Annotated in this window: 40 protein-coding genes; 14 read left to right on the top strand and 26 right to left on the bottom strand. The window is 61.2% G+C overall.

The genetic code is table 11. The features are described from left to right. Positions 1 to 574: 574 nt before the first annotated feature. The 5 genes from prpF to KUW18_RS19490 form a co-directional block, all read right to left on the bottom strand. Positions 575 to 1771, bottom strand: a complete 1197-nt coding sequence (prpF, locus tag KUW18_RS19510) for a 2-methylaconitate cis-trans isomerase PrpF (protein ID WP_222562184.1) — start codon at positions 1769 to 1771, stop codon at positions 575 to 577. A gap of 2 nt (positions 1772 to 1773) precedes the next feature. Then, on the bottom strand, positions 1774 to 4365 hold the full coding sequence (gene acnD, locus KUW18_RS19505; RefSeq protein WP_222562183.1) for a Fe/S-dependent 2-methylisocitrate dehydratase AcnD: 2592 nt from the start codon (positions 4363 to 4365) through the stop codon (positions 1774 to 1776). 111 nt (positions 4366 to 4476) lie between these two features. Beyond that, on the bottom strand, positions 4477 to 5604 hold the full coding sequence (gene prpC, locus KUW18_RS19500) for a 2-methylcitrate synthase (protein ID WP_206944832.1): 1128 nt from the start codon (positions 5602 to 5604) through the stop codon (positions 4477 to 4479). Between the two features lie 103 nt (positions 5605 to 5707). Further along, positions 5708 to 6601 carry a methylisocitrate lyase gene (prpB, locus tag KUW18_RS19495; protein ID WP_206944833.1) on the bottom strand — a complete coding sequence of 298 codons (894 nt, stop codon included), beginning with the start codon at positions 6599 to 6601 and terminating at the stop codon, positions 5708 to 5710. A 38-nt stretch (positions 6602 to 6639) separates the two neighbouring features. Further along, entirely contained in the window at positions 6640 to 7377 is a 738-nt protein-coding gene (locus KUW18_RS19490; RefSeq protein ID WP_206944834.1) for a GntR family transcriptional regulator, read from the bottom strand. A gap of 220 nt (positions 7378 to 7597) precedes the next feature. Between KUW18_RS19490 and pabB the strand changes: the two genes are divergently transcribed. Both pabB and KUW18_RS19480 read left to right on the top strand, forming a co-directional pair. After that, positions 7598 to 8968, top strand: a complete 1371-nt coding sequence (gene pabB / locus KUW18_RS19485) for an aminodeoxychorismate synthase component I (RefSeq protein WP_222562182.1) — start codon at positions 7598 to 7600, stop codon at positions 8966 to 8968. Between the two features lie 134 nt (positions 8969 to 9102). Continuing rightward, positions 9103 to 9846: a phosphoadenylyl-sulfate reductase gene (locus KUW18_RS19480; protein WP_206944836.1), complete on the top strand. Its 744-nt coding sequence runs from the start codon at positions 9103 to 9105 to the stop codon at positions 9844 to 9846. 91 nt (positions 9847 to 9937) lie between these two features. Here the strand turns inward: KUW18_RS19480 and cysB are convergent, their stop codons facing one another. Continuing rightward, complete coding sequence (cysB, locus tag KUW18_RS19475; protein ID WP_206944837.1) at positions 9938 to 10909, bottom strand: HTH-type transcriptional regulator CysB; 972 nt, start codon at positions 10907 to 10909, stop codon at positions 9938 to 9940. A 365-nt stretch (positions 10910 to 11274) separates the two neighbouring features. Between cysB and trxA the strand changes: the two genes are divergently transcribed. Beyond that, a complete protein-coding gene (trxA, locus tag KUW18_RS19470; RefSeq protein ID WP_206944838.1) occupies positions 11275 to 11598 on the top strand; it encodes a thioredoxin in 324 nt (107 codons plus the stop codon). Positions 11599 to 11744: 146 nt separating this feature from the next. Here the strand turns inward: trxA and KUW18_RS19465 are convergent, their stop codons facing one another. Continuing rightward, positions 11745 to 12185, bottom strand: coding sequence for a YtoQ family protein (locus KUW18_RS19465; protein WP_206944839.1), 441 nt, complete (start codon positions 12183 to 12185; stop codon positions 11745 to 11747). A 268-nt stretch (positions 12186 to 12453) separates the two neighbouring features. Between KUW18_RS19465 and KUW18_RS19460 the strand changes: the two genes are divergently transcribed. Together KUW18_RS19460 and KUW18_RS19455 are read left to right on the top strand one after the other, a co-directional pair. Next, positions 12454 to 13140 (top strand): gamma-glutamylcyclotransferase, encoded by a 687-nt coding sequence (locus KUW18_RS19460; RefSeq protein ID WP_261396819.1) that lies wholly within the window; start codon positions 12454 to 12456, stop codon positions 13138 to 13140. Positions 13141 to 13433: 293 nt separating this feature from the next. Then, on the top strand, positions 13434 to 14702 hold the full coding sequence (locus KUW18_RS19455; protein WP_222164342.1) for a threonine ammonia-lyase: 1269 nt from the start codon (positions 13434 to 13436) through the stop codon (positions 14700 to 14702). A gap of 108 nt (positions 14703 to 14810) precedes the next feature. Here KUW18_RS19455 and KUW18_RS19450 read toward each other — a convergent pair whose 3' ends face one another. The 5 genes from KUW18_RS19450 to KUW18_RS19430 form a co-directional block, all read right to left on the bottom strand. Further along, positions 14811 to 17048: an ATP-binding protein gene (locus KUW18_RS19450; protein ID WP_222562181.1), complete on the bottom strand. Its 2238-nt coding sequence runs from the start codon at positions 17046 to 17048 to the stop codon at positions 14811 to 14813. Between the two features lie 6 nt (positions 17049 to 17054). Continuing rightward, positions 17055 to 17534, bottom strand: a complete 480-nt coding sequence (locus tag KUW18_RS19445; RefSeq protein WP_222562180.1) for a molybdopterin-dependent oxidoreductase — start codon at positions 17532 to 17534, stop codon at positions 17055 to 17057. Between the two features lie 335 nt (positions 17535 to 17869). Further along, positions 17870 to 20272, bottom strand: a complete 2403-nt coding sequence (locus tag KUW18_RS19440) for an ATP-binding protein (RefSeq protein ID WP_222562179.1) — start codon at positions 20270 to 20272, stop codon at positions 17870 to 17872. A 24-nt stretch (positions 20273 to 20296) separates the two neighbouring features. Then, positions 20297 to 20830: a hypothetical protein gene (locus tag KUW18_RS19435; RefSeq protein WP_261396818.1), complete on the bottom strand. Its 534-nt coding sequence runs from the start codon at positions 20828 to 20830 to the stop codon at positions 20297 to 20299. Positions 20831 to 21005: 175 nt separating this feature from the next. Then, positions 21006 to 21953: a LysR family transcriptional regulator gene (locus tag KUW18_RS19430; RefSeq protein ID WP_222562178.1), complete on the bottom strand. Its 948-nt coding sequence runs from the start codon at positions 21951 to 21953 to the stop codon at positions 21006 to 21008. 144 nt (positions 21954 to 22097) lie between these two features. On the opposite strand from KUW18_RS19430, the gene trpB reads away from it, so the two are divergent. The 3 genes from trpB (at position 22098) to sstT (ending at position 25746) form a co-directional block, all read left to right on the top strand. Further along, on the top strand, positions 22098 to 23345 hold the full coding sequence (gene trpB, locus KUW18_RS19425; protein ID WP_222239471.1) for a tryptophan synthase subunit beta: 1248 nt from the start codon (positions 22098 to 22100) through the stop codon (positions 23343 to 23345). Positions 23346 to 23372: 27 nt separating this feature from the next. After that, positions 23373 to 24218 (top strand): tryptophan synthase subunit alpha, encoded by an 846-nt coding sequence (trpA, locus tag KUW18_RS19420; protein ID WP_261396817.1) that lies wholly within the window; start codon positions 23373 to 23375, stop codon positions 24216 to 24218. Positions 24219 to 24516: 298 nt separating this feature from the next. Further along, complete coding sequence (gene sstT, locus KUW18_RS19415) at positions 24517 to 25746, top strand: serine/threonine transporter SstT (RefSeq protein WP_222562185.1); 1230 nt, start codon at positions 24517 to 24519, stop codon at positions 25744 to 25746. A gap of 132 nt (positions 25747 to 25878) precedes the next feature. Here the strand turns inward: sstT and pflA are convergent, their stop codons facing one another. The 5 genes from pflA to KUW18_RS19385 form a co-directional block, all read right to left on the bottom strand. Beyond that, the gene (gene pflA, locus KUW18_RS19410; protein WP_222486379.1) at positions 25879 to 26622 is read right to left on the bottom strand and encodes a pyruvate formate-lyase-activating protein; all 744 of its coding nucleotides are present in this window, start codon (positions 26620 to 26622) and stop codon (positions 25879 to 25881) included. 95 nt (positions 26623 to 26717) lie between these two features. Then, the gene (pflB, locus tag KUW18_RS19405; protein ID WP_222562177.1) at positions 26718 to 28994 is read right to left on the bottom strand and encodes a formate C-acetyltransferase; all 2277 of its coding nucleotides are present in this window, start codon (positions 28992 to 28994) and stop codon (positions 26718 to 26720) included. A gap of 398 nt (positions 28995 to 29392) precedes the next feature. Then, positions 29393 to 31297: a molecular chaperone HtpG gene (htpG, locus tag KUW18_RS19400; protein ID WP_222562176.1), complete on the bottom strand. Its 1905-nt coding sequence runs from the start codon at positions 31295 to 31297 to the stop codon at positions 29393 to 29395. 231 nt (positions 31298 to 31528) lie between these two features. Next, complete coding sequence (locus KUW18_RS19835; RefSeq protein WP_261396025.1) at positions 31529 to 32527, bottom strand: PaaI family thioesterase; 999 nt, start codon at positions 32525 to 32527, stop codon at positions 31529 to 31531. A 218-nt stretch (positions 32528 to 32745) separates the two neighbouring features. Then, complete coding sequence (locus KUW18_RS19385) at positions 32746 to 33282, bottom strand: YkvA family protein (protein WP_315900009.1); 537 nt, start codon at positions 33280 to 33282, stop codon at positions 32746 to 32748. A 68-nt stretch (positions 33283 to 33350) separates the two neighbouring features. On the opposite strand from KUW18_RS19385, the gene KUW18_RS19380 reads away from it, so the two are divergent. Further along, positions 33351 to 35294 carry a transglycosylase SLT domain-containing protein gene (locus KUW18_RS19380; RefSeq protein ID WP_222562175.1) on the top strand — a complete coding sequence of 648 codons (1944 nt, stop codon included), beginning with the start codon at positions 33351 to 33353 and terminating at the stop codon, positions 35292 to 35294. A gap of 169 nt (positions 35295 to 35463) precedes the next feature. Here the strand turns inward: KUW18_RS19380 and KUW18_RS19375 are convergent, their stop codons facing one another. Together KUW18_RS19375 and KUW18_RS19370 are read right to left on the bottom strand one after the other, a co-directional pair. Next, entirely contained in the window at positions 35464 to 36123 is a 660-nt protein-coding gene (locus KUW18_RS19375; RefSeq protein ID WP_409995840.1) for a LysE family translocator, read from the bottom strand. Continuing rightward, positions 36120 to 36542, bottom strand: a complete 423-nt coding sequence (locus KUW18_RS19370) for an NINE protein (RefSeq protein ID WP_224852177.1) — start codon at positions 36540 to 36542, stop codon at positions 36120 to 36122. Before KUW18_RS19370 ends, KUW18_RS19375 begins: the two co-directional genes overlap by 4 nt. A gap of 368 nt (positions 36543 to 36910) precedes the next feature. On the opposite strand from KUW18_RS19370, the gene KUW18_RS19365 reads away from it, so the two are divergent. Continuing rightward, positions 36911 to 37117 (top strand): cold-shock protein, encoded by a 207-nt coding sequence (locus KUW18_RS19365; protein ID WP_206944852.1) that lies wholly within the window; start codon positions 36911 to 36913, stop codon positions 37115 to 37117. Positions 37118 to 37289: 172 nt separating this feature from the next. Here the strand turns inward: KUW18_RS19365 and KUW18_RS19360 are convergent, their stop codons facing one another. Together KUW18_RS19360 and yegS are read right to left on the bottom strand one after the other, a co-directional pair. Continuing rightward, positions 37290 to 38099, bottom strand: coding sequence for a hypothetical protein (locus KUW18_RS19360; protein ID WP_222562173.1), 810 nt, complete (start codon positions 38097 to 38099; stop codon positions 37290 to 37292). 226 nt (positions 38100 to 38325) lie between these two features. Beyond that, positions 38326 to 39255 carry a lipid kinase YegS gene (gene yegS, locus KUW18_RS19355; RefSeq protein WP_206944855.1) on the bottom strand — a complete coding sequence of 310 codons (930 nt, stop codon included), beginning with the start codon at positions 39253 to 39255 and terminating at the stop codon, positions 38326 to 38328. 243 nt (positions 39256 to 39498) lie between these two features. On the opposite strand from yegS, the gene KUW18_RS19350 reads away from it, so the two are divergent. Together KUW18_RS19350 and KUW18_RS19345 are read left to right on the top strand one after the other, a co-directional pair. Then, positions 39499 to 41121 carry a cation:proton antiporter family protein gene (locus tag KUW18_RS19350; RefSeq protein WP_222164331.1) on the top strand — a complete coding sequence of 541 codons (1623 nt, stop codon included), beginning with the start codon at positions 39499 to 39501 and terminating at the stop codon, positions 41119 to 41121. A 136-nt stretch (positions 41122 to 41257) separates the two neighbouring features. Beyond that, positions 41258 to 41545 carry a hypothetical protein gene (locus tag KUW18_RS19345; RefSeq protein ID WP_224852176.1) on the top strand — a complete coding sequence of 96 codons (288 nt, stop codon included), beginning with the start codon at positions 41258 to 41260 and terminating at the stop codon, positions 41543 to 41545. 82 nt (positions 41546 to 41627) lie between these two features. On the opposite strand, the gene pepN is transcribed toward KUW18_RS19345, so the two are convergent. The 4 genes from pepN to KUW18_RS19325 all read right to left on the bottom strand — a co-directional run bounded on the left by pepN (position 41628) and on the right by KUW18_RS19325 (position 46154). Further along, a complete protein-coding gene (gene pepN / locus KUW18_RS19340; protein ID WP_222562172.1) occupies positions 41628 to 44261 on the bottom strand; it encodes an aminopeptidase N in 2634 nt (877 codons plus the stop codon). A gap of 85 nt (positions 44262 to 44346) precedes the next feature. After that, positions 44347 to 44727: a YbaN family protein gene (locus KUW18_RS19335; protein WP_224852175.1), complete on the bottom strand. Its 381-nt coding sequence runs from the start codon at positions 44725 to 44727 to the stop codon at positions 44347 to 44349. 222 nt (positions 44728 to 44949) lie between these two features. Continuing rightward, on the bottom strand, positions 44950 to 45435 hold the full coding sequence (locus KUW18_RS19330; RefSeq protein ID WP_206944859.1) for a YajQ family cyclic di-GMP-binding protein: 486 nt from the start codon (positions 45433 to 45435) through the stop codon (positions 44950 to 44952). Between the two features lie 23 nt (positions 45436 to 45458). Continuing rightward, a complete protein-coding gene (locus KUW18_RS19325) occupies positions 45459 to 46154 on the bottom strand; it encodes a GNAT family N-acetyltransferase (RefSeq protein ID WP_222562171.1) in 696 nt (231 codons plus the stop codon). A 244-nt stretch (positions 46155 to 46398) separates the two neighbouring features. On the opposite strand from KUW18_RS19325, the gene KUW18_RS19320 reads away from it, so the two are divergent. Together KUW18_RS19320 and cobO are read left to right on the top strand one after the other, a co-directional pair. Beyond that, a complete protein-coding gene (locus tag KUW18_RS19320; RefSeq protein ID WP_308126724.1) occupies positions 46399 to 47883 on the top strand; it encodes a RimK family protein in 1485 nt (494 codons plus the stop codon). A 104-nt stretch (positions 47884 to 47987) separates the two neighbouring features. Next, positions 47988 to 48593, top strand: coding sequence for a cob(I)yrinic acid a,c-diamide adenosyltransferase (gene cobO, locus KUW18_RS19315; RefSeq protein ID WP_222164328.1), 606 nt, complete (start codon positions 47988 to 47990; stop codon positions 48591 to 48593). A gap of 263 nt (positions 48594 to 48856) precedes the next feature. On the opposite strand, the gene KUW18_RS19310 is transcribed toward cobO, so the two are convergent. After that, a partial coding sequence (locus tag KUW18_RS19310) for a type I secretion C-terminal target domain-containing protein (protein WP_222562170.1) occupies positions 48857 to 51745 on the bottom strand: 2889 nt, incomplete at its 5' end.

Raw genomic sequence — 51745 nt, 5'->3', positions numbered from 1 at the left:
ACTTGGCTCAAGGTTCAAACGTCTCGTTTGACGAGTCGCTTGCCTTGATATTTCAGTGACATTGTCACTGACTCATCGGCAAGCGCCCACATGAATTACCTGATCAATTTTTAAAGAGCGTGCTCTTGACTCTAATGAGTTCAATGAGCGTCTCGCTGTTGCCGAGCGCTTTGCCCAGCGCCCTGCGAGGAAGGCGTATTCTACAGAATCGAAGCGTTTCGTCAAGCGCTTTCTTTTGCGTCCCGCAAGCGATGCTCGCAGACTTCAAAAGAGAGCGAAGCGTGCCTCAGTGCATCTTTCAATGCCCTGTCGACGACTCCGATCAAGTGGCGAGCATTTTACCGATTTCTCGTTGCTCGTCAAGCAGTGATTTTTCCGAGAAGCTAAAAAAAGCCTTTTCAAATCAACTACTTTTACCACTCTTCACCGCCTGTGACGTTTGCTCGTCGCCGGCAGCGGATGCGTACTTTACGGATCTACTGCCGGCTTGGCAAGGGATTTTTTAAAAAATGTCAGGCGCTGTCCGAGCCTTCTTCACGATGGCTGAACGCAGGCGAAAACTAGCCGCTACAACCTACTCGATGCCGTCCTGAGGCACGCGCACCAGACCTTCCATCAGGATGCGTGCGCTACGACTCATGGTGGCCTCCTCGGCGACCCACTCATTCTCCTGCTGCATGACGCCTGCCCCTACCCGCAGCGTGCCGGAGGGATGACCAAAGACAACCGAGGCTCGCTCATTGCCGCCTCCGGCAGCGCGGTTGACCAAGGTGCCAGGCACGGCGGCAGCCACACCAATAGCGACGGCAGCGGTTCCCATCATGGCGTGGTGCAGCTTACCCATCGACATCGCCCTGACCAGAAGGTCGATATCGCCGGCCTCTATCGACTTACCGCTGGACGCCGCGTAGCTCCTGGGAGGGGCAACGAACGCAAGCTTAGGCGTGTGCTGCCGATTCGCCGCGTCCTCTAGCCGGTTGATAAGCCCCATCTTGAGCGCACCATGCGCACGCAACGCTTCAAGCCGGGCTAGCGCAGCAGGATCCTCATTGATGTCTTCCTGGAGCTCGTCTCCCCGGTAACCGAGATCCGCGGCATCGACAAAGATCGTCGGGATGCCTGCGTTGATCAGGGTAGCGTCGATCCTCCCTCCGGCCACGATATCGTCAGGCACGCTGAGCTCGTCGACGACGTGCCCCGTGGGAAACATGCTGCCCTCCCCATCGGCGGGATCCTTGAAGGCGAGGTGAATCTCAGCGGCGGGAAAGGCGACGCCGTCCAGCACGAACTCGCCGGTTTCCTGTACCCGGCCGTTGCGCACCGGCACACGAGAGACGATCGTCTTGCCAATATTGGCCTGCCAGATTCGCACCTCGACCTCACCATCATGGGGAATGCGCTCGGGCGCAATCATTCCACTCTCGATGGCGAAGGGGCCGACGGCTGACGAAAGGTTGCCACAATTGCCGCTCCAGTCGACGAACGGCTTGTCGATGGACACCTGGCCGAACAGGTAGTCGACGTCATGATCTGGTGATTCGCTGGTACTGACGATGACAACCTTGCTGGTGCTTGAGGTGGCGCCCCCCATGCCATCAGTGTGCTTGCCGTAGGGATCCGGGCTACCCACCACCCGCATCAACAAAGCGTCTCGGCTTGGCCCAGGGCGACGTGCAGATTCAGGAAGGTCGTCCTGGCGGAAAAACGTTCCTTTGCTGGTACCACCACGCATGTAAACAGCGGGAATACGAAGCTGCGGCAGGTTCGCCATGGTCACGCTACCTCCGACTCAAGAAAATCCTGAGCAAACCGCTGCAAGACACCGCCAGCACTGTAGATCGACAGCTCTTCAAAGGTATCGATGCGGCAGGTGACAGCAACGTCCTCGACCTCTCCATTCCCTCGCTGAATCTTGAGCGTCAAGCGGGCACTGGGCTGGATATCACCGCTGACATCAAAGGTCTCGCTGCCATCGATTCCCAGCGTCTTGCGCGTCGTTCCCGGCAGGAACTCCAGGGGGAGCACTCCCATGCCGATCAAGTTGGTACGGTGAATACGCTCGAACCCTTCTGCCACGATCACCTCGACGCCGGCCAGCCTCACCCCTTTGGCTGCCCAGTCTCGAGAGGACCCCTGCCCATAGTCGGCGCCAGCAATCACGATCAGCGGCTGCTTTCTCGACATGTAGGTCTCGATCGCTTCCCACATCCGCATCACCTCACCTTCAGGCTCGAGCCGAGTCAGCGATCCCTGCTTGACCTCACCGTCTACCACCGCCATCTCGTTTACCAGCTTGGGGTTGGCAAAGGTCGCGCGCTGGGCGGTGAGATGGTCTCCTCGATGGGTCGCATAGGAGTTGAAGTCTTCTTCCGGCAAGCCCATCTTGGCGAGGTATTCGCCAGCGGCACTGGTCGGCAGGATGGCGTTTGACGGCGACAGGTGATCGGTCGTGATGTTGTCACCCAATACTGCAAGCGCCCTCAGCCCCGTCAGGGACCGCTCGGCTGCCAGCGCGCCTTCCCAATAAGGAGGACGGCGAATGTAGGTGCTCATCTCACGCCAGTCATACAGCGGGCTGATCTCCTTGGACCTGTCAAACGTGGTGTCGAACATCGGAATGTAGACATCGCGGAAGTGTTCCGGCTTGACGCTCTCGGCAATGATCGCGTCGATCTCTTCATCCGCTGGCCACAGCTCCTTCAAGGTGATGGGGTTGCCCTCGGAGTCATGACCCAGCACGCCTTTTTCAATATCAAAGCGCACACTGCCCGCGATGGCGTAGGCGACCACAAGAGGCGGCGAGGCAAGAAATGCCTGCTTGGCATAGGGATGTATCCTGCCATCGAAGTTACGATTGCCTGACAGCACGGCCGTTGCGTACAGGTCACGCTCGACCACTTCTCGCTGAATCTCGGGATCCAGTGCACCGCTCATGCCGTTACAGGTGGTACAGGCAAAGCCGACGATGCCGAAACCAAGCTGCTCCAGCTCACTCAGCAGGCTGGATTCTTCCAGATAGAGCTGTACGGCCTTGGATCCAGGCGCCAGCGATGTCTTGACCCATGGCTTACGCGTCAGGCCCAGCTCATTGGCGCGCTTGGCGAGCAGACCCGCCGCGATCACGTTGCGTGGGTTCGAGGTGTTGGTACAGCTCGTGATGGCGGCAATGATGACCGCCCCATCCGGCATTTGGCCAGGCGTCTCTTCATAGGGCGCCACAATCCCCCGCGCTTCCAGCTCACGGGTGGATACCCGGTTATGGGGACTCGACGGACCGGCCAGAGTGCGCTCGACCGTGGACAGGTCAAAGTGCAGCACGCGTTCGTACTGGGCATCGACCAGACTGTCCGCCCACAGCCCCGCTTCCTTGGCATAGGTTTCGACCAGGGCGACCTGTTCAGGCTCCCGTCCGGTCAACCTCAGATAGTCCAGCGTCTGGTCATCGATGTAGAACATGGCCGCGGTGGCACCATATTCCGGTGTCATGTTGGAGATCGTAGCCCGGTCACCCAAGGTCAGGTGCGCGGCGCCTTCACCGAAAAATTCCAGATAGCTGGATACCACCCGCTCCGACCGCAGGTATTCGGTCAGGGCCAGCACAATGTCTGTCGCCGTGATACCCGGCTGTGGCTTGCCGCTAAGCTCTACCCCGACGATATCCGGTAGACGCATGTAAGAGGCTCGACCCAGCATCACGCTCTCGGCCTCCAGGCCGCCCACACCGACGGCAATGACGCCCAGTGCGTCTACATGGGGCGTATGACTGTCGGTGCCGACCAGCGTATCCGGGAAGGCAACGCCCTCCCGCGCCTGAATCACCGGCGACATCTTCTCCAGATTGATCTGGTGCATGATGCCGTTGCCCGGGGGAATGACGTCGACATTCTCGAAGGCCTCACGGGTCCAATTGATAAAGTGGAAGCGGTCCTCGTTGCGCCGATCCTCGACAGCGCGGTTCTTTTCGAAGGCGCCCTCCTCGAACCCCGGATGCTCCACCGCCAGCGAGTGATCGACGATCAGTTGGGTCGGCACCACAGGGTTGACCTTTGCCGGGTCACCGCCCTTTTCGGCGATGGCGTCACGCAACCCTGCCAGGTCTACCAGGGCAGTCTGTCCCAGGATGTCATGACACACGACACGCGCCGGGAACCAGGGGAAGTCCAGATCCCGCTTGCGTTCGATGAGCTGTGACAGAGATGCCCTGAGATCCTCCGGAGGACAGCGCCTGACCAGGTTTTCCGCAAGCACTCGGGAGGTGTAAGGCAAACGCTCATAGGCGCCGTCGGCGATGGCATTCACCGCTTCCCGGGTGTCAAAGTAGTCCAGCTCAGTGCCGGGGAGCGGCTTTCGGAAATCGGTATTCATGGCAGGAGTTCACGGTCGCTTGCACCATCGATTGCGGCTCGATGACACATGTTGTTAGAAGAAGCGGCAGGCAGAGTGCCTGCCGCTGCTGGCCGATATGCGAGTGTTGCGTCAATCGCGCTGCTCGATCGGCACCCAGTCAGAGTGTGCAGGCCCGGTGTAGTCGGCGCTGGGACGAATGATGCGGTTATTGTCACGCTGCTCAAACACGTGAGCGCACCAGCCTGTCACCCGCGAGCACACGAAGATCGGTGTAAACAGCTTGGTCGGAATGTCCATGAAGTGGTAGGCGCTGGCATGGAAAAAATCGGCGTTGCAGAACAGTTTCTTCTCACGCCACATGACCGCTTCAACCCGCTCCGACACCGGATACAGGAAGCTGTCACCAACGTCCTCCGAGAGCTTCTTGGACCACTCCTTGATGATGGCATTGCGGGGATCGGACTCGCGGTAGATGGCGTGGCCGAACCCCATGATCTTTTCCTTGCGCTCCAGCATGCCGAGGATTTCCTGCTCGGCTTCTTCCGGGCTCCGCCAATTCTCGATCATCGCCATGGCTGCCTCGTTGGCACCGCCATGCAACGGACCGCGCAACGAACCAATCGCCCCGGTCACGCAGGAGTGCATGTCGGATAAGGTCGAGGCACAGACCCGCGCAGTAAAGGTGGAGGCGTTGAACTCGTGCTCTGCGTAAAGGATCAGCGAGACGTTCATCACTCTGGCATGCAGCTCTGACGCGGGCGCATCGCGCAGCAAGTGCAGGAAGTGACCGCCGATAGACGCATCGTCTGTCTCGGTCTCTATACGCACTCCATCATGGCTGAAGCGGTACCAGTAGCAGATGATGGATGGCAGCGCCGCCAGCAGACGGTCGGCGACATCCTGCTGCTGGCCGAAATCGGCTTCCGTCTCGAGATTGCCGAGCATGGATGCGCCGGTACGCATGACGTCCATGGGGTGGGCATCCGCCGGGATCTGCTCCAGTACGGTCTTCAAGGCATCGGGCAGACCCCGCAAGCTCTTGAGCTTGGCAATATAGTCGTCAAGTTCACGCTGGTTGGGCAGCTTTCCCTTCAACAGCAGGTAGGCGACCTCCTCGAAGCGGGCCTTGTCTGCCAGCTCCTTGATATCGTAGCCGCGATAGGTCAGCCCCGACCCACTCTGTCCCACCGTGCACAATGCCGTGGCACCAGCACTTTGCCCGCGCAACCCAGCGCCTCCGATCGGTTTGTCAGCCATGGCGTAGCTCCTTATGTCATCGTTGGTCGTTGTTATAAAAAATGATTAAGCGTGATTGAGCGCGAAAGCGCGTCACCGCATCATCTGGCGAGCCGATGTGATGTCAGTCCTTGCCCTCGGCGAACAGCGCGTCCAGCTTGCGTTCGAACTCGTGGTAGCCCAGCACGTCGTAGAGCTCTTCACGGGTCTGCATCATGTCCACCACATCGCGCTGGTGACCGTTGCTTTGAATACTCTGATACACCTGAAGCGCTGCTGCGTTCATCGCCCGGAAGGCTGAAAGCGGATACAGGACCAGACGACAGCCCACTTCGGCCAACTCCTGCTGACTGAACAGCGGGGTCGCTCCGAACTCTGTGATATTGGCGAGAATCGGTGCATCAACCCGAGCACAAAACGCGCGGTAGTCATCCAGGGTATGCACGGCTTCAGCGAAGATGGCGTCAGCGCCTGCCTCGATGCACGCATTGGCGCGCTCGATGGCAGCATCCAGCCCCTCTTTCTGAAAGGCATCGGTACGCGCGATCAGGTAGAAATCCGGATCGATGCGGGCGTCCGCCGCCGCCTTGACGCGATCCACCATCTCCTGCTGGGAGACGATGGCCTTGTTGGGACGGTGGCCACAGCGCTTCTGCGCCACCTGGTCTTCCAGGTGCACGGCAGCCACGCCTGCACGCTGCATTTCCTTGACCGTGCGCGCGATGTTGAAGGCCCCACCCCAGCCAGTATCGATATCCACCAGCAGTGGCAGGTCACTGGCACCGCAGATGCGGTGGGCATCTTCCACCACATCATTCATGGTGGTCATGCCCAGATCAGGCAGACCGAAGGACGCATTGGCAACCCCCCCGCCGGACAGGTAAATCGCCTGGTGGCCTGCACGTTCGGCCAGCATCGCGGTGTAGGCATTGATGGTGCCGACGATGGGTAACGGCGTATGGGCGGCAAGGGCTGCGCGGAAGCGAGCGCCCGGCGTCATTGAGCTAGGGGATGTCATGCAAGTCTCCAATCATGGTGGGGTCGAAAAATAGGCCATCAGCTACCGAGGTCAGCACCGATGACCACATCGGGCTCGTCACGGCCTTCGAGAGAGGCGGCATAGCGGGCCATGACGTTCTCGCGGGAAGCGCTGACATGGCGTCGCATCAGCAGCTCGGCAAGCTCGGCGTCCCCTGCCTCAATGGCGTCGACGATACGGTGGTGTTCGACAAACGCCTTCTGCGGTCTGGCACCGCTGGCACTGAACTGAGTGCGATACATGCGCACCAGGTAGTAGAGGTCATCACACAGCAACGCCATGAGCATCCGATTGTGGCTACCGAGCACGATGCGGTAGTGAAAATCCAGATCGCCCTCGCGCTGGTAATAGGCTTCACCGCTGGCCAGGTCCGCCTGCTTCTCGTGCACGGCCAGGACCTCTCTCAGCCCGGCTATCTCGCTGGCCGTCATGTGCTCGGCCGCGATTCTCGCCGCCATGCTCTCGAGCGCCTCGCGTACATCGAAAAGCTCCATCAGCTCTTTCATCGACAGCTTGACCACCCGCGCCCCGACGTGGGGCACGCGCTCGATCAAGCGGTGCGCTTCAAGGCGGCGCATGGCTTCTCGCAGTGGACCACGGGATATGCCATAGGCCTTCGACAGGCCCGGCTCGGTGATCTTGCTGCCAGGCGCCAGCTCACCACGGACGATGGCGTCCTGCAGCTGGTGGAAAACACGCTCTGCCAGGGTCCTGACTTCGGGGGGTACCACTATCTCGTGTTCAGCGCTGGTCATGGCTTGATTGTCGACAATAAATGGATAACAGGAATGTAAGACAGGCCAAAGACTGGGTCAATGCCCGGTAAGGACCACAACCTTAGCCATTGGTTGTAGACAATACAACCCAAGGTGTCAGCACGGTGACAAATGCAGCGTTGAGGCAACGCCCGCGGCAACAACGACAAGTGTTTGCGTTGGCCGTAGAATACGCAGCCTGCACTACCCGAGGCCCCGCATGAACGCCCAGCTAGACATCACGCCAATGCCCTATCAGCCCACGCCACTCGGCTATTTCGAGTCACTCCGCTCGAGACCTGGTGCTGTGCTGCTGGACAGCGGCAGGCCTAAGGCTCCCGGCGGGAGGTTCGATATCTTGACCAGTGATCCGCTCGATCAACTGGAGATCGACCCGCTGGGCAAGGCGTGGGATGCGGAAGGCAACCTTGTGACGGGCTCTCCCTTCGCCGCTCAGCAACGCCTGCTGGACCGATTGCCAAAGACAGACCTGGTCTCCGAGCTGCCCTTTCTCGGAGGCTTGATCGGCTATTGGAGCTATGACCTGGGTCGTCTTATCGCCGGAGTCAAAGGCCCGGCACGCGCAAGCACCCGACTTCCCCTGGCACGACTGGGCCTTTACGACTGGGCCTTGATTCAGGACCACGAGCAACAACGCAGCTATCTCGTTGCCGACGCGGCGCGACGTCAGCGGGTCCTCGCCTGGCTGCTCGAGCCTGCCGAAGACAGTCACTTCACACTGACATCCCGCTTCACCTCCAACCTCGACGAAGCGTCCTACCGCGACCGCTTTGAGCGTGTTCAGCACTACATTCGGGCAGGAGACTGCTACCAGATCAATCTTGCCCAGCGCTACTCGGCACGCTACCAGGGCGATCTATGGGGAGCCTACCGGCGCCTTCGAGCGGCGACCCCAACGCCCTTTTCCGGATTCATGTCGTGGCAAGGCCGTCACGCTGAACAAGGTCTCCTGTCGGTGTCTCCAGAGCGCTTTATCGAATGCCGGGAAGGTACCGTGGAAGCACGACCCATCAAGGGCACTCGTCCTCGCGGGCAGTCGCCGGCCGAAGACTTGGCCCTCGCTGAAGAACTACGGCAAAGCGTCAAGGACCAAGCCGAGAACGTCATGATCGTGGACCTGCTACGCAATGACCTGGGGCGAGTCTGCGAAACCGGCAGTGTGAACGTTCCCCAGCTGTGCGGTCTGGAAAGCTACGCCAACGTGCATCACCTGGTCAGCATCGTGAGTGGAAAGCTACCGCCACACACGCCACCGCTGACCCTGATGGAAGCAGCGTTCCCTGGGGGATCCATCACCGGGGCACCCAAGATTCGCGCCATGCAGATCATCGACGAACTGGAGCCAGACAGACGCAGTGCCTACTGCGGCAGCCTCGGCTATGTCGATGTTCGTGGCCATATGGACACGTCCATCGCGATTCGCACGGTGGTGGCCGATGACAAGCACCTGCATATCTGGGGAGGCGGTGGCCTAGTGGCCGATTCCGAGGCAGACGCTGAGTACACTGAGACCCGGGACAAGATTCGACACCTGATGTCAGCCCTGGGCGATAGCAGCCATCAGGACTGACCCGCCCAAACCAATGGGAATAAGAACCCTTATCGCTAATCGATAAACGCTATATAAGAACCGAACCAATCGATATTGGGGCCGGACTAGCGCCTTTTGGTAGGGTAGCGGCAAAACACACACTGGAGGTCGCCGTGACGCCCTTTGACCCCAATGCCTTCGTCCTGGAACATGACCAGGCGACGCCCAAGAACATCCTGAAAGCCGCCTATGAGGCCTTCGGCCAGCTGACAGTCTCCTTCTCCGGTGCCGAAGACGTGGTGCTGATCGACCTGGCCCTCAAGGTGGCGCCCAAGGATAAGGTGCACGTCTTCTGCCTGGATACCGGACGGCTGCATGCGGAAACTTACGAGTTTATCGAGCGGGTGCGCGAGCACTACGCCATCGAGATAGACATCCGCTTTCCTGATCAGCAGGCAGTTCAGGACCTGGTTCGCGAGAAGGGCCTGTTCAGCTTCTATCAGGATGGCCACCAGCAGTGCTGCGGCATTCGCAAGGTAGCGCCATTGCGTGAACGCCTGGCCGGACTCCCCGTCTGGGTCACCGGGCAGCGTCGCGACCAAAGCCCAGGCACCCGCTCCCAGCTGCAGATCGCTGAACGCGACACCACCTTCGGCAGTGAGTCATCACCGCTGTACAAGATCAATCCATTGACCCACTGGTCCAGTGAAGACGTCTGGAACTACATCCGCTCCTTCGATGTGCCTTACAACCGTCTGCATGAGCAGGGCTACGTCAGCATTGGTTGCGCGCCCTGCACCAGGCCCATCCTTCCCGGTCAGCACGAACGTGAAGGACGCTGGTGGTGGGAAGACCAGGGCGGCAAGGAGTGCGGTCTGCATGTCCTCAACCTGCCTCCGGTGGCCGCCAAGGATTAAGCGTCCACCGCCACGAGCGTCGAGCTGAACCAAAAAAAGCGCCCTTCGGGGCGCTTTTTGGTGTCCTGCGACTACGCTTCTGCTGCTTACCTCAGCGAACTGGCAGCTCGATACCCTCGAACAGGGTGTGCTCATGCCGGGGCCCTGCCGCCAGCGCCGCATCCACCAGATCTCGATCAAGGTGGTCGGCAAACTGTTTCAGGAAGTCATACATGTAGCCACGCATGAAGGTTCCTCGACGAATGCCGATCTTGGTGGTGGAACTGTCAAACAGATGGCTGGCATCCAGCGCCACCAGATCATGATCCAGCTCTTCGTCCACCGCCATGTGCGCCACGATGCCCACGCCGAGGCCAAGCCGCACATAGGTCTTGATCACATCGGCATCAGCGGCCGTCAGCACCACATTGGGCGACAGGCCCCGAGCCCTGAAGGCATCGTCGAGCTGAGACCGACCGGTAAAGCCAAAAACGTAGGTCACCAGGGGGTGTTCGGCCAGCTCATCCAGGCCCAGTCGCTCTACCCCCGCCAACGGATGATCGCGTGGCACCAGCACGCAGCGATTCCAGCGGTAGCAGGGCAACAGCACGAGATCATTGAAGAGTTCAAGAGATTCGGTGGCGATGGCAAAGTCCGACTGCCCTTCACTCACCATCTGAGCAATCTGCTTGGGCGTCCCCTGCTGCATGTGCAAGGCCACGTCAGGATATCGCTGGGTGAACGACTGAATCACGGGGGGCAGACAATACCGGGCTTGGGTGTGCGTAGTGGCAATGGCCAGGCTTCCACGTCGCTCATCCGAATGTTCCTGAGCCACATCCTTGATATTGGCCGTCAACCGCAGCACCTGACCGGCCAGCTCGATGATCGCTTCGCCGGCCGGGGTGACTCGGGTAAGGTGCTTGCCACTGCGCGCGAAAATCTCCACCCCCAGCTCGTCCTCGAGCAGGCGGATCTGCTTCGAGATCCCTGGCTGGGAGGTGAACAGACTCTGGGCGGTCGCCGATACATTGAGGTTGTGGCGGGAAACCTCCCAGATGTAGCGCAGCTGCTGTAATTTCATGGCCGGAGCTTACCTCGTCCGAAGTCGTCGGATTGGTGCAAGAGAGATGCGGCAAGGCGCTCAATGGAGGTATCAGCCATGTTCGGCATGGCGTAAATGCCTTTTACGTACAATAGTTGCCATGGCAACGGACTCGTTCGTAAGAGGGGCCACCGCCGCCCGGCACATGCCAAAGCGCCATAAAGAACCCTGCGGTGATTACTTTATAGCATAATGAGATCGATTGCAGCGGTTCGTAAGCTGACTAAGAAACTATCGACCCAATATTTGCCAGCGTATTGGCCGACCGCTACCATCGTGCCACCGGACATGGCGGACATGTCCCCCATTCCGCTCGATGAAGCGCAACATATATGGAGAAACACATGGCTAACAATGTCGATGTCACCAATGCCAACTTCGAGCAGGAAGTTCTGCAGGCCGATTCCCCGGTATTGCTGAAGTTCTGGGCTCCCTGGTGCGGTCCGTGCAAGGTGATGGCACCGGTGGTCGATGAAGTCGCCGAAGAGCGTGACGGCGCCCTCAAGGTGGTCAGCATCAATGTGGACGACGCCCCTGAGATCGCCGCCGAGCAGGGCGTGCGCGGTGTGCCCACCGTCATGCTGTTCAAGTCAGGCGCCAAGGTTGCTTCCTTGGTGGGCGCTCAGTCGAAGTCTCAGCTGACCCAGTTCATCGAACAGAACGCCTGAGCAGCATGACCTGACGAGCGCTCGGCACGGCACCGCCTGCATAAGGCGAGTCAGTGCTGACACATCGAACCCGACGCCTGTGAACAGGCGTCGGGTTCGATGCTTTTATGACTTCATCTCGGCATGCTGCCAGGCCACTAGCGCGCTTACTTGCGCAGCACGTAGCGCAGGATCTCCACCACCTGATCAGTGCTGGTCGCCCAAGCCTGAGCGTCAGCGTCGACCTCCTTAAGAGGGTGCACGATCTCTTCTGCGTGCAGGGTGACATAGGGTTTGCCAAGCGCCGCACAGTACCCCGCGTCGAAGGCCGCATTCCATTGCTTGTACTTGTCACCAAAGCGCACGATGACCAGGTCGCTCTCGCCGATCAGGGTTCTGGTGCGAATCGCATTGACCCGCGATGACTGATGGTCCCGCCAAAAGCCCTCCCCGGGCACGCCGAGCATATCACCAGCTGCATCACTGGCATCATGGTCGGTCACCGGCTGGGTGAAGACGACGTCGAGCCCCGCCTCCCGGGCACCCTGCTTGATCTCCTCACGCCAATCGGTATGTATCTCTCCAGACAGGTAGACGGTAAAGCTCATTGCATCGTTTCCTTTGTAGGGTTAGACCGGCTGTTTCAAGAAGCACACTCACCGCCTCATCCGAGGCAGGCCTCGCGAGCACGGCGCGGCCCCTCTTCTCTCTGAGCCGGCCAGCTGTTAATTTTATTCGGGTGGTGATGACGGGACATGGAGCGCCCTCTGGCTCAGCCATGATACCTGGTGGTCTGAACCACACAACCACGTGCCGACCGCTGACACTGCCTTCTTCATGGCCACCACCGATGAGAGACGGCGACAAGGAACCTAGATGCAAGACACGGACCCCACTGACAACGCAGCACCGATGTCCTCGGCAGATACGCGCGAGATCAATCGTCGTCAGGGCCACTTCGCCAGCCAGGACACCTTCTGGCTGTTTGGCTACGGTTCGCTCATCTGGAAGGCCGACATCGCCTATCGCAAGCGTCGTCCCGCCCTCATTCATGGCTACAGCCGACGCTTCTGGCAAGGATCCCACGATCATCGGGGGACACCAGACGCGCCCGGGAGGGTCGCCACCCTGGTGCGTGAGGAAGGCGCATCATGCCTGGGCATGGCCTACCTGATCGGCCCCGAAGCGCTCAGCCCACTGGATTTGCGCGAGAAGAATGGCTATCTGCGAGCCAGTGTCACCCTGCACTTCGTCGACCATGGGACGAATGGCGATCAGCCCCGGAACCAGCACCAGGTCTCGGCCACACTTCAGACAGCAACGGGCTTGGTGTATATCGCCAGTAGTGACAACCCGGCATACCTTGGTGATGCACCGGTCGATCACATCGTCCAGCAGATCGCCCGATCCCACGGACCCAGCGGCCCCAACAGCGATTATCTGCTGAACCTCGCGGATGCGCTGAACGGTCTTGGCGGCGACGATGCCCACGTCTTCCAACTGGCACAGCGGTTACGCCAGCGAATGCGCCAGGCGGCCCCTCAGTCGTCTTGTCTTGAGTGAGCGCCGCCCTGCCCTGTTCTCCGCACACTGTTCTCCGAAAACCGTTCTCGAAAAACTGCTCTCGAAGCGTAGGTCTTGACCTGTTATCGCTGATCGAATGCCGCTGACCTGTCTTATACGGCTTCTTTCGATGATCGTTGGCAGTACACCGTGCCTTGACCGCATGGACCGCTCGCGGTGATCTGATCGACCACTGCGCTTTACGGCAGCCCGAGCCCTGTCAGCCAACAGCCGACAGCCGACAGCCGACAGCCGACAGGCCGCTTCTGCCCTTTACTCGCTGGAGATCCCAGATGAGCGTCACTCTTGAAGACGTCAGACACGCCGCTGACGCCATTGGTAGCCACATCGTGCGCACCCCGTTGCTGCACTCTGCCACCCTGTCGCGCCTGACCGGTTGCGAGCTGTATATCAAGTTCGAGAATCACCAGTTCACCGCTGCCTTCAAGGAACGCGGTGCGCTCAACCACCTGCTCGCCCTGACCGAAGCGGAGCGCAAACGTGGCGTCATCGCCATGTCAGCCGGCAATCATGCCCAGGCCGTGGCCTATCACGCTTCGCGGCTGGGCATCCACGCCGTCATCGTCATGCCGCGTCACACCCCAAACCTGAAGGTCAGCAATACCCGTGCTCTGGGGGCCGAGGTCCATCTGCAGGGAGATGGCGTTGACGAGGCAGGTGCCTACGCGGCGCGCCTGGCCGCCGAACATGACTACGTCTTCGTCCATCCCTACGACGATGAGAAGGTGATTTCAGGCCAGGGCACTATCGCACTCGAAATGCTGGAGGACGAGCCGTCACTCGAGGCGCTGGTCATTCCCATCGGCGGTGGTGGGCTTATGGCAGGCAACGCCGTCGCGGCCAAGGGACTTAACCCCTCCATCGATCTTCTTGGCGTGCAGACCGCACGATTCCCTGCCATGCAGCAAGCCCTGGCCGGCGAGCCGATTCACTGCGGGCGTGCCACCATTGCAGAAGGCATTGCGGTGAAGCAGCCCGGCCAGATCACGCGGGAGCTGATCCGACAGCACGTCGGTGACATCCTGCTGGTCGATGAAGCGGATATCGAGCGCGCCATCCTGATGCTGCTGGAAATCGAGAAGACGGTGGCAGAGGGCGCTGGTGCCGCAGGACTTGCCGCGGTGCTGAGCCAACCCGAGCGTTTCCGTGGTCGCAAGGTAGGACTGGTACTGTGCGGCGGCAATATCGACATGCAGGCGCTATCGTCTGTGATTCAACGAGGACTGGTCAGGTCCGGCAGGATCGTGCGCGTGCGGGTCGGCATCTCGGATGTCCCGGGCTCCTTGTCCGAGCTCACGCAGCTGCTGGCTGAGCAGCGCGCCAATGTCATCAGCATCACCCACCAGCGCACCTTTACCGACCTTTCCCTGCGAGCGACAGAAGTGGAGGCCACCCTGGAAACCCTCGGCAGTGAGCACACCCGCGACGTCCTGGCAGCGCTTCGCCGCGAAGGCTACGACCCGGTGATGCCCGCCAACGAAGTCCACCCCGATGAACGCTACGCCAGCGCTGGCGAGCCAAAGGATACCTCCCAGCGCTGAGCACGCAGCACTGCGAGTGCTGAGTCAGGCGCATGGCCCCAGTGGCATAGCCAGTTGAATCGCCAGGTGAATCGCCACTGGGGCACCCCTAACATCCCTCTGCCAGCATCATTCTCGCAACAGCCCCGCGGAGCGCAGTGCATTGCCTGTCGCAGGCCCCAACTGAGCCAGGACATTCAGCTGAGTACCAAGCTCTGTCACTTGTCTCTCCTGGGCGAGTTGTTCCACGCGGGCAGCCTGAGCCTCGACGGCCTGACAGCCTAACGAGGCCGAAATCCCCTTGATATCGTGGGCCAGCTGCGCCAGCTGCCCGTGGTCATGCTGCGACAGTGCATCACGCATCTCCCCCAGTCGCGCCGGGTAGCGCTGCAGATAGCTGGCGATCATGCGACTGAGGGCCTGCGGTGAGAGCACCTGACGCAGCTCCTCGACGGTGTCTCCCGACAGCAAGGTCTCGTCCACACTGATCTGGGTTTCCAGCATCGGGGCCACGACCGTCGGCGTCACCTCTTCGCCGTCTGCCGCCACTGCGGCAGACTTCACCATCAGCGTGTCTCGTTGAACATACTGACGCAACATCTCGGCCAGCTCTCTTCGCGAGAACGGTTTCCCGATGACATCATCCATCCCTGCATCCAGACAGGCACGATGGTGCTCGGGCATCACATTGGCGGTGACGGCAATAACCGGCAGTCGCCTGACCCGGTGGCCCTGATCAGCCATTGCCTGCTCATGGGCTCGCCAGCGGCGAGTGGTTTCCAGCCCGTCCATCACCGGCATCTGCATGTCCATCAGAACCAGATCGAAGTTGCGCTGCATCAGCACTTCCAACGCCTGCTGGCCATTGCCCACCAGCTCGCAGGTCTGGCCCAGCCGCGACAGCATCGCCACCACCAGTTCTCGATTCAGAGCATTATCCTCGACCACCAGGATATGACGGCAGGACAAGGCCTGTGAGGAAGGGCTGGTCGCCTCTTCTACTCCTTCCACCACCGGCAGACGAAGATCAAACCAGAAGCGGCTTCCCGAGCCTGGCTGGCTTTCCACCTTGAGCTCGCCGCCCATGGCGGCCACCAGCTGTGAGCAAATGGCCAAGCCCAAGCCCGCTCCTTCATGACGCCGGGACAATGCAGAGTCTGTCTGCTCGAAGGGTTCGAAAATGCGCCGCTGATCTTCCTCGGCGATTCCACAGCCGGTGTCGTAGACCATGAACGTCAACACGTCATCGCCCTTGCCGGCAACCCTCAGCATGACGAAGCCACTCTCGGTAAACTTGAAGGCATTGTTGAGCAAGTTCATCAACACTTGGCGAAGTCGGTGTACGTCTCCGTCCACCCAGGCAGGAAGAGAAGGAGCGACCCGCATCAGGAACTGGACATTGCTACGACTCTGGGTTTGATAGCCCGTGGCCAATTGGTCGAGCATCCTGGGCAATTGGAAGGGCTGGCGCTCGACGGCCAGGTGACCGGCCTCAATGCGGGTATAGTCCAACACATCGTTAATGACCGATCGCAGTCCCGCAGCACTGTCCCGCAACCCTTCAATTTGCCGACGCCCCTGCTCACTGAGGGCTTCATCGCACAGCAGGTCGGCCATTCCCAGCACTCCGTTCAGGGGCGTGCGTACTTCATGACTCATGATCGCCATGAAGTCGGACTTCGCACGGTTTGCCACCTCCATGCGATGGTAGGCTTCGCGCAACGCCTCAGACTGAGCTTCCAGCAACTGCGTCTTCTGCCGATGCTGGCGTGCCTCCTTGACCAGCGCCCAGATCAGTACACCGCCGGCCACCAGGGACAGTAGCACGGCAATCAGCATGGCGACGTAGAGTTGATCCAGCACATGCATATCCCTGCTGCGTTCTTCGGCGGATACTCGGCCATGCTGTAACATCAATTGACGACTTAACTCCTGGGCATCTGCCAGGCGGTTGTTCAGCGATCGCCTCAGGTCCTCATCATAGGCGAGCTGGCCATTGGCGAGCGCAGCAAAGCGCTCGTCCAGGGACTGCATGATGCCTTCTATCTCGCCGATCAGTTCACCTGCTGCTGCATGATTGGCCAGGAAGTTCGCCGCCTGTCCTTCGAGCAAGAACACGAAGCGTCCGTAGAGCAGCTCGAACTCCAGCAACGTTTCATCCAACTCCGTATCGCCCCGTTGCCAAAGCGCCAACCGCAGATCCCTCAACGCACGATCATATTGGTAGAGCGTCCAGGTGACCGTATCGATATCACGGTGGTGAAGTGAGTTACTGCGGTCATAGATCAAGCCGCCCGTGATCACCACGGCAACGATGAAGACGATGGCGGCAACGGCGGGCGCCTTGATGCGCAGAAGCTGGGGCATGGCCAATCAGCGCACCTCGATTCGAGCGACCTGCCAGACAGAACGACTGAAGTAGATGTTCGTCTTGAGGTCAGGCTCTTCGTCAAAAGGGTAGATCACGAACAGCGGCCCCTTGTCGCGAATGCGCATGGGCTCGCCATCACGGCGCATGGCCAGAATGACGTCATGCTGCTCGGCATCTTCAATCGGAATCAGCGACTCGTAATCCTTGATCGCGATCACACGCAGCTCACTGCCTTCAGCACCAGCGGCATCGAGCACATCGCGCAGAAGAGGACCAGAGAACCGCGACTGACCGTCTATCCAAGGATTACCGGTGATCACGTCATGCTGGGGCAAGGACTCCAGCATACGAGCATCGAAGTGGGCTTCGTCTTCGACGTTGGGAGACGTCAGCTGACCGGAAAGAGTGAGAATGACACGCTCCTGTGGAGACTCCAGAGCCAGCGAAGGGCCTGTCGCCATCAGCAACATCACCAGAGCCATGAGTCGCCACGTCTGTCTTGCTTTGCTGCACCATCCCTGCTGCCGCTGCATAAAATCTCTCCGCTGAATACCGAGCCTTCCTGCGAAACTGTGCCGTATCAGCAATATGCTACTGCCAGTGCTGCCTCAAGGGAAACTCTGGGTCAACCCTGATCACAGCACCAACGGCCGCGAAAGAGCGTAAACTGTCCTCAAGATCGGCAATGAGATTGAGAGACAGCGCCCCATTACACAGCCGTGCGCCATTCGCAGAGCCTGCGCCAGCCACAGGCGAAGCAACAACGGTGAGAGCAGAACCCTTGGGGTCAGTCAGTCAAGCACGCGGCAAAACGGGTTTAGCGCAAGCTGTCGAACACACCTTCCTGGCGCCAGGCCAGGCCAGTCTGGGTGCCCATCTCTTCTAGCTCGCTGATCAAGGACGCGACCGCCTCCAGCCGCTGCTCCCCAACGCAGTCCAGAAGTCGCTGCGCAACCTCGGCCACCGCACGACATCCCAGGGTACGGGATGCATGCTGTAACTCGCTGGCCTCGGACACCAGCACCGACAGGTCACCTTCCTCACGGGCTTGAGACATACGCGCGATGCGGGCCGGAAAGCGCGCGAGATAGCCACGCACCATGCGCTCCAAAGCATCCGCGGAGACCATCGAACGCAACTCCTGAAGGGTGGTGGAGGCGATCACTGCTGGGCGGTCGACAGAGCCCTCAGCGGGTTTGTGGAAAGAGCCATCAGCGGGGTTGTGGAAAGAGCCATCAGCGGGGTTGTGGAAAGAGCCATCAGCGGGGTTGTGAAAAGAGCCATCAGCGGCTTTTGGGAAAGAGCCATCAGCGGTTTTTCCGAGAGAGCCATCAGCGGGGTCGTGGTAAGAACCATCAGCGGGCTTGTGAACAACACCCTGTTGGACAACGCCCTTGCCGTCCAGAGAGGGGTAGACCCGTGAAGGATAGCGCTCCAGCACGCAGGCAAGGTCGTGGCGCGTGAAGGGCTTGCCGATCAAGTCGTCCATGCCCGCCTCCAAACTTGCCCTGCGATGCTCTGGCAGCACGTTGGCCGTCACTGCAATGATCGGCAGACGGTAGTCTTCATCGCCATCCACACCTCGCCCAGAGCGTTCCTTGTCACGCCACCTTCGGGTCGTCTCCCAGCCATCCATTACCGGCATCTGCAAGTCCATCAAGACCAGATCAAACTCGCGTTTTGCCAAGACTTGCAGGGCTTCCTCGCCATTGGCGACCCGCTCGCAGGACTGCCCCAGCCGGGCCAGCATACTGGCCACCAGCTCGCTATTCAGCGGATTGTCATCCACCACCAGGACATGATGCGGTGCCAACGCCTCTAGCGCAGCGCTATCAGAGGTCTCCTCCAGCGCCGCTTCGTCGCAGGCAGGTAATGGCAGCTCGAACCAGAAACGGGAGCCACTGCCCAACTGGCTGTCCAGTTTGAGGTCTCCGCCCATGGCGCGGACCAGATTACGGGCGATGGGAAGCCCCAGGCCGGCACCATCGTGGCGTCGGGCCATGACCGAGTCAGACTGCTCGAAGGGCTCGAAGACGCGATCCACATCCTGCTTCGAGATACCGCATCCCGTGTCATAGACCACAAACGAAATTCTCTCATCCTGAGCGCGGCTGACGCGCAGCATCACGAAGCCCTGGCGCGTGAACTTGAACGCATTGTTGAGCAGGTTCTGCAGGACCTGGCGCAGCCGATGCAGATCGCCAAGTACCCAATCCGGCAGGTCAGGGGCCAGTCGCATCAAGAACTGTACGTCGCTCTGATGGCGTGAACGATACCCAAGCGTCGCCTGCTCGAGCATTCCCCGCAGGGCAAAGGGTTCCTGCTCCACATCGATGCGCCCGCTTTCCAGACGAGTGAAATCAAGCACATCGTTAATGACGCTTTTCAGCCCGGTCGCACTGGCCTCGAGGCCCTCGATATGGCGCTTGCCCTGTTCACTCAGAGTTTCGTCCCGCAGCAGGTCAGCCATACCCATGACGCCGCTCAACGGCGTGCGCATCTCGTGACTCATGATCGCCATGAAGTCGGTCTTGGCGCGGCTTGCGCTCTCGGCTCTCTCCACCGCATCCTTCAATGCGCGAGACTGCGCCTGGAGCAGCTCGGCCTTGAGCGTATGCGCACGTCCTTCACGCATCAGAGCCAGAACCAGTACGGTGCCAGCCCCCATGATCAACACGATACAGGCCAGCACCACCCCATAGAGGCGCAGTAACGACTGCGTGTCACGGGTGCGGATCTCAGCCACGCTAGCCTTATGCTGCAGCAACATGTCGAGACTTGAAGACTGCAGCTGCGTCAGCGTCTGACGCAGTGACGCTCTTGCCGCTTTATCCAGCGGCGCCCCGGCCACGAGATCACCCACCCGCACAGCCAGCTCGTCAATCAGCTGTTCACTCTGCAGATAAAGCGCTTGGGAGGCCTGGGTCTGACGCAGGAAGGCGCGGGTTTGCCCTTGTCGTAACAGGTCATTGCGCCCTTGCAGAATCTCGAAGTCCAGCGCCAGCTCATCGATGGCATCAGCCGGCGCTTCGGCCACAAGGATGCGCATCTCTCGCACCATGCGATCGAATTGATACAGATTCCAGGTGACAGTATCCAGAATTCGATGCTGAAGTTCCTGCTGGCGATCAAAGGTCAAACCGCCCGCGACCAACGCGGCCACGAAGAACATCACGGTGGCTGTCGCGGCTACCCGCGAGCGATAGGGCAAGCTCAGCATGTCCGGACCCTGGGCCGCAAGACGTCAACGCACATCGATGGACTCCACTTGCCAGACCGAGCGCGTCAGGTACACCGCGTTATAGAGATGGGGCCGCTCATCAAAGGGATAGATGACAAACAGAGGGCCTTGATGGCGCACCTCGAGCGCATTGCCATCGCGAGACATCGCCAGGACAATGCCGAAATCCCTCGCGTCTTCCACGGGAATGGTCGCCGCAAAATCATTCAGTGCCGCAACCCGCAGTTCCATGCCGCGAGCATCTACTGCCTCCAGCAAGGCCATCAGCAGTGGACCGTCGTAGACCGATGCTCCGTCGTACCAGGGAAGGTGGGTGCTAATGCGCCCTTGATCCAGCGCAAGTAGCATATCGCGATCAAACCATGCCTGATCACCCACGTTGGTGATACCAATATCGCCGGATACCTTCAGCAAGGGTTTGCCAGCAGGCCGCTCAAGCGCCATTGCCAGGGAAGACACCAAGGTCAGCCCAAGAACCGCAAGATGCCAGCGATATCGCACATTCCCCCCTTTGCCGAGCTCGATGCTCGGAGGCATTTCCGGCTTATCGTCTTCGCTTGTATGCTGATTCAGCCGTACCGAATGTTAAAATAGTAAATCATAGGACACAATTCGTCACGTGATGAAACGCAAGGGCTCCCATGCCCCCCATCAGTGCTCTATGGCCCGACGACATGCCCCCCTTGCCCTCTGCCATGGCACCAGCGGCGCCTTATGATCGGCCAAGTTCAGCCGCCAACCAGTCCGCCAGATCATTGGCATGAGGATTACGCGGGCCCTGCGCCCCGGAGGCCAAATGCAGGGTCAGACAGGCCTCCGTGGTCACGAACCCCCAAGGAGCAAGCAAACGCCCAGCACGCACGTCGTCTTCCACCAGATAGTCCGGGGAGATGCCCACGCCCAGCCCCACCAGTGTCGCCTCGAGCATATAGGTAAGATGCTCGAAGCCCTGTCCCATGGAGAGGCCTTCAACGCTCATCCCCTGCTGGGAACACCAGTCACTCCAGGCTGACGGCCGCGAGCGAGTATGCAGCAAAGGATGCCCCAGGAGCTCTTGCGGCTGCCGCCGGTCCGCCCCTTGAGTGGACGCGATCTGATAGTGCGGGCTGTGGACAGGGCCGATACGCTCCTTCCCCAGCACTCGAATAAGCGCACGCTCGTCGGGGCTATCGGGCAGGCGCTGGAACCGCAGCACACCGTCCGCTCCTGGCGGCACACCTTCCCCTTCTTCACTGGCGCTCAGGTGCAGTTCCAACGTCGGAAGTGCCGTCTTCAGCGCCGCCAGGCGCGGGATAAACCAGCGCGCCAGAAATGAGCCGGGGCAGTTCAGCACAAAGGGGCGCCCCTGTCCCCGCTGCGACACGTCACTGCACACTCTGGATAACGCTCCTAGATGGAAGCCGATGGCATCGGCGAGCTCCTGACCCGCCTCGGTCAGGCGCACTCCTCTGCCCTCCCTTTCCAGCAGGTGCACGCCCAGCTGCTGCTCAAGCCCCTTGATCTGACGGCTCACGGCCCCGTGGGTAAGGTGCAACGCGGTCGCGGCCCGGGACACGCTGCCCAGCTCCGCTACCGCCTCCAGAGCTCTCAGCGCTCGCATTGACGGCAGCCTGTCCCCTGCCAAGGTGACGGGCGCTCCCCGGCGTCCCTGATCTGTCATGATGCCCCTCCGCCCACGGCTAAATATGTGACTTTTTCTCACAGGTTAGTGCAACGATATCGATTTTTCAGGTGCCCGTCAGCGGTTATTCTTGGCCTCGACACCCATGGCGCTGGTCGCGCCGCGACAGCTTTGGAGCTTCCGATGAGCCAACACGACACGACACAGAGCCTCCGCCAGGGGCCCGACTCAAGAGGGTTCTTTGGTGACTTCGGGGGACGCTTTGTCGCCGAGACACTGATGCCGTTGATTCTTGACCTGCAGCGGGAATATGAAGCAGCTCGCAAAGATCCACTGTTCGCCGACGAGCTGGCACGGCTTTCTGCCGACTACGTGGGCCGCAAGAGTCCGTTGTACTTTGCCGAACGTCTGACCGAGCATCTGGGTGGTGCACGCATCTACCTCAAGCGCGAGGACTTGATGCATACCGGCGCTCACAAGATCAACAACGCCCTTGGCCAGATTCTGCTGGCACGCCGCATGGGCAAGCGTCGCATCATCGCCGAAACCGGGGCAGGCATGCACGGTGTAGCGACCGCCACCGTGGCGGCACGCTTCGGCATGGAGTGCATCATCTACATGGGCAGCACCGACATCCACCGCCAGCAACCCAATGTACAGCGCATGCAGCTGCTTGGCGCCAAGGTGATTCCCGTGACCGCCGGCGATGGGACCCTGAAGGATGCCATGAACGAGGCCCTGCGAGACTGGGTCACCCACGTCGATACCACCTTCTATATCATCGGCACGGTGGCAGGCCCTCACCCCTATCCTGCCATGGTGCGTGACTTCCAGTCGGTCATCGGCCAGGAGGTTCGCGAGCAGCTGTTCGACAAGGAACAACGCTTGCCCGACTCCCTGGTGGCCTGCATCGGCGGCGGCTCCAACGCCATGGGACTGTTTCATCCCTTCCTGGATGATCAGGACGTGGCACTGATTGGCGTAGAGGCCGCTGGCGAGGGGCTCGACACTCCTCGTCACGCCGCCAGCCTGAAAGGAGGACGCTCAGGCGTGCTGCATGGCAATCGCACCTTCCTGCTGCAGGATGCGGAGGGACAGATCAGCGATGCGCACTCGATTTCCGCCGGCCTCGACTACCCCGGCATTGGTCCCGAACATGCATGGCTGCATGCCATTGAGCGTGCCGAGTACGTGGCCGCCAGTGACCGCGAGGCGCTGGACGCGTTCACCTTGCTGTGCCGTAAGGAAGGCATCATTCCTGCGCTGGAGTCGTCCCATGCCCTGGCAGAAGTGATCAAACGTGCGCCCGGCCTCCCCCAGGATCACCTGATGGTGGTGAACCTCAGCGGTCGCGGCGACAAGGACATGACCACCGCGACGCAATGCTTGGCTGAAGAGTTAGGGCTCGACACCGCCAATGGCCCGGTCTGACCTGCGCCCCTTATCCTCAGGAGAGACATGATGACATCCCCAGCCACTTCACAAGGACGCCTGGCTCAGCGCTTTGCCGCTACCCGCCAGCAAGGCCGCGCCGCCCTGGTGACCTATATCGCCGCCGGTGATCCCGACTACGCTACCAGCCTCGCGACCCTCAAGGGCCTGGGCGAGGCCGGGGCCGATGTGATCGAACTTGGCATGCCGTTCACCGACCCCATGGCAGATGGCCCTGCCATTCAGCACGCTACCCGGCGTGCGCTGGAGGGAGGTCAGTCCATGGACCGCACCCTGGAGATGGTGCGCGAACTCCGCCGAGTCGACACGCTCACGCCGGTGGTGCTGATGGGCTACTACAACCCCATCTACGCTCGCGGCGTCGAGCGCTTCCTCGATCAGGCCAAGGCCGCCGGGGTCGATGGCCTTATCGTGGTGGACCTGCCGCCGGAGCACGATGACGAGCTGTGCCTGCCCGCCGCCAAGGCCGGTCTGAACTTTATTCGTCTGGCCACCCCGACGACCGACGCCGAACGTTTACCCAGCGTGCTCGCCAACACGTCAGGCTTTCTCTACTACGTCTCCAGCAATGGCGTGACGGGTGGTGCAGCTCCTAGTGCGGAGCGGGTCAAGCAGGAGCTGGATCGTATCCGTGCTCACAGCGATATTCCCGTCGCCGTCGGGTTTGGCATTCGCACCGCCGCCCAGGCCAAGGAGATTGGCGCCTTTGCCGATGGCGTGGTGGTTGGCTCCGCTCTGATAGATGCCCAGGCCAGCGGAGAGACGCCCCAGGCAGGCACTCAGGCGGTGCTGGAGCTGACGCGCGAGCTTGCCAACGCGCTGGCCCAGGCAGGTCACGCTCCCTCCCGCTAACACGAGCACTTGTCATGTATCACTCGACCACTCCCGCGGAGTGGTCGAGTCTTTATGCCCTCTACCATGATGGGTACAGCGCAACGATAACGGCGATTCCTGCCAGACATATGCGATATCGACGTCCAGTCCTCTGCCTGACGTCTGCTCCCGCGATATTCTTTCTGCCATTCTCATGCTTAAGTCGAACCCGTAATACGGGTTAGCGATGGTAGAATCCCGCCCCTTCCGGCCACAAGCCGCCCCATCCGTCTGCGCGAGACGGTCGATGCACACACCACGCTTCGAGATCAGAGTCATGTCCAACACCCTGAGCGTCCCCTTCAAGGCACTGAACCGGCTGGGGCTGATACCCCAGATTGTGATCGGCATCCTGCTGGGTATTATTGTCGCCACCCTGTCCCCAGACCTTGCGGCATCGGTCTCGCTGCTCGGGCAGGTCTTTATCTCTGCCCTGAAGGCCGTTGCGCCTGTCCTGGTGTTTGTGCTGGTGATGGCCGCCATCGCCAACCACCAGCGAGGTCGTCAGACCCAGATCCACAGCGTGCTCATGCTGTATCTTGCCGGCACCCTGGTGGCCGCTCTGGTGGCCGTCACCGCAAGCTTCCTGTTTCCCACAGAATTGACGCTGGATACCGCCCAGGCCAGCGGCAACCCTCCCGGCGGCGTGATCGAAATCCTACGCAACCTGTTGCTCAGTGCCGTCGCCAACCCGATTGCCGCGCTGATGGAAGCCAACTTCGTGGCTATTCTGGTCTGGGCCATCAGCCTCGGCCTGGTGCTGAGAAACGCTCAGTCCGCCACCAAGGGAATGATCAATGACCTGTCCGACGCGGTCTCTACCCTCGTCCGCTGGGTGATCCGCCTGGCACCGCTCGGCATCTTTGGCCTGGTCGCCGGCACCCTGGCCGAAGCCGGCATCGGCGCACTGATGGAATATGGCCGCCTGTTGTCCGTCATCGTCGGCTGCATGGTATTCGTGGCGCTGGTCACGAACCCCCTGATCGTCTTCCTGACCACCCGCAAGAACCCCTACCCCCTTGTATTCAGCTGCCTTCGCGGTAGTGCCATCACCGCCTTCTTCACACGCTCAAGCGCCGCCAACATTCCGGTCAACATGGAGTTGTGCAAGCGCCTGGAGCTGGACGAGGACACCTATTCCATCTCGATCCCCTTGGGTGCCACCATCAACATGTCCGGCGCAGCCATCACGATCACGGTGATCACACTGGCGGCCGCCCACACCCTCGGCATCAGCGTCGATTTTGCCACCGCACTGCTGCTGTGCATCGTCTCGGCGCTTGCCGCTTGCGGTGTCTCGGGTGTCGCCGGTGGCTCGCTACTGCTGATTCCCATGGCGGCCAGCCTGTTCGGCATATCCGCCGATGTGGCCATGCAGGTCGTCGCGATCGGCTTTGTCATCAGCGTGGTGCAGGACTCCACGGAGACCGCGCTTAACTCGTCCACCGATGTGCTGTTCACCGCCGCCGCCAGCCGCAGAGCCGATCGCAGCACAGCCGTCGACTGACCCCGTCCTGCGGCTGCACGAACCAAGCCCCCGTCACCCTGCGGTGACGGGGGCTTTGTTGAGTAGGATTGCTGAATGGGCGTTGCTTAGCGGGCTGCTGGACAGACTTGTTTAAACACATGACGCCGTCACTCAGCCCGCCACCACCTGCGGATGATAGCGAGCGGCAATCGCCACCAGGCGCTCCATGGTCTCGCGACTCGGAGGTTCGAGTCCGGCCAGCGGATAGTGCTGTCCCAGCTCCTCCCACTTGTACTCGCCCAGACCATGGTAAGGCAGCAGCTCGACCCGCTCGATGTTATCCAGGGTCTGAATCAACTGGCCGAGTCGGTGCATCATCTCGTCGCTATCGGTATGGCCCGGCACGATCACCTGTCGAATCCAGGTCGGCTTGCCGATCGCCGCCAGATGGCGTGCGAAGGCGAAGGGTCGACGGGAGGAAATCCCCGTCAGTACGCGATGGGCCCCTTCGTCGATATGCTTGATATCCAATAACACCAGGTCGGTGGCATCAAGCAGTGCATCGAGCACATCGTCGTAATGGCAGGCGTAGCCGTTGGTATCGAGACAGGTGTGCATCCCCTCTGCCTTGGCGGCCACGAACAGATCCCGCACGAAGGCTGGCTGCAGCAGCGCCTCTCCCCCGCTGCAGGTGATGCCCCCTCCGGAGGCGCGCATGAACGGTAGATAGGTTCGCGCTTCCGCCATGACCTCTTCCACGCTGACCTCGCGTCCCCCTTTCAGATCCCAGCTATCCCGGTTATGGCAGTACTGACAGCGCATCACGCAGCCCTGAAGAAAGACCAGAAAGCGGATGCCGGGGCCATCGACGGCACCGCAACTCTCGAGATGATGAAGACGGCCGATACGGGACATGGCGTGGCCTCGCAAGAAAAGGGCTCCGGGGAAAATTCCCGGAGCCAGAGGGAGGCCGCTGTCGCGGCCTCAGGACGAGTCTTGGGCAGTACGCCCTAGAGCGTCTCGGTGAAGGTACGGCTGATCACGTCCCGCTGCTGTTCTGCGGTGAGCGAGTTGAAGCGCACCGCGTAGCCGGACACCCGAATCGTCAGCTGCGGGTACTTGTCGGGATGGACCACGGCGTCTTCCAGCATCTCGCGGTTGAGCACGTTGACGTTCAGGTGCTGGCCACCTTCCTGGCGATCACTGTGATGGAAATAGCCGTCCATCAAGCCGGCCAGATTGCCACGCTGCGTGCCTTCGTCCTTGCCCAGCGCCTTGGGCACGATCGAGAAGGTGTACGAGATACCATCCTTGGCATGGGCATAGGGCAGCTTGCCCACCGACGTCAGCGATGCCACTGCCCCCTTGGTGTCACGTCCATGCATCGGGTTTGCTCCCGGCGCAAAAGGCTCGCCGGCGCGACGCCCGTCCGGCGTAGTCCCGGTTTTCTTGCCGTAGACCACATTGGAGGTGATGGTCAGCACAGACTGGGTAGGCTCGGCGCCACGGTAGGTCTTGAGCTGGCGAATCTTGTTCATGAAGACTTCCACCAGCTGACAGGCGATATCATCAACCCGTGCATCGTTGTTGCCAAAACACGGGTAGTCACCGTCGATCTCGAAGTCCACCGCCACACCGTCTTCGTCGCGCACTGGGCGCACGGTGGCATACTTGATCGCGGACAGTGAGTCCGCCGCCACCGATAGCCCGGCGATACCGCAGGCCATGGTGCGCTTGACGTCAAGATCATGCAGCGCCATCAGGGCCGCTTCGTAGCTGTACTTGTCGTGCATGTAGTGGATGGCATTCAGCGCGGTGACGTATTGCCGTGCCAGCCAGTCCATCAGACCATCCATACGCTGCCAGACGTCATCGAAGTCCAGCACCTCATCACGGATCGGCTCGCTCTTTGGCCCCACCTGAATCTTGAGCTTCTCATCGACGCCGCCGTTGATCGTGTACAGCAGCGTCTTGGCCAGGTTGGCACGAGCGCCGAAGAACTGCATCTGCTTGCCGATCACCATGGGGGACACGCAGCAGGCAATCGCGTAGTCATCGGAGGCAAAGTCCTGGCGCATCAGATCGTCGTTCTCATACTGGATCGACGAGGTGTCGATAGACACCTTGGCGCAGTAGCGTTTGAACCCCTCTGGCAGCTGCTCTGACCACAGCACGGTCAGGTTGGGCTCAGGACTTGGGCCCATGGTGTACAGACTGTTGAGGAAACGGAAGCTGGTACGGGTGACCAGCGTGCGTCCGTCCTGGGCCATGCCCCCCAGGCACTCGGTCGCCCAGATGGGGTCGCCGGAAAACAGTTCGTCGTACTCAGGCGTGCGCAGGAAGCGCACCATGCGCAGCTTCATGATGAAGTGGTCGACCAGCTCCTGGGCCCCCACTTCATCGATCACTCCCTGGCTCAGATCGCGCTCCAGGTAGATGTCGAGGAAGCTGGAGGTACGCCCCAGCGACATGGCCGCGCCATTCTGGGACTTCACCGCAGCCAGGTAGCCGAAGTAGGTCCACTGAATGGCTTCCTGAGCCGTGGTGGCCGGCACCGAGATATCGAAGCCGTACTTGGCCGCCATCTCTTTCAGCTGGTCCAGCGCACGATACTGCTCGGCGACCTCTTCGCGCAGCTGAATGACCGCCTCCAGATCATCGCCCCGTTCAAAGCGTGACTGCAGAGAAGCAAACTGGGCCTGTTTGTCGGCCATCAGGAAGTCGACACCGTAAAGCGCGACCCGGCGATAGTCACCGATGATGCGGCCGCGTCCATAGGCATCAGGGAGTCCTGTCAGCACGCCGGACTTGCGACACTTGAGGATGTCCGGGGTGTAGACATCGAACACGCCCTGGTTATGGGTCTTGCGAAACTCGGTGAAGATCTTCTTCACCTGCGGATCCAGCTCGCGGCCGTAGGCCTGGCAGGACCCTTCCACCATCTTGATCCCACCATTGGGCATGATGGCCCGCTTCAAGGGTGCCTCGGTCTGCAGACCGACAATGGTCTCGAGAGACGCATCGATGTAGCCGGCGTCATGGGCGGTGATGGAGGACACCAGCGAGGTGTCGAAGTCCAGTGGCGCGTGGGTGGCATTCTCCTGCTTGATGCCCTCCATGACCCGGTCCCACAGTGCGCGGGTGCTCGTGGCGGGCTCTGCCACCAGAAAATGCTCGTCGCCTTCATAGGGCGTCACGTTGGCCAGCAGGAAGTCGCGTACGTTGACCCCCTCCTTCCACGCGGTGCCCGCAAACCCTTCCCACGCCTGTGCGAATTGCTCTTTCATCGACTTGCCCCTCAACCAAAGGAAATACGAAACTAGTGCAGACTCACTGCCCCCCTCTATCCATCGGAGGGGGCAGCAAAGCTTGAAGATCGGTGGCAGCGCGGTCGTCACTTCGATGGTGACGTGGATGCTGCGCTCTTGCTGGGCGAGACAACCTCTGTCCCAGCGGGACCATTCGACTTTAGCAGTAGAGGGACAGCCCGGACTTGACCCGTATCAGCGTCCAATAAGGTCGCGGCGCAACTGGCGATTTAGCGCATCAGGGAGGATAAACAGGCGGGAGGGTCAGCGAGCAGAGCGCGCCATAAAAAGGCGACGCCACCCGAAGGTGGCGCCGCCCTGGCGCAACGATGGCGCTATGTACCCAGAGGTACGCCGATCAATCTGCCGGCCTGTTGTCAGGCGCTGAGCAAGGCATTCAGACGCTTGACGTAGGCAGCGGGATCATCGAGATGGCCGCCCTCGGCGATAATCGCCTGATCAAGCAGAATCCTGGCGAGATCGGCAAAGCCCTCGTCGCCGGCCGCTTCGAGACGCGCGACGAGCGCATGCTCCGGGTTGAGTTCGAGGATCGGCTTGACCTCCGGCAGGCTCTGGCCCGCCGCTTCCATGATGCGGCGCATCTGGAAGCCCATCTCGTGCTCAGGCAGGACCACACAGGCAGGAGAATCCGTCAGGCGATGGGTGACCTTGACCTCCTGGACCTCGTCTCCCAGCGCCTCTTTCACCCGCTTGACCAGGTCTTCCTTGGCCTTGGCGGTCTCCTCCTGGGCCTTCTTCTCTTCCTCGTTCTCGACATCACCAAGATCGAGGTCGCCCTTGGCCACATCGACCAGCTTCTTGCCATCGAACTCGGTAAGGTGGCTCATCAGCCACTCATCGATCCGGTCGTGCAGCAGCAGTACCTCGATCCCCTTCTTGCGGAAGATCTCCAGGTGGGGGCTATTCTTGGTCGCATTGAAGCCGTCGGCGACGATGTAATAGATCTTGTCCTGACCCTCTTTCATCCGCTCGACATAGTCGGCCAGTGACTGGTCCTGGGTGGCGCTGTCGGTGTGCGTACTGGAGAAGCGCAGCAGGCTACTGATCTTGTCGCGGTTGGCGAAGTCTTCCGCCGGGCCTTCCTTCAACACGGCGCCGAAGGTATTCCAGAAGCTCTGATAAGCCTCCTTGTCCTTCGACAGCTTCTTCAGCATGTCCAGCGCACGCTTGGTCAGCGCGGACTTGATCTTGTCGACCTTGGGATCCTGCTGCAGCAGTTCGCGGGACACGTTCAGCGACAGGTCGCGGGTATCCAGCACGCCCTTGATAAAGCGCAGGTAGAGCGGCAGGAACTGCTCAGCGTCGTCCATGATGAACACACGCTGCACATACAGTTTCACCCCACGGGCGCCATCACGCTCGTACAGGTCGAAGGGAGCACGGCCCGGCACGTACAGCAGGCTGGTGTACTCCAGGTTGCCTTCGACCTTGTTATGGCTCCAGGCCAGCGGGTCGGAGAAGTCATGAGCCACATGCTTGTAGAAGGCCTTGTACTCATCATCCGACACCTCGCCCTTGGGACGAACCCACAGCGCTGTCGCCTCGTTGATGGTCTCCCAGGTGGTGACTTCACTACCGTCGACCTCATTGCCTTCGTCGTCGGTCGCCTTTTCCGTGCGCGGCATTTTCACCGGCACTTCGATGTGGTCGGAGTACTTGCGCACCAGACTTTGCAGGCGATAGTCATCGGCGAACTCGCTGGCATCATCCTTCAAGTGCAGGATGATCTCGGTACCGTGCTTCTCGCGCTCAAGCTCGGCCACCACAAACTCACCTTCGCCCTTCGAACGCCACTCAACGCCCGCATCCGCTGCGTCTCCCGCCTTGCGCGTGCGCACCGTGATCTCGTCGGCGACGATAAAGCCCGAGTAGAACCCGACACCGAACTGACCGATCAGCTTGGCGTCCTTCTGCTGCTCGCCAGATAGCTGATTCAGGAACTCCGCGGTGCCGCTCTTGGCGATCGTGCCGAGGTTGGCGATCACATCGTCGCGATTCATGCCGATACCGTTGTCACGAATCGTCACCGTCTTGGCGTCGCTGTCGTGCTCGATCTCGACACGCAGTTCGCTGTCGCCTTCATACAGGGCGTCGTTGTCCAGAGCGGCGTAACGGAGCTTGTCGCAGGCATCCGCTGCGTTGGAAATCAGCTCCCGAAGAAAGATCTCGCGGTTGGAATACAGCGAGTGGATCATCAAGTTGAGAAGCTGCTTGACCTCGGTCTGAAAGCCCAGGGTTTCTTCGTGAGTAGCGGTGGTCATGGTAGGTCGAACCCCTTTCGACATAGCGTTTTCCGGACCAGTGCCGGGACACTGGCGTTCCAGAGTGTGCGACGCGGGTAGCGAGGCGTCAGGGCATCCCCTGTCGGCGCTCGCTCAACGCCGTACGATCTTCAATTGATCATCGATATGGGGCTAGACGCTGTCTTTTCAAGCCCGCAGCGCACCCCTTGGCGCTGGTTCCGGCACATACGCTTCAGGATTCAGCACACGCTAGGCGGGATCTAACACATAGCTCATGCGCGCGCGGGCGATCGGGGTCGCTTCGTCATCCTGCCACGCCCATGTGTCCACATTGACCATACGACGCCCCTCGCGTACCAGGCGACAGCGGGCACGGGTCGGTTTCACCGCAGCGGGTGCCAGGTAGTCCACGGTCACATTGACCAACCGAGGGAGGCGTGGCTGGCGGGACTGGCTGAGCGTATGCAGGGCCGCAGCCGTTTCCATGAATGCCGCCACGACACCACCGTGAAGCGCAGGCAGCATGGGGTTACCGATATTGGAAGACCGCGCCTCCAGCGCAAAACAGAGCCCCTCATCGTCGCGACAGGCCGACACCCCGAGCTGCCCTGCGTAAGGTATCTGCGCTATCCAGGGGGCGAGGTTATCATCGTTGATGCCCGCCTCTAACAGCAGTGGATCCAGGGCATCGCTGCTGCCACGGGCCGCCATCACCGGGGTCGGTGGTACAGCCGGCGATTCATCCGACTCCGCGAGACCGGCAAACATGGCATCGGCAAATCCAGGAGGCGTGTTGCGGGGTCCTAGCCTGGCGAAATGCCCGCTCGCTCGGGCCAGTGGCTGTCCATCCTGCTGCCATGCCTGAGCCTCGGTGAACACGACACTGGACGATACCGCATCGGCTCTGGCCTTGACCCACAGCGGCCATTCCTCGATACCGGGGCGGCGGTGGCTGATATGCAGGTCCAGGGTCGGGCATACCTCGGGCTGGGGCAACGCGGTCAGCACGGACGCGCCACAGGCGGTGTCAAGCAGCATGCTGAGGACCCCCGTGTGCACCAGTCCTCGTTGGCGATCTCCCGACAACAGCGGATGCCAGGGCAGATACAGCGTAACGCCCTCCTCGTCCACCGAGGTGACCTGCATCTCCAGCATGTGGGTGTGCGGAATGACATCGATAAATCGCTGAAGAGCCTGGCGCCACAGCGAAAAGGAAGGTGAAGCGAAAGCATCTTCTTGTGCGGACATGACGAGCGCCATAGTCAAACGTTTGACTGACAGCCTAGTCAGAACCCTTCAGGTCCACCATTCGCCTTTTTACCTATGAACGATGGGTCTAGCTACCCATGACGACGTATCTATGAAGACGTATCTATGAAGACTTACCCAAGAACAGTGGGCCTGGCGGCGGCAGGGCATTCCACCACCGCTCAGCGTTGCCGACGCCGACGGGTCAACCGGGCAGACTACAGATCACTGATATCCCGCTCTTCCCGCTGCGCGTCCTCTTCGACGTCGCCACGCCAGGCCCGGTAATCTGCCAGACTCGCGTCCACCTTGGTCAGCAACCACCCGACAATGACCACGTCATCGACGAGACCAAACAGCAGCAGCACGTCCGGAACAAGATCCAACGGAGACACCAGGTAGGCCAAGGCCGCCGCCATCCAGCCAAAGGCGGACCAGGGCACTGGGCGATAACGTCCGCCGAGCACATCCTGGAGCATCGGAATGAACAGCTTCAAGGCCCTCAAGATGTGCTTGAAGGCTCTCGAACGCTGGGAAAGACGTCCTATCACAGGGACACGGTCAAACAGGGACATCTCAACAACCTCCTGGATGCAGGTCTCGTCAAACGCCTGCAGCGGTGACAGCAGCCGGCCTTTGGGGACGATGTCCTGGGCTTCGGCCTCGACACTGTCAACATGGAGGCGGACCTGTTCTGGGTCAAGCTTCAGCGTCAGATAACATGACTGTTCAAGCTTCCCATGTTCGGTCACCATGGAGCCTCCAGGCGCACTCAGGCGCGCCCAGGCAATCGTGTCTTCACCTCAGGACCAGGAGGGTCTCAATGCCATTCGCCCTGTTTCGCCGCCTAGCGCCACTGCTGGCCGCGACGGCCCTTTGTACACCGTCGCTGGCCTCTGCCCAGGCCAGCGATGGCGCCATGCGCAGTGCCCTGGAAGCTGCTCGCAGCGGTAACTTCCAGCAGATCAACGACGCTGCCATACGTGGTCACGAACTCGAGGGCTACGTGGCGTACTATCGCCTGCGCGACCGTCTGCCCAACGCCTCCCCCCAGGAGGTGCTGGGCTACATCTCCGCCAATGCCGACGCTCCCCTCGGTGACTGGATGCGCGAACAGGCCATCCTGCGCTATGGCCGTGCCGGTCGCTACGGCGACCTGCTCGCCGTGGCCAACGGCGTTCCGGCGACCACGGCAGAGCAGTGTTACTACTACACCGCTCAACTCGGCCAGAATCCCTCCCAGGCCGCACAAGGGGGACGCGAGCTGTGGAACGTCGGCAGCTCCCAGCCAGATGCCTGCGACACGCTATTCTCGACGCTACGGGCCAGGGGCGACATCGGCGACCTGGAGATCTTCCAGCGCATGATGCTGGCTTGGGAAAACGGCGAAGACGGGTTGGTCAGCTATCTCGGCCGCCAGCTGGGGCCGGCCTGGAGCAGCGCAGTGGCTGCACAACAAAGCGTGGATATCAGCCCCTCCCGTCTGGCCAGCGTAGGCAGCTGTGTCGGGCCGAACTGCGCCGGCACAGAAGACTTTGTGCGTGCCGCCGTCATCGCTGGTGCGGAAACGTCGGCGGCCTCTGCGCTCAACGGCTGGCAACAGGTATCGACACGGGTGAACCTGTCCCCGCAAGCGCGCCAGTCCCTCGAGCGCGAGATCATGTATCACGCCCTACGGCGTGACCAGCGCGAACTGCTTGGCTGGATCGATGGCGCCTTGCCGACGCAGCAGGATGCCGAAGTATTTGAACTCCGGGCGCGCCTGGCCATCCGCGACCGCGACTGGGGGGCGCTGGAACGCACGGTCGCCGCCATGCCCGCGGAGGTGCAAGGCAAGGCCCGCTGGCAATACTGGCTTGGACGTGCGCTCACTCTGCGCGGCCAGCAGACCGCCGCACAGGCAGCCTTTACTCGCGCAGCCGGGCAGCGAGACTTCTTCGGTTTCGTCGCAGCAGACCGCCTGGGGCAGCCCTACAACCTCAATATGGAAAGCCACCACTCCAGCGATACGGAACGCTCTCAGGTCGCGAACTGGCCCACAGTGCGCCGCACGGAAGCCCTGCTGCGCGTCGGGCAGGAGGGACTGGCGAACCTGGAGTGGTACCACGCGGTGCGAAAGGCCAGCCCCGCCGATGCGCGGCGCCTGGCTGACTACGCCGCCTCCAGGGGCTGGCACGTGCGCCTGGTGCAGACCACCATCGTCGGCAAGATGCTGGACGCCCTGCCCTGGCGTTTTCCGGAAGCCTATCGCGCTGACTTCCAGCGCTGGGGCCAGGCCAATGCGGTGGATCCCTACCTGTTGATGGGCATTGCCCGACGCGAGAGTGCCTACAACCCCGAGGCGCTGTCGCCGGCAGGCGCCCGTGGTCTGATGCAGCTGATGCCGGGTACCGCCGCACTGGTCGGACGGCAGGTGGGGATCGGCGACCCTGGCCCCTATGGGGTGCTGGATCCCGCCACCAATATTCGCCTCGGCAGCACCTATATCCGGGATATGATCGCTCGCTACTCGGGCAACCGCATTGCGGCGGCGGCTGCCTACAACGCGGGGCCCCACCGGGTCGACAACTGGCTGGCGCGGTCGCCTGGCGAGTTCGATCTGTTCGTCGAAGAAATTCCGTTCAAGGAAACGCGTCGCTATGTACGCGCCGTGCTCGAATACCGCGTGGTGTTCGAGAGCCTTGCCAAGGGGTCGACCCAAGGCGTGCAGGTGCTGACGCCGGCAGAGAAGACGGCACGCTACGATGCGGGCATGGTCAGGCGCTGAACCAGCATAGACGTACCGTTACCTCCCCACAGAAAAGCCCCGGTCCAATTGGACCGGGGCTTTTCGTTACCCTGTTTGCCATGTCTCTCTACGCTGCCACCTTGCGTTAGCGCAAGCCGAACGCCATCAGCATAGGAGTCGACCGGGCGGCCGCCTATTCAGCGCGGCCTTACGCCGGCGCCCTGGTCAGCGCCAACTTGATACCAAACGCCACCAGTACGCCCCCGGTCAAGCCATTGAGCACCCGGGAGAACGCGGGCCGTGCCAGCCAGTGGCTGGCGCTTCCCACCAGCACCGCGACCAGAATCTGCCAGACGTTCGCGATGATGAAGTGGATGCCCGCCAGCCACAGCGACTTGAGCAAGGCGGGATCCGTGGGCGCGATGAACTGCGGCAGAAAGGCCATGTAGAACACGACGGTCTTGGGGTTCAACACATTGGACAGAAGCCCTTCCCGCAGGGGACGCCACATCGGAACCGCTTGCCGCGAGGTGCCGCTGACCGCCGCCACTTCCAGGCCGCCGCCCTTCCAGGCTTGACGCAAGCTGGCCACTCCAAGCCACGCCAGATAGGCAGCGCCCACCAGCTTCAGCGCAGAGAAGGCCCACGCCGACTGCAGCAGAATCAGTGACACACCCAGGGCCGAAACCGTGGCGTGGACAAACAGACCAGAGCAGATCCCCATACTGGTAAGCACACCATCACGCAGGCCGCCCCGCGCCGTATTTCGAATCACCAGCAGGGTATCGATGCCGGGCGTCAAGCTCAGCAGCGTGATCGCCACGACAAACGCCAGCAATTGCCCGTCCATCCACTCCGCCATGGTCATTGTGCTCCGGGGTTCTCGGCGTGCTTGAGAGAAATCTGGTCGTTCAGGGTCCAGAAGTCATACAGAATGCCAACCAGAAACAGGCCGCCGGTCAGCAGATAGATGATTCCGGTCACCCATTTGCCCATGTAGAAGCGGTGAAGGCCAAACACGCCAAGGAAGGTCAGCAGCACCCAGGCCACCGTGTAGTTGGTCGGGCCACCACGAAAGCGCAGATCCGCCTCCCGATCCATGCTCGGAATCAAGAACAGATCAATGATCCACCCAATGAAGAATAGGCCAAGCGTCAAGAACCAGATGGTTCCCGTCACCGGCTTGCCGTAATAGAACCGGTGCGCACCGAGAAAACCGAACAACCACAGCAGGTAGCCCACTACCTTGGAATGGGTGTCGTCGTTGTACATCGCAGGAGCAGTCATGCAGATTCCTTTTACGTTGAATCCCTGTCGTCAGGTCCGTCGACACGCCATTACACGCGTGCCGCTGGACGCTGCAGACCTTTCGATCTACAGTAACTTGGCGGGTCGAGGTAGGCCATTCTCGCTTGTCTGAAGAAACCGTTCCAGCGGTGTCTCTCAAACACGTCGAGAATGTGCTGATTGAGTCGCAGCGTAGGACAGCAAGTGGAAACGTCGTCAGTGGTAGTTCGAACAATCTATTGTCGAAACACGCAATGCGCCCTTCTTTCTTGTCATGCCCACGCACCAGGGTTCAGACCACATGATGGGAGAAAAGCTCCCCTGTGGCTGCACCAGCACCATCATTTAGCGAGTTAAGGAAATCGACAATGGCAACTGGCACTGTCAAGTGGTTCAACGACACTAAGGGCTACGGCTTCATCTCTCCGGACGACGGCGGTGACGACCTGTTCGCCCACTTCTCCGAGATTCAGGCTGAAGGCTTCAAGTCCCTGCAGGACGGCCAGAAGGTCTCCTTCGAAGTGACCCAGGGCAAGAAAGGCCTTCAGGCCTCCAACATCAAGATCGCTGACTAAGCTTCGTGCAAGTCACATCTTGACGCGGGAACGCTGTTCCCGCGATGCAGTACCGCGACATCGGAACAACCTGTCAGCATGATGGATTGGACCCGGCGTCGTAACGGAAAGGCCCACCGCGAGGTGGGCCTTTCTTATGAGCGTATGAGCCCAGAGACTAAGGTACGGGCGGCTACTGCTCGATCTCGCCTTCAGCGTTGACGTCCACCTTGTAGGTGGGGCCGCTCCCGCTGGTCTCGACAGGGGTCGTCTCCGGCACCTGTCGTTCGGCCTCTTCAAACGTCTCATCGATCTTGCGGCTGGCCTCTTCGAAACGCCGCTCGGTCTCTTGCAGGATGGCATCGACCTCGCTGGAGTCATTGCCAGGCGCACTGCTGGCGCCGCCTTGCCCATCACCATCTGCCAGCGGTGAAGCGCTGGCCGCCCCATCGCCGCTGTCATCGACGGCACTGGTCGGCTCAGGCGCCGAAGCATCGACGCTTGCCGCTTGCGTACCGGAGCTGTCCGGGGCCGACGCCTCCGCTTGCTGATACGCTTCATCGATCTTGCGGCTGGCCTCTTCAAACCGGCGCTCGGTTTCCTCGAGGATCGCGTCAACGTCGGAACGGCTGGCCTCACCAGGCACGGCCTGCTCGGACTGCAGGGTATCGGTTGCGCTGCTGCCCAGCTCCACGCTGGCACCCTCAGGCATATCGGAGCCTGCAGCAGCATTGCTGGACGTATCGTCTTCTGCCGGTTCAGGGCGTTGCGATGCATCACCCTCAGACGCCGTATCCACGGCACTGTCCCCTTGAGACGCCAGCGTGTCGCCTGGCGCTTCATCTGTTGCCGCCTCAGGCGCTGACGAGGAGTCCTCACCAGCCACAGTTTCCGCACTGCTGGTCTGAGTCGTGGCCTCTGGGTCTTCACCCTCACACCCGCTCAACCACAGCGGGATGCTGAGGGCCACCACGGCCACCGCCACTCGCGGGGTCACTGCCATTGTCTTCTCTCCATGTCATGGGGCTCCTGTTGATACGACTGCGGGCAACATCCATCGATGTCACCTTGGACCGCAAACGTTCACAAATATTGCAGCAAAGGCGCTGACGAGGTGCAACGCTGACCGACCAACCGCCGCCCCTCGCCGCGGGACGGCTCACTGAACGCTGGTCACATCCGGGTTATCTACATCAATACCAGCTACATCAATACCAGCTACATCAAGGCTACTCGCCACGTGGTGATGCCATGCGACAGCTATCCGGCATGGTCAGTCGCAGCGCCAATGGCATGACCTGGGCTTCAAAGGCCTGCTGGTAGCAGGCCTCGCCGTCCAGCGTCAGAGGCAAACGTGCCTCCCCATCCGCCTCGAAGCGCAGCCAGGCACTGCGAAAGGCATCGACATACTGACCGTGGTAGGGCCGCGCACGTAGCTCGCTCATCATGGCCTTGAGCTGTCGCAGAGAGCGAAAGTCCCGCACCAGCAGCACATCGAACAGTCCGTCGTCCAGCCGCGCTGCCGGGGTCAGCTGCTGGCCTCCTCCGGCCTGGATGCCATTGCCAATGCCCAGCAGAAAGATGCCCGCGCGACTCTCGCCACCGTCCCAGGCCAGGTGCCCCTGATAGAGCTGATAGCGCCAGGCCTTGAAAGCACCAAACACCGAGTAGGCGCCTCCCCCCATCAGCCTTTTCAGCGGCCGGGGGGTGGACGTGGTAATTTCCGCGCCGAACCCGCCGGTGGCCATGTTGATAAAGTAACGGTCGTTGAGACGGGGGATATCGATCCAGCGGCTGGGTAAGCGGCACGCCGCATCCAATGACGCGGCCTGGCCCAATGGCAAGCCCAATGACTTGGCCAGATCGTTGGCGCTACCTAAGGGCATGATGGCCAACTCGGGACGGTCCTTGCGGGGTAACTGCATCAGACCATTGACGACTTCATGTACGGTGCCATCGCCGCCCCCTGCGATCACTCGCTTGACGCCATCGCGACCGGCCTGGGTGGCCTGACGCTCGCCGTCTCCTTTCTCCCAGGTGACGCGAACATCCACATCGAGTCCCCCGCGCCGGCACGCAAACACCGCACTGCGGACCTCCGGCAGCTGCGATGATTGTCCATTGAGGATCAGCCGATTGGTGCCCGGCGGCTGGGTCATCCTGACAGTTCCTTCTTCACAAGGGGTTCATGTAAATCGCACATCCTGGTGCGGTTTGCTCTCCACGTGGACAGGGCAACGCCTCTGCCACCGTTTATCTTGACTTGGCACCGCAGTCGCATTTTAGCTCGCAGAGGGGGACATGCATCAATGTGGCATCAACACGCACATATCCGCCACCATGCTGACAACGCATCCCTTACAATTGTCATCACTATCAGCCCCTTCTGACCGAGTGCCTGCATGATTGAACCTATTTTTGTGCTGACCGCCTTCTTGTCCGGCCTGGCCGCCATGGCCCTCAGACTACCACCCTTGGTCGGTTTTCTCGCCGGCGGCTTTCTTCTCAACGTGCTCGGCTACGATGAAACGCCTGTGCTCACGCTGGTGGCGCACCTGGGGGTGACCTTGATGCTGTTCACCATCGGACTGAAACTCAACGTCAGGACCCTGCTGCGCCCAGACGTCTGGGGCGGAGCCAGCCTGCATATGCTGGCCTCAGTGGTACTTTTTGTTGTCATCTTGGGGCTCCTGAAGGGCATTGTCACCCTGGGCTGGCTGGCATCTCCCAACGGATTGCTGGCGGGCCTGGATCTGACGACGCTGCTGGTGCTGGCCTTCGCCATGTCTTTTTCCAGTACGGTGTTCGTCGTCAAGGTGCTGGAGAAACGCAGTGAAACCCAGGCGGCTTACGGCCGCCTGGCCATCGGCATCCTGATCATGCAGGACCTGTTTGCGGTGATTTTTCTCACGGCATCCACCGGCAAGTTGCCCAGTCCCTGGGCGCTTGGGCTATTCGCTCTGATTCCCCTTGCGCCGCTGCTGCGTAAATTGCTGGATCGTATGGGTCACGGCGAGATGCAGATGCTGTGCGGCGTCGTCATGGCGCTGGTACTGGGTTACGGCCTGTTCGAGGCGGTAGGCGTCAAGGGCGATCTGGGCGCGCTGATCATCGGCATGCTGCTGGCGCCCCACCCCGCCGCCCAGACATTGTCGCGGTCCATGTTCAACATCAAGGAACTGCTGCTGGTCGGGTTCTTCCTGAGCATCGGTCTTACCGCCCTGCCTAGCTGGTCTCTGCTGGGGCTGGCGATGCTGCTGGTGGTGCTGCTGCCGCTCAAGAGTCTGCTCTATCAACTGATACTGATGCGCTTTGGCATGCGCCACCGCACATCCGTACTGGCGACGCTGAGCCTCAGCAACTATTCAGAATTTGGCTTGATCGTGGGCGCCATCGCAGTGTCCAGTGGCTGGCTTGCGCCAGAGTGGCTGGTGGTGGTGTCCCTGGCGGTAGCACTGAGCTTCGTCGCTTCAGCCATCCTCAATGCCTTCAGCGAACGCCTCTACCAATGGCTCGAACCGCGCCTGCCCAAGGTCGATGAATCAGCGCTGTCGCCCAGTGACAGACCCATCGAAGTCGGAGATGCCGAGGCGGTGGTGTTGGGGATGGGTCGCATCGGTCGCAGCGTGTACCGGCGTCTGACAAAGGAATACGGGCTGAAGGTACTCGGGGTGGACTCCAACCCGAAAAGCGTGAAGACCCTGGCCGAAAAGGGCTTCAATATCGTCGAAGGCGACGCGGTAGACTCCGACTTCTGGGACAAGATGCTGATGTCTTCGCAGGTCGAGCTGGTCGTGCTGGCCATGCCCCATCATGCGGGTAACCTGTTCGCCCTGAAGCAGCTGAGAAGCCGCCACTTTCCCGGCAAGATCACTGCGGTGGTGGAATACCTGGAAGAGATCGATACCATCCGCGAGCTTGGCGCCCATGCGGTCTACCATGTCTACGACGAGGCGGGCCGTGCCCTGGCGGACAGTGCCGCCGAGGAAGCCGGTATCATCTCGCGTACCCAGCAGCTGGGCTAGCCGAGCCGAGGTGGCGTGGAGCGGGTGCACTGCGGCGGTAGTTGCCCCGCCTCCCCATGGCAAGGATACTCGTGTCTCTTACCTCCTCGACCGGCGTTGCGGAGCGGTACACGATCGATGACAAGGATGCATGGCGGTGGAAGATCTCTTTACCTGGCTGGGCGAAGCACTGGGCACCCTGATACGGGTGGTCGTCGATACCCTGGGAGGCTTTTTTACCGGCCTTGATGATGCGGCAGCAGGCTTCATCGATGGCTTGTCTCGCTCCCTCGGTATCGCTCCCTCGTTCTTCAGTCTGGCCTTGCTGGTGCTGGGTCTGTTCTTCCTGTGGCGAGCCCTGCGGGCGATTCTCGCACGCTCAGCTGTCGCGGCGTTGCTGTGGGCCCTGCTTGGCCTGTTGACCCTGGGCATGCTGCTGCCGTAACCGCTGACACGGTTTAGATGTCGCCAACGCAAGACGCCGCCCACAGGGCGGCGCCTTTCTCGGCATCTTTCCGAGTCCGGGGTCAGGCCAGCGCCTTCTCCACGATCTCGTAGACATTGGGCGACAATGTCTCCTGACGAATCCGCTCGAGTTCAGCGCGCATCAGCTCCTGGCGCGCCTTGTCGAAGCGCTGCCAGCGCGTCAGCGGCGTGATGATGCGTGCCGCGATCTCCGGATTCAGGCGATTCAACTCGATCACCACCTCCGCCAGCAGACGGTATCCTTCCCCGTCCAGCCGATGGAAGTTGACCCGATTCTGCCCGGCAAAGGCGCCAATCAACGCTCGCACCTTGTTTGGGTTCTTGAGCGAAAAGGCCGGGTGCTCCATCAGGTAACGCACGCGATCCAGAGCGTCTGCCTGGGGGCGGGTCACCTGCAGGCTGAACCACTGATCCATCACCAGCGGATCATGGGACCACTTACGGCCAAAGGCCTTGAGGGCCGGGTCGGCAATGTCCGAACGACTGCTGTGCACCAGCAGGGTCAGTGCGTGGCGCACGTCGGTCATGTTGTGGTCGGCATCGAACTGTGCCTGGGCAAGCTCGATCGCGGCCTCGTCCTCGATGCTCATCAGGTAGGACAACGCCACGTTCTTGAGCGCCCGCTGCCCGATCTGCTCTGGGGTCGGGGCATAGGGAGCATCACTCTGGTTTGCGTGGTAGAGCGCCATCAGCTCGTCGCGAAGCTCCCGAGCCAATGACTGCTGCACGAACATCCGAGCGGCATGGATGGCATCCACATCCACCAGCGGCTGCTGCTCCGCGATGTAGGCCTCGCTCGGCAGCTGCAGCATCTCCGCCAATACCGCCTTGTCATCGTTGCCTTCTTCGATCAGCGCGCGGAAGGCGTCGACCAAGCGCCCGTCCATGACCTTCTCGACGCCATTGCGATGAGCCGCAATCAGATCGTCAAGGGCCAGCAGGGTCAGACGCTGGCCAGCGTCCCAGCGATTAAAGCCATCGCTGTCATGAGCCATCAGGAACGCCAGGTCCTCCCGCGAGTAAGGGAACGACAGCTTCACCGGCGCTGAGAACCCACGCAGCAGGGAGGGCACCGGCGCTTCCTCGATGTCGGTGAAGATGAACTCCTGTTCGTCTTCACGCAGATGGATGACGGCGTCACGGCCCAGGGTTTCGCCGTCAAGCGTCATGCTCAGGTCTCTGCCGCTCTTGGTACCGACAAGACCCAGGCGCACCGGAATATGCAGCGCCTGCTTGTCGGGCTGCCCCGGGGTTGACGGGGTACGCTGACGCAGGATCAAGCGATAGCGGGAGTTGGCGTAATCGTACTCGCCAAAGGCATCGATTTCCGGAGTGCCCGCCTGGGAGTACCAGCGCATAAACTGCCCCAGATCCAGACCGGACACTTCCGCCATGCAGTCGACAAAGTCTTCGATCGTCACTGCCTGACCATCAAACCGGGAGAAGTACAGGTCTGATCCCTCGCGGAAGGTCTCCGGCCCGACCAGGTTAGACAGCATCCGCACAATCTCTGCCCCTTTCTCGTAGATGGTCAGGGTATAGAAGTTGCCGATCTCGATGTAGGACTCAGGACGCACCGGGTGAGCGGTGGGACCCGCATCTTCCGCAAACTGAGCGGTACGAAAGAAGGACACTTCCTCGATACGCTTGACCGGCGCAGAGTTCACGTCAGCCGAGAAACACTGGTCACGGAAGACGGTAAAGCCCTCTTTCAGCGACAGCTGAAACCAGTCGCGGCAGGTCACCCTGTTGCCCGACCAGTTATGGAAGTACTCGTGGGCCACGATACCCTCGACGCGCTGGAAAGCGGCGTCGGTAGCGGTCTTCGGATGGGTCAGCACCGCCGCGGAGTTGAAGATGTTGAGGCCCTTGTTCTCCATGGCGCCCATGTTGAAATCATTGACCGCGACAATCATGAACAGGTCCAGGTCATATTCGCGACCGTAGGCCTGCTCGTCCCACGCCATGGAGCGCTTCAACGACGCCATGGCGTGCTCGGTCTTGTCGAGGTTTTCTTCTTCCACCCAGATCTGCAGGGTGACGTCACGCCCGCTCATGGTGGTGAAGTGATCTTCCACCTTCTCGAGGTCGCCGGCGACCAGGGCAAACAGGTAGGCAGGCTTGGGATGCGGGTCTTCCCAGGTGACAAAATGACGCCCATCCGGCAGTTCGCCACGCTCAACGGGGTTGCCATTGGACAACAGCACCGGCTCACGCGTGACATCCCCCACCACGGTGGTGGAGAAGGTAGCCATCACATCGGGACGATCGGGATAGAAGGTGATCCGGCGAAAGCCCTCCGCCTCACACTGGGTGCAGAACATGCCCCCGGAGCGATAGAGGCCTGACAGTGCCGTGTTGTCCTCAGGAGCAATCTCGACGTCAGTCTCCAGCACGAAGGAGGCAGGCACCTTGGCGATGGACAGCCCCTTGTCGCTCAGCTCGTACTCGTCATTGGACAGCGGCCGCCCATCGATAGCGATGGACACCAGTGACAGCTGCTCCCCATCCAGCCACAGCGCTTCGCCGGCCTCGCGCTCAGGATGGCGCTCAAGATGCAGCCTGGCCTTGACGCGGGTCGCGCCAGGCGCCAGATCAAAGGACAACTCGGTGCGCGTGACACGGTAAGCCGGGGGAAGATAGTCGCTGAGATGAATCGGCTGGGGGTCGGACATCGGGGATGCTCCAATCAGAAAAGTCGTCGCCATTGTACGGGCATGGAGGGGCCAGGCTCAAAGCGCCGGCAGCGCATTGAGCGGTTCAGGACGAGGACGCGGGCTCGGGTCGCGTAAAGATCCAGATGGCGATACCGGCCAGCATCGTCACCAGGCCCAGCTTCAACCACCAGAGGGATACCGTGAACAGCAGCACGATCACCGACAGCGACAGCATCACCAGGGCCATCCACTTGGCATGACGAGGGATCGCACCCGACTCTTCCCACGCCACCACCGCGGGGCCGAAGCGCGGGTGTTCCCGTATCCAACGGGCGAAGCGTGGCGACCCCTTGGATGCCGCCCACACCGCCACCAGCAAGAAGCAGGTGCTGGGCATAAGGGGGACGAAAGCCCCGATGACGCCAAGGGCGAAGCTGATCCAGGCAAGCATTTGCCACGCCACACGGCGCGTGGTGGTTATCAAGGGTAAGCTCCGATGGTGCGGCAGAGGGTGTGATGGAAAAAGCGGTTGACCGCCCCGCGCACACGGCCGTTGATCGCTGAAACTCCCATTGAACCGCAACGGTCGAGCAGGGGCCAATTGCACGAGGCTATCGACATCTTAGAGCCTCTCGACACCCGACAGGCTACCGATGCCTTGGATGCCGACCTCAGGCCGTCGCCCCAGCTCGCCATGGTGTTGCGCTCAATCTCGGAAGTTATCGAACTGAAGGGCGAGATCAGGCCCATCGTCACCACGCAGCAGCGCCATGACGCTCTGCAGATCATCCCGTTTCTTGCCAGTGACGCGCACCTTGTCGCCCTGAATCTGCGCCTGCACCTTGAGCTTGGAGTCCTTGATCCGCTTGACGATATCCTTGGCTTCCTTCTGCTCCAGGCCTTGCTTGAGCAAGACGTTCTGGCGAGCCTTCACCCCGGACAGCTCGGCATCCTGCACGTCCATGGTGCGCGGATCGATGCTACGAGCAATCAGCTTGTTGCGCAGAACGTCGAGCATCTGCTGGAGCTGGAAGTCCACCTCGGCATGCAGTGCAACGGTCTCGTCGGACAGCTCGAACCCGGCGTCGACGCCACGGAAATCGAAGCGCCCCTGGACCTCTCGGTTGGCCTGATCCACGGCGTTCTGTGCCTCGTGGCGATCAAATTCGGAAACAATATCGAAAGAGGGCATGCTCACTCCAAGGGGTAAAAGCGCTAGTCTACCACTGGAAGCGGTGCCTGCGAGGCACCTCGCGGACCAACCTCTGCAGCGTCGTGCTGAGGGTCCGTCGGATCCTGCGTCTGCTCTTGTGAAGAGACGCTCGCCGAGTCAGTCGCCGAGGCAGCCGCCAAGGCTCGAGGCGTCCTTTGCCTCACCACCTGTCCCCCGTCTGCTCCCCCCGAGTGAGTGGGGGCGCCTGTCGGTTCGCCCAGCGTCAGGATCATTCTCCAGGCGGCGCAGCCATCCTCGTAGTACTCGTCCAGCCAGGCATCCAGGCGGAACCCGGCACGTCGATACAGCCCGAGAGCCACGCGGTTATCGGCACGCACCTCAAGGCTCATGCGCGAGCAGCCTGACGCCCGAGCCTGCTGCTGCAAGGCCAGCAGCAACGCCCGACCTACGCCATCACCGCGGGCCTCTGGTGCCACGCAAAGCGAGTAAAGCCGCGCTGTCTGACTACCCTTGCGCAGCAACAGGGTGCCGTATCCGAGCAACCTCCCCTCGGGCGGAACCGCCCCATGAGCGTCGCCGGCCTCCGCCGGGACAGCAAGCAGGGTGATTGCCCTGGCGCGGGTCAGCAGATACCTGAGCTGACGACGATTGAAACGATCACCGCTGAAGCCACGACGTTCCAGCGACTCGAGAGCATCGAGATCGGCTGGGAGCGCCGGGCGCAGGACAACAGACATCGAGAAAGACTTCCATGCAAGGCCACGAATTCCGTGTCGGCGACGACGGAGTATATCGCTCGATTCTGTCGCTCCCGAGGCCCGCTGTCAGCCGTCGATGAATGAATTTTTTTCACCCAGATAGCATATTGCTTTGCGGCTGGCTCAGGTGCATTCTTGCGCCACTCGACCAGACACTCCTCCTGCTCCCTCGCCGGCTGCCAGAACGATCGAGCCCCGCCCCTTCCCCCCTGCCCGAGGACCCATGACGATGTGCGCACTGCGTATCGTGGTTGACCGCCAGCGCGACTGGCAGCCCTATCACCCCAGCGACGATGTGATCGATGCCGAGACCTATCTCGCATCGGCGGCAACGTCCGGCAGCGAACAGGTCATCAACCTGTGCGCGGATCTCGGCTACCTGGGGACTGGCTACTATGTCTCGTTGCTTGCTCAGGCGCGTGGAGCGAGGGTGATCCCCACGGTGGATACTCTCAACACGCTGCGTCGCAAGTCCACCACCGACATGCAGCTCGAAGGCCTGGCGCCGCTGCTGGAGGATCTGGGCAAGGTGGCAGCCAGCCAGCAGCTTGGCGACACGATCGACGTCACCATCTTTTTTGGCGAGTGTGACGCCGCCCCGCTGGCAAAGATCGCCAGGCGACTTTTCGAGCGCCTGCCCTGCCCGCTGCTGGAAGCGCGCCTGACACGTCAGGGCCACAGCTATCGGCTGGCACGCCTTCGCCCCCTGGCGCTATCGCGGCTCAAGGAGCACGAGCAGGACACCTTTGCCCGCGCCCTGAACCGTCACTCACTGAAGGTCTGGCGCACCCCACGGGCCAGGCGCCGCTATCGTTTTGACCTGGCCATGCTGGTCAATCCGGAAGAGCGACTGCCACCCAGCAACAAGGGTGCGCTCAAGCGTTTCATTCGCGCCGGGCGCCGCCAGGGAATCAATGTATCGCTGATCACCCATCGCGACAGCGCACGCCTGGCGGAATTCGACGGGCTGTTCCTGCGCGAAACCACGTCGCTTGACCACCCGACCTGGCGCATGGCCCGGCGTGCAGAACATGAAGGGCTGGTGGTGATCGACGCACCTCAGGATATTCTGCGTTGCACCAACAAGGTCTACCTGCATGAGCTGCTGCGCACTCGCAATGTGCCAGCGCCCGAAGGGCTTCTGCTGCGCCGCTCCAGTGCTGAACGGCTGATCGAACAGGCCCGCGAGCTCAGTTTTCCAAGGGTGCTGAAGGTTCCCGATGGTGCGTTCTCCAAGGGAGTGGTGAAGGTGGCGTCGGCGGAGGCCCTGGCCCGGGAGGCCAGCATTCTGTTCGAAAGCTCGGACCTGTTGCTGCTGCAGGAATGGCTTCCCACCGACTACGACTGGCGCATCGGCGTGCTCGATGGTCAGCCACTGTTTGCCAGTCGCTACTACATGGCCCGTGGACATTGGCAGATCTACGACCACTCCGGCCCGCGGACTCGCAGCGGCGGCTTCACCAGCCATCCGATCAGTGATGTGCCTGCGGCGGTACTGCGCACTGCCCTCAAGGCATGCCGACTGATCGGCAACGGCCTCTACGGCGTTGACCTCAAGCAAGTCGGCGAGCGAGTTCTGGTCATCGAGGTCAACGACAATCCCAATATTGATGCGGGTATCGAGGACAACGTGCTGGGAGATGCCCTCTACGATCGCCTGCTGGACGTGTTTGCCCGGCGTATGGAAGCTGGCAAGCAGGATCCGTGACCGTCACGATGGCGCCGTGATGGCCCAGCGTGACGGCCTTCGGGCTGACGCCAGCGAGCGACTCGGCTACCCTGCGCGTTCACGACCAGAAAATCGGAGCCAGCATGAGCGATCAGCAACGCAACGAGCGCCACAAGAAGGCCATGGAAAAGCTCAAGAGCCACGTCGATGCCAAGGTCGCCGCGGCAGAGGAAGAGCGCGGACTGATGCTGGTTTTCACGGGCAATGGCAAAGGCAAGACGACGGCGGCCTGGGGCACGGTGACTCGCGCGCTGGGCTACGGCTATCGGGTGGGCGTCGTCCAGTTCATCAAGGGTCTTTGGGAGTGTGGCGAACGCGAACGGCTTGAGCAGGATGCCAACCTCGAAGTGGCTATCATGGCGACAGGCTTTACCTGGGACACCCAGAACCGCGAGTCGGACACCCAGGCCTGTCAAGAGGTATGGCAACAGGCCAGTCGCATGCTGGCGGACCCTGAGGTCTATCTGGTCGTGCTCGACGAGATCACCTATATGCTCAAGTTTGGCTACCTGGATATCGACACGGTGCGCACCGCGATCGCCAACCGCCCGCCAGAACAGACCGTGATCATCACCGGGCGCAACGCCCATAGGGAGCTAGTGGCCATGGCCGATACCGTCACCGAGATGCAGGAAGTCAAGCACGGCTTTGCGGCAGGGCTCAAGGCACGCCGCGGGATCGACTTCTGATCCTGCTGCCGATCGTGTAGCCCTGCTGCCGACAGACCGACCGCATTCCCTGTCACGCAGCAAAACAATCGGCCCGGGAGCATGCTCCCGGGCCGATTGTCTCAAGCTACTACCTACCTCTAAAACGACGTGCCGCTGGAACCTGTGCGCCGCTGAAACCTATGCGTCGCTGAAACCTATGCGTCGCTGACACCAAGCGCCGCTGCAACGACGAGGACTGACTGCTCGGCGACGTATTGTCGCCACGCGTCCCTCGGCTCGCATCACTCTACCTGCAGCTGGTCGTTGGCGATCATCTGCTGCAGGAAGGTGGCGGAGTCCTGCCCTCCCATAGTGACGCCATTGAGCACGATGGTCTGATCGGCATCGTTGCCATTAGCGGCAATGCCTCCACTGCTCTTGACGTGCAGCACCGTATTCCCGTTGCCATCTTCCTGAGCAAAGAGATAGTCGTTGACGCTGGCGTCAGTGGCACCATCCAGCAGGTCCGCCACTTCCAGACGATCCGCTTCTGGGTCCACCCCGTAGCCACCCACGGTGAAACCAGTGACGGTGTCGACGGCCGGGGCGCCGTTGGTGCCGGCATCACCCTGGCTCCAGGCCAGGATATCGGCGCCGCTTCCCAGGTCGATGATGTCGTTGCCCTTGCCGCCCTGCAAAGTGTCGTTGCCCTTGCCACCGATCAGCGTATCGTTGCCGACACCGCCAATCAGCGTATCGGCTCCCGCACCTCCGATCAGCAGATCATCACCTTCTCCGCCGTCCAGGGTGTTGGCCGCACCGTCATCGCGACCATCCCCAAGGTTGTCGATCTCGGCACGAATGTAGGCACGAATTTCCTCATCGCTGGGGGCCGATCCAGTCGCATCGGCAATGCGATCCGCCACACCGCTGCCGCCTGGGTTCTCCTGTGTCCAGGTCAGGTAGGCGTACAGGCCTGCATAACCCAGACCGTCGTGGTCGCCCGCGGTGAAGGTTTCGCCGGTGGCCGCGTTGACCCATTCTAGATGATCACTGTTCAAGGTGTCGGCGACCAGAATGTCGTCCCCACCGCCACCACTGAGGGTATCGGCACCGACCGGCAGCAGGCTGGCGGCGGCTTCCTGCAGCGCCGCATCAAGATCGCCACCGCTCAAGACGATCTGAGGCTGGCCTGCGTTTGCAGTCACGCCCACCACCCCATCGTTCGGATTAATATCCGTCGAGGCCGTACCAACCACATTCGTGTTATCAAAGAAGCGCAGCACATTGGAATTGATGCCCTCGCCGATCCCAATGGCGGCCACCTGGGCCACTGAGGCCAACTCGCCAAACGCATTGACGGACTCGTTCATCACCGTCTGGCTAAAGGTGCTACCGTTGCCGCCGAGGCCACCAGTGGAGCCGCGGTAGTAGGTCGGCACACCATCCGTCAGGAAGAAGCCGATATTGGTGAAGCCGTTGCCCTGGCTGGCAAACCAGTCCCGTGCCGCATCGAAGCCATCCTCATAGTTGGTCCCCCCTCCCGCGATCATGGCATTGATAAAGGCGATCGCTGCTGGCAGGTCTGCCGCGCTGAAATTGGTGAAGGTGATGGTGTCGCCGTTGCCCACCGCGCTATCGAAGTCGACAATCTGAAGGTTGATGGTGCCCTCGTGGCCGCTGAGCTGGGTGACCAGGTTCTGCAGGGCCTCCTTGGCCAGCTGCATGCGAGACTTGCCGTTGACCCCAGAGCTGTTGCCCATACTGCCAGAGCTGTCGACGATCAGGGTGATGTTGTAGTTGCCAGCGGGCTCATTGAGCGTGCCACCCGCATCGCCGATGATCACGTCGTCACCACCACCGCCCGTCAGGGTCTGCTCTCCGTTGCCGCCCACCAGCAGCTTGTCCTTGGCATCTCCGTGCAAGGTCAGGCTAGCGGATAGCTCGTCGTCATCACCATCGCGACCAATCAGTCCAAGCTGGACATCAAAGTCGTCGCTGGGGCCGCCCAGACGATAGGACGCATCCTCTAGCAGAAGGTCATCGTTGCTGGTGCTGCCGCTATCCGCCGCGGTGATTTCCACCGCTTCAAAGGGCCGGTCGCTCGCGGTTTCCAGCGTCACCTGCCAGCCGTCCTTCAACCCGGTCACGCGCAGGCCGTTGCCGTCAGCGGTCACGCTGACCTGGCTGGTCACATCCACCCCAATGGCGTTGAAGACCTTGATGTCGGCGGGCGTCACGGCAAGATAGCCGCTGGATCCGGTGCTGGGATCGCCACTTCCGGCGCTGCCATCGGGCGAGTAGAGCAATGCCGCGATGACCAGTGCCGTGGTGGCACCTTCGCCGCCTGCCACCTGCACCCGCTGGGAGAAGCTGACCATGCCTTGATGGTCGGTCCAGCTCGGGCCGCCAGTTCCCGCGACAAGGTCCTTCAGGGCATCGAAGCGCACGCTAGCACCCGTGGCGACGGCGATCTTGCCATCGTCGACGACCACGGCTCCGCTGCTGCTGGACACCAGCAGGTCGTTATCACTGGCATTATCCAGGTGATTCAGCGCGAGATAGCCACCCGTCACGCTCTCGCCGTCCTCGAGTTCGGCAGCGACATCCACGCCATTACTGACGTCACCGACCACATCGATGGTATAGCCATCTCCGGTCTGCGCCAGGGTCACGCTAAAGCCATCTTCAGCCCCATTCGCAGACTCGGCATAAAGTGTGGTGCCATCGGCACTGAGTCGATAGGTCAGCGGCTTGCCGTCGACTCGCAGAGCGTTGCCTGAGCTATCCGTCGCCGGCTGGCCATCCAGACTGGCGTCGAACACCATCTCCTTGACCCCGTCTGCCCCTGCATTGGGTCCGAAGTCCAGGATGCCGCTTCCGTCCTCCAGCGCGTGCTCCGCCGGCGAGAACTGTTGTGGCACGTCATCCTTGATATCGATGGTCAGATTGGCCGGATCGCTGACGTCGCCGTCGGAGTCGGTCACCACCAGGCTGAACACGTCCTGGATGCCGTCGCTGCCAGTGCCCTGGCTGCTATGGTCGGTGGTGTTGTCGTCCAGGGTGTAGCTGTAGCTGTAGTCCCCATTCACCACGCTGACGACCAGGGTGCCGTAGGTACCTTGCACGGTGCCGCCATTGGTCACGTCCACGCCGCTGATCACCACCGAGCCCACGCTGTCGGAGCCGGT

It is taken from the genome of Halomonas sp. DP5Y7-2, from assembly GCF_019802025.1.
GTDB lineage: Bacteria > Pseudomonadota > Gammaproteobacteria > Pseudomonadales > Halomonadaceae > Halomonas > Halomonas litopenaei_A.
This window is presented reverse-complemented; position numbering and strand designations above follow the sequence as displayed.

Excerpts from the sequence above, each read along its gene's own strand:
- KUW18_RS19835 (WP_261396025.1), bottom strand. The coding sequence starts at position 32,527 with ATGTCCGCACAAGAAGATGCTTTCGCTTCACCTTCCTTTTCGCTGTGG.
- cobO (WP_222164328.1), top strand. The coding sequence starts at position 47,988 with ATGAGCGATCAGCAACGCAACGAGCGCCACAAGAAGGCCATGGAAAAG.
- htpG (WP_222562176.1), bottom strand. The coding sequence starts at position 31,297 with ATGACCACCGCTACTCACGAAGAAACCCTGGGCTTTCAGACCGAGGTC.
- KUW18_RS19460 (WP_261396819.1), top strand. The coding sequence starts at position 12,454 with ATGCAAGACACGGACCCCACTGACAACGCAGCACCGATGTCCTCGGCA.
- KUW18_RS19455 (WP_222164342.1), top strand. The coding sequence starts at position 13,434 with ATGAGCGTCACTCTTGAAGACGTCAGACACGCCGCTGACGCCATTGGT.
- yegS (WP_206944855.1), bottom strand. The coding sequence starts at position 39,255 with ATGACCCAGCCGCCGGGCACCAATCGGCTGATCCTCAATGGACAATCA.
- trpA (WP_261396817.1), top strand. The coding sequence starts at position 23,373 with ATGATGACATCCCCAGCCACTTCACAAGGACGCCTGGCTCAGCGCTTT.
- KUW18_RS19320 (WP_308126724.1), top strand. The coding sequence starts at position 46,399 with ATGACGATGTGCGCACTGCGTATCGTGGTTGACCGCCAGCGCGACTGG.
- KUW18_RS19380 (WP_222562175.1), top strand. The coding sequence starts at position 33,351 with ATGCCATTCGCCCTGTTTCGCCGCCTAGCGCCACTGCTGGCCGCGACG.
- prpF (WP_222562184.1), bottom strand. The coding sequence starts at position 1,771 with ATGGCGAACCTGCCGCAGCTTCGTATTCCCGCTGTTTACATGCGTGGT.
- KUW18_RS19375 (WP_409995840.1), bottom strand. The coding sequence starts at position 36,123 with ATGACCATGGCGGAGTGGATGGACGGGCAATTGCTGGCGTTTGTCGTG.
- KUW18_RS19430 (WP_222562178.1), bottom strand. The coding sequence starts at position 21,953 with ATGACAGATCAGGGACGCCGGGGAGCGCCCGTCACCTTGGCAGGGGAC.
- KUW18_RS19490 (WP_206944834.1), bottom strand. The coding sequence starts at position 7,377 with ATGACCAGCGCTGAACACGAGATAGTGGTACCCCCCGAAGTCAGGACC.
- pflB (WP_222562177.1), bottom strand. The coding sequence starts at position 28,994 with ATGAAAGAGCAATTCGCACAGGCGTGGGAAGGGTTTGCGGGCACCGCG.
- KUW18_RS19440 (WP_222562179.1), bottom strand. The coding sequence starts at position 20,272 with ATGCTGAGCTTGCCCTATCGCTCGCGGGTAGCCGCGACAGCCACCGTG.
- KUW18_RS19465 (WP_206944839.1), bottom strand. The coding sequence starts at position 12,185 with ATGAGCTTTACCGTCTACCTGTCTGGAGAGATACATACCGATTGGCGT.
- KUW18_RS19445 (WP_222562180.1), bottom strand. The coding sequence starts at position 17,534 with ATGGCTCTGGTGATGTTGCTGATGGCGACAGGCCCTTCGCTGGCTCTG.
- KUW18_RS19435 (WP_261396818.1), bottom strand. The coding sequence starts at position 20,830 with ATGCCTCCGAGCATCGAGCTCGGCAAAGGGGGGAATGTGCGATATCGC.
- sstT (WP_222562185.1), top strand. The coding sequence starts at position 24,517 with ATGTCCAACACCCTGAGCGTCCCCTTCAAGGCACTGAACCGGCTGGGG.
- KUW18_RS19350 (WP_222164331.1), top strand. The coding sequence starts at position 39,499 with ATGATTGAACCTATTTTTGTGCTGACCGCCTTCTTGTCCGGCCTGGCC.
- pabB (WP_222562182.1), top strand. The coding sequence starts at position 7,598 with ATGAACGCCCAGCTAGACATCACGCCAATGCCCTATCAGCCCACGCCA.
- cysB (WP_206944837.1), bottom strand. The coding sequence starts at position 10,909 with ATGAAATTACAGCAGCTGCGCTACATCTGGGAGGTTTCCCGCCACAAC.
- prpB (WP_206944833.1), bottom strand. The coding sequence starts at position 6,601 with ATGACATCCCCTAGCTCAATGACGCCGGGCGCTCGCTTCCGCGCAGCC.
- trxA (WP_206944838.1), top strand. The coding sequence starts at position 11,275 with ATGGCTAACAATGTCGATGTCACCAATGCCAACTTCGAGCAGGAAGTT.
- KUW18_RS19360 (WP_222562173.1), bottom strand. The coding sequence starts at position 38,099 with ATGGCAGTGACCCCGCGAGTGGCGGTGGCCGTGGTGGCCCTCAGCATC.
- KUW18_RS19325 (WP_222562171.1), bottom strand. The coding sequence starts at position 46,154 with ATGTCTGTTGTCCTGCGCCCGGCGCTCCCAGCCGATCTCGATGCTCTC.
- KUW18_RS19370 (WP_224852177.1), bottom strand. The coding sequence starts at position 36,542 with ATGACTGCTCCTGCGATGTACAACGACGACACCCATTCCAAGGTAGTG.
- pflA (WP_222486379.1), bottom strand. The coding sequence starts at position 26,622 with ATGTCCCGTATCGGCCGTCTTCATCATCTCGAGAGTTGCGGTGCCGTC.
- prpC (WP_206944832.1), bottom strand. The coding sequence starts at position 5,604 with ATGGCTGACAAACCGATCGGAGGCGCTGGGTTGCGCGGGCAAAGTGCT.
- KUW18_RS19365 (WP_206944852.1), top strand. The coding sequence starts at position 36,911 with ATGGCAACTGGCACTGTCAAGTGGTTCAACGACACTAAGGGCTACGGC.
- KUW18_RS19450 (WP_222562181.1), bottom strand. The coding sequence starts at position 17,048 with ATGCCCCAGCTTCTGCGCATCAAGGCGCCCGCCGTTGCCGCCATCGTC.
- KUW18_RS19330 (WP_206944859.1), bottom strand. The coding sequence starts at position 45,435 with ATGCCCTCTTTCGATATTGTTTCCGAATTTGATCGCCACGAGGCACAG.
- KUW18_RS19385 (WP_315900009.1), bottom strand. The coding sequence starts at position 33,282 with ATGGTGACCGAACATGGGAAGCTTGAACAGTCATGTTATCTGACGCTG.
- acnD (WP_222562183.1), bottom strand. The coding sequence starts at position 4,365 with ATGAATACCGATTTCCGAAAGCCGCTCCCCGGCACTGAGCTGGACTAC.
- pepN (WP_222562172.1), bottom strand. The coding sequence starts at position 44,261 with ATGTCCGACCCCCAGCCGATTCATCTCAGCGACTATCTTCCCCCGGCT.
- trpB (WP_222239471.1), top strand. The coding sequence starts at position 22,098 with ATGAGCCAACACGACACGACACAGAGCCTCCGCCAGGGGCCCGACTCA.